Origin of the sequence: Nocardia cyriacigeorgica (genome assembly GCF_010858045.1) — a bacterium.
Lineage (GTDB): Bacteria > Actinomycetota > Actinomycetes > Mycobacteriales > Mycobacteriaceae > Nocardia > Nocardia cyriacigeorgica_E.
Genome location: NZ_JAAGVC010000018.1, coordinates 1 through 44832, shown reverse-complemented (window position 1 = coordinate 44832; position 44832 = coordinate 1). Strand labels below are relative to the sequence as shown.

The following is a 44832-nucleotide window of genomic DNA, read 5'->3' as shown; positions in this document are numbered from 1 at the left end:
GTGGTACCCACGGCCGGGGCCGTCACCGGGCCGAGCCGGGCTGCCTGTGGACCGCAGCCGAGGTTTCCCGGCTCGGCACCGGGTATTCGAGCCGCATGACACAGATATCCGAGGCACCTGGCCATGCGCACGACAAGGTCGGCGGATCGCCATCGCCGGTATCGGTCGCAGCGGACGGCATCGAGGAAGCGGTGCTGGCGGTTCGGGACGCGCAGCCCGGGTGGGCAGCGGTCGCCGCCGCGGAGCGAGGCGCGATGCTGCACCGCGCGGCGAATGCCGTGCGGGCGGCGGCCGATGAGCTGGCGACCATGCTCGAACGGGAAACCGGGCGTCCGCGGGCTTCTGGGCGCGACGGCGTGCTGGCGGGCGCGGCGACCCTCGACCAGTACGCGGAGCTGGGTCCGGTGCACCGGGGCCGGGCCTTGCAGGGCGATCGAACCGCGTCCGATTTCATGATTCCGCAGCCTCGTGGTGTCGTGCTCGCGCTGACTCCGTGGAACGACCCGGTCGCCATCGCCTGTGGGCTGCTCGGCGCTGCTCTGGTCACCGGAAACGCGGTGCTGCACAAGCCGAGCGAACGCTGCTCGCGTACCGGGGCGTTGCTGGGGCGGCTGCTGGCCGAGCACCTGCCGGACTCGGTGATCCGCACCGTCGGCGGCGGCGCCGACACCGGCGCGCTGCTGAGCGCATCCTCACTCGTGGACGTGATCGCCCACGTCGGCAGCAGCGAGACCGGACGACGGATCAGCGCCGCCGCCGCACGGACGGGAGCCAAGGTGCTGCTGGAGAACGGCGGCAACGATCCACTGCTGATCGATGCGGATGTCGACCCGGAGTGGGCAGCCGAACAGGCCGCGCTCGGTGCCTTCGCCAATGCCGGGCAGATCTGCACCTCGGTGGAGCGCATCTACGTGCACGCGCAGATCGCCGACGCGTTCATCGACGCGCTGTGTGCCAGGGCCAGGGAGTGGAACAGCGATCCGCAGCCACTCGTCGACGCCAGGCAGCGCGCACAGGTGCACGATCAGGTCACCGACGCCGAGAGCCGCGGGGCGCGAGTGCTGGTCGGGGGCCGGATTCCCGAAGGGGAGGGCGCGGTCTATCCCGCGACCGTGCTCGTCGACTGTTCCCCGGATATGACGATCATGCGGGAAGAGACCTTCGGGCCGGTGGCCCCGGTGCGGGTGGTGCCGGATTTCGAGGCAGGCCTGGCCCAGGCACGCAGCGGTGACTACGGACTGGCGGCGACGGTACTGACCGCCTCGATGGCCAATGCCCAGCGGGCCTGGCACGAGCTGCCGGTCGGCACGGTGAAGGTCAACGCGGTATTCGGCGGTGCGCCGGGCGGTGCCGCGCAACCGCGCGGGCGTTCCGGCACCGGCTATGGCTACGGCCCAGAGCTACTCGACGAGATGACCACGATGAAGGTCGTGCATATGCAGAGCCCACCGCTCGCCCGGCCGGACCGGGCGCACTCGTCGTCGTGAGGTGCCCGCCGGATCCGGCCGCTGAAGATTTGCCGGATATGTGCCGGGAGACGCCGATGGCGAGCGAGCCCGGCCGCGGCCGACGCCCGGCGGCTCATCCGGCGCGCGCGGGCGCCCCTCGCGACCGGCGCGGCGCGGGCGCCGGCCGGGGCTCCGCTTTGCTGGCGGGCCGTGGCGACGTAGTCTCCTGCGCATGAGGAGCGGGAACCGTATCGGAATCGTCGGTGCGGGTATCGCAGGTTTGGCCTGCGCGAAAGTGCTGACTCGGGCAGGCTTTTCGGTCGAGGTGTTCGACCGCACCCCCGACGTCGGCGGGGTATGGAGCGCCACCAGGCGTTATCCGGGCCTGCGTGCGCAGACGAGCAAGCACACCTACCACTTCTCCGACCATCCCATGCCCGCCGACTGGCCGCGTGTGCCCGACGGGCAGCAGATGCAGGAGTACCTGGCCGATTACGTGCGCCGGTTCGGCTTCGAGAGCACGCTGCGCCTGCGCACCGAGGTCGTGGCGGCCGACCCGGTGGACGGCGGCTGGTTGCTCGAAGTTCGCGAGGGCGACGGCATCCGCCGGACCTCCTGCGATCACCTCGTCATCGCCAACGGCGTCTACAGCGAGCCCTACCTGCCGTATTTCCGCGGTGAGGACGCCTACCAGGCCGGCGGTGGCGCGCTCGGACACGCCTCGCAGTTCGTCGACGTGGAGGCGGTGCGCGATCAGAACGTCGTCATCGTCGGCTACGGGCGCTCGGCCTGCGACCTGGCCGAGGCCGTCAGCCATGTCGCGGCCTCGACCACGGTGCTCGCCCGCCGGCTCACCTGGAAGGTGCCGCGCAAGCTGGCCGCCGGGATCGACGCCGAACGACTCCTGCTGACCAGGACCGGCGAAGCCCACTTCCGGCATCAGGAGCCCGGCCGCTTCGAACGGTTCCTGCACGGACCCGCGCGCTCCTTCCGCGAGAGCAACCTGGACCTGGTACAGGCGCTGGCCGCCAAACGCCTGCGACTCGGCGAGCTCGGGCTCATGCCGCAGGGCCGGATCGAAGACATCGCCGACCAGTCGGTGAGCGTGGCCACCGAGGGCTTCGTCGAACAGGTCGCCGCCGGCCGCATCATCGTCCGACGCGAAACGACGATCGCCGAACTGCATGCCGGGCACGCAGGGCCGACGGCCATCCTGTCCGACGGCGAACGCATCCCGGCCGATATCGTCGTGTGCGCCACCGGCTTCCAGCAGCGGGTGCCGTTCCTGACTCCGTACATCCAGCGGCAGCTGACCGACGACGACGGCAACTTCCGCCTGTATCGCCACATCCTGCCGCTCGGCGTGCCCCATCTGAGCTTCGCCGGCTACAACTCCTCGCTGATCAGCGCGCTGGGCGCCGAGGTCGCCGCGCATTGGACCGCCGCGCTGCTCACCGGTGATCTGACCCTGCCCAGCGCCGAGGCGATGGCCGAACACACCGACCGTCGGCTGGCCTGGCTGCAGGAGCGCACCGGCGGCAGGCACGCGCACGGCACCGCCATCGAACCATTCGCCATCCAGAATCTCGACGAGATGCTCGCCGATCTGGGGGTGAAGCTGCCGCGCGGCGCGCGGGCCGCGCAGTGGGTCCGCCCCATCCGCCCCGCCGCCTACCAGGTGCTCGGCAACCGTCGCAGCTCCGGCGCCCCGCCCCAGCACAGCACGCCGATCGTGCAGGACGCCTACGCCGGGGACTCCTGACCCGCGGCCCGCGCCGGGCATCGGACGCACGAGGCCTCCTGGGCTGCGGATTATCCGGCGCGGCAAGTTTGCTGCCGCCTCCTTGCGCTGGCGATAATCCGCCGGTGGAGTCGCTGGATATGAACCTGCTGGTCGCGCTGGACGCGTTGCTGGAGACCAACAGCGTCACGCTGGCCGCCGAACGGTTGCAGACCTCAGCGCCCGCGATGAGCCGCACGCTCGCACGCCTTCGCCGCGTGCTCGGCGATCCGCTACTGGTGCGGGCAGGGCGCAACCTGGTGCCGACCCCGCGGGCGCTGGAACTGCGCCACGAGGTGAGCCGCCTCGTCGGCCAAGGCCGCGCGCTGCTCACTCCGCGCGCGGCCCTCGACCCGTCAACCCTCAAGCGCGGGTTCACCATCCGGGCCGGCGACGGCATACTCGCCGAGCTGTCCGCGCCGCTGCTGGCCGCCGTGCGCGCCGAGGCGCCCGGCGTGACCCTGCACTTTCTGCCCGACACCATCGACGGCGCAGGCGCGCTGCGCGAGGGGCGGGTGGACATCGAGGTCGGCGTCCTCGACCACACCGACCCGGAGACCGTCGTCCAGCACGTCCTGCTCGATCGCTGGATCGGCGTGGCGAGCCCGGACCATCCGCTGATCACCGACAAGGTGACCGTCGCGGCCTACGCCGGCGCGGCACATCTGAGCATCTCCCGGGTCGGGCGCGCCCGCGGTCCCATCGACGACCGGCTGGCCCTGCACGGACGCACCCGCCGCGTCGTCGCCACCGTCCCCGATCTGGTCACGGCGCTGCTCGCGGTGCGCGCGGGTGGGCTCGTCTGCCCCGCCCCGGCCAGGCTCGGTGCGGGCCTGCTCGGCCCATTGGGACTGTGTCCCTTCGACATTCCGCTACCGCTGCCGGGCATTTCCGTGGGCATGGCATGGCATCCCCGCAACACCGCCGACAGCGGTCATCTATGGTTGCGCGGGCTGATCCGCACGATCCTCACCCGCGGACCCGCCACCGAGGCCGATCCGGACGCGGCCGACATCACACCGCGGCGGCAGCGCAGCCCCGGGCGAGTCGCATCTGGATAACGCCTCACGGTGAAAGGGTGGCGAGGACCGGTCGGTTGCCGCACCCTGGAAAGTGCCGGTCTGTGCCGGGCAGGTCGCTATGGGATGGGTTAGGTGGGTGGTCGCGTGCAGACGAAGCAGCGGACAGACAACGCGTGCGGGCGCCGGGCAATCCTTGCCGAGCTGGGGATATCGGACGGACCAGGGAAAACGCGGCAGCCGCTGGAGTCACCGACCGGTTACGGGTGCGGGTGCGCGCGATGTGTCGCCGCGCAATGGGATGTGCAGCGACTGAAGTTCTGGCTGGCCGCGCGAATGCTCGCGTTCGGCGCCGACGAGGCCGTGGTGGACCGCAGAATCGGCTCGGTGACCGTAGACGTCTACTGGCGTAAAGGTGACAGCCGGTACGCCATCGAGGTGCGCACCGGGCCGCTGACTCAGGAACTGGCGCAGGCACATACGGATCGGTTGCGAGCGATCGGCTTCACCGGAGTGCTGTGGTTGTGCGCGCCCGGTTTCTGGGTGGCGCAGTTGCCCGCGCTCGGCATCGAGGACCTCGAGCCCAACGCATGCGACTATCGCACCGTCTCGGGTGTGCTCGAGCTCGGTCCCGACGGTGTCGTGGTGCCGCGGCAGCAGCCGTACGAATTGCGGGAGTTCCTGCGTCAGTGGGTAGACGGTGAGGTCGCGTGGGGTTACCGCGACGAGTTGCGGAAGGGATGGGCATCGGTGACCGATTGGGAGCAGCACACCAAGACGCAGGCGATGTTGATCGCCCGTCAGCGCCAGGAGCTGGTGAACCAGCGCACCGCGCTGGCGATGTCACGGAAATCGGTGCGGGACAAGACCAAACAGATCGCCAAGCTCACCCACCGGATGGAGCGGTCGGAGCACACCGTGCAGAAGCACGCCGACGCGGTGGCCGAGGCCAACCGTAAACTCATCGATCAGCAGCGCTCCGAGCGGGCGCTGCGTGCGGCGATCGGCCGATTGCATCAGACCATCAATCACTGGCAGCTGATCACCATTTTCGCGATGATGCTGTTGGTGACGTTCATGACCGCGACGCTGGTGATGCGCTGATCCGGTGCGAGCCGCGATCCAAGGCCCAGTCGTGACGCAGCACCGCCGCCGCGAGGTCCAGCGGCGTGAGGCCGGTGTCGGCGCGTAGCTGCCGCAGCGCGGGCCAGGTGGCCGCACCCTGCTCGACCATCTCGGTGAGGCGTGCCTCCAGTGCGGTGTCGACGCGTCGTTCGGCCACTTCCGGTACACCGATTGTCGAGCCGGTCCACACCAGCCAGCCCCAGCCGTTGCTGTGCGCGTGGGCGCGGGCGGCGGCGGCTCGGGCGCGGTAATCGCGGTAGGCGATCCGGCCGAGGGGCTGCACGTCGATCAGTGCGATGCGTCCGTCGGCGAGCCGGGCGGCCGCGGTGGGGAAATGCACCCCTTCTTCGCCGTCCACCCGGTAGAGCACCGCGTCGGGGTGCTCTTGGAAGGTGCTGATCTGCTCGTCGGCGTTGAGCACACCCAGCAGCCGGGCTTCCAGACCGGAATCGAAGCCGACGTCGCGGCCCACCTTGTCCAGGTAGAAGCGGCCGCGTCCGTCGTCGTCGCCGTCCAGGGTGCGTGCGGAGTCGGTGGGTAGGGGCGCGGGGGAGGCGGCGTCCGACGGCCAGTCGATGCGGTCCAGCCAGGCGTGGTCGTGGCCTACGGGGAAGGGGGCGCCGTCGTGCAGCCTGGCCAGGCGGTGGTTGGTCTTCTTGCGCCAGGCGGCCAAGCGCTGGGTGACGAATCCGGACACCCGTTTGGCGTCGGCTGCCTCGTGCCCGGCCAGCCGCAGTTTCAGGTAGGAGAGTTCGTTGGCGACGAGATCGGTGGCGGTGACGTAGGTTTCGGTCAGCAGCGCCCGCACCAGCTGCTGGTCTTTGGCGGTGGTGGGATAGCGCTGCGCGAACTCGGCCGCGGGGAGCTCGCCGGTGAGCTTGGCCTGGCGGATGAGTTCACCGACCGCCTTGGTGTGCAGTTGCCGGATCCGGTCGCGGGAGAAGTCGAACCGCGCCCCGATCCTGGTGAGCGTTTCCGGGCCCTGGTCGCCGATGCCGAGGCGCAGCCGCAGGATGTCGGCTGCGCGTGGGCGATCGACGGCGTACTCGTCGATCAGCCGTGCCAGATGCTCGTCGATGTCGTCGAGTGCGAAGTTCAAGTGTTCGGCGAGGTCGTCCACCATGCCGTCGGCGGTGTCCACGGCGCTGGGCTGCCCGGCGCTGCCGTGCTGATCCCGAACCTGATCTGTCGCCACCCGGATGACTTTCTGCCGTGACCGGTCGCCCGGTCGGTTCGCCGTTGTCGGCGTCACTCTAGCGGTGGGGACCGACGGATTCGCCCGCCTCGATCACCGTGGCCGGCCGATGTTCGCGGGGCATGCGGGGGCGGAAAGCACGAAAGCCCCGGCCGGAGCCGGGGCTTTCGTGTGGTGCGCGATACTGGGATTGAACCAGTGACCTCTTCCGTGTCAGGGAAGCGCTCTCCCGCTGAGCTAATCGCGCGAGGTGGAGACGGGAATCGAACCCGTGTGCACGGCTTTGCAGGCCGTTGCCTCACCACTCGGCCACTCCACCGCGCAAAGGGGGACGGCGAATAATTATTGCCTGGCCCTACCTCTCGAGCGGATGACGGGATTCGAACCCGCGACCCTCACCTTGGCAAGGTGATGCGCTACCAGCTGCGCTACATCCGCATTGTGCATCCCGGTGGCGCGTTGTTCGCCTCCGTGGTGCGAGACAGAACATTAGCCGACGTTCGGCGCAACCTACAAATCCGCTGGTAGATGGCCCCGAAATCGAATTACACGGTGGTAGTTCCGGTGGCAGATGATTCGAGTTGTTCATCGGAAGTGTCGTGTGAGCCTCGACTGAGGGGTTGCGCCTCGCGCGCGAACAGCGCCGCCGTCGGGCCCGCGCGAGGGGTGTGCAATCACCTGCCGAGCCGCGGGAATGATCGTCCGGGCGCCCTGCGGGAGGGGCGATTTGGTGGTCGGCGGGGGCACCGTGTTAAGGTTCCTACTCGTTCGGACGGTGCCCCGCAGCGCGGTCCGAGTGACCGCTCGCCGGTCGATGATGGTCTCATAGCTCAGCGGGAGAGCGTCCGCCTCACACGCGGAAGGTCGCTGGTTCGATCCCAGCTGGGACCACTCACGAAAGAGGTCCTGACCAGTACAAATATGGTCAGGGCCTCTTGTTCGTTTCGGCGACTGTGGCCAATCCTGTGGCCGAGCCCTGATTATTCGCGCGGCGCCCGGCTATTACGTGTGTCGCCCACTACCCGGCCCGGTCGAAGACGGCCCCGGCGTGGCCGTTGACAACTATCTGATCTCCGCAGTCTACTGAGGCGTTCTCCGGCATTTAGCAACTCCATGGTTATCCATCTGTCCGGCTGATGCTTTCATCGAAAGCAGGCCTGGGAAGGAACGTCATCATGAAACGCTCGATTCTGTGTTCGTTCGCCGCCGGTGTGGGCATCGCGGCGTCGGCATTGTTCCTCGCGCCGACCGCCTCCGCGTATCCGGTCGGGCCATGGGGCGTGGAAGGGCCATGCGCGGGCAAGGCTCCAGCGGAATGCCCGATGAGCCCGTCGGAGGACGGCCTGACCTGGGCATGGCACGGTGACGCCTGGAACTACGACAAGACCGGAGCCTTCGTCTGCATGTCGTCCTCCTTCTGGTGCGGCCCGGTGATGCTCGCGGTGCGCGCCCTGCCGCCGACCCCGATCGGATCCTGGATCCACCCCGGCTGAACGGCGCCGTGCGCATCAGGCGCGCCCGATAGGGACCGTGGTTTCCGGCCGCGGTCCCTTTTTCTTGCTCTCCCAGCCTCGAGCCGCCATTGCCCTTGCGGCATGGCGCTCGACTTCCCATTCCTGGCGAACCTGGGCTGTGGCGTGTGTCACAGTTTGATAGCGGTTGTCATCTTCGGTGCCCGAAGCCTTTTCGGGAGCTTTGGTAAGTCTTTACTATCGATCTGTTCCGCGTTGCCCGGGCGTCTCGGCTGTCACCAAGGTCCGCGCCGCCCGCGCTCGATCTCGATGCCAGTGCATGTTCCACCGATGAACCGGATCGGCCTACGCCGGACCGGCGAAGGAGAAATATGTCGACCGACACCGATCCCGCATCACGGACCTCGTCCTATCAGGGCCGCCGCGTGCTGCCCCCTCGACCGGCCTGTCGTGATGTTCTCGACCAGGCGAATTCGCCCGCAGCGCAGGAACTTCGGATGGCCGCGCGGGCGGCGGGCCTGCGGCGCGTGCGTACCGTCCGGCGGCTGCTGAACTCCGTGCGATAACGGTGCCGCAACCGGTCCGGCCGTACTCGGCGGGCACGGGCGGCGCGCTCGATCGGCGCCTATTCGGGCCGAGTGTTCAGGAAGCTCGCGCCACGGTGGTGCACGATTGTGAGACGGCACACGCTCTGAGCGGATTGTGGTGAAACGTACGAAATGTCCACTTCTCAGGCTTTGCTAAGTCTTTACTAATATCCTTGTTGTGGTTTAAATCTCGGTCCGCTGCCGTGCCGGGAGTGCCTCTTCACCGCGAGATGCCGGTTCGCGGTCCTTGCCCGACTGGACATGTTGATCGTCAACCGACCTCGGCGCTTGCCGAGTCGGCGAAGGAGAACAATGGCTACCAAGATCGATCCGAACCCGCCGCTGTCGCCGCCAGGCGAGTCCGAGTCCGGATCCGCCCTGTCCGACCGTCTGTCCTCTGTCCTGCGCTACGATCTGCCCGCTTCGATCGTGGTTTTCCTTGTCGCGCTGCCGCTTTCGCTCGGCATCGCCTACGCCTCCGGTGCGCCCGTCGCCGCCGGGCTCATCGCCGCCGTGATCGGCGGCATCGTCGCCGGTTCGCTCGGCGGCTCCGTGCTCCAGGTGAGCGGCCCGGCCGCCGGTCTCACCGTCATCGTCGCCGAATCCATCAACCAATTCGGCTGGCGCGTCACCGGATTCATCGTCGTCGCGGCCGGCGCGTTACAAATCCTGTTCGGCTTGAGCCGCATTGCCCGCGCCGCACTTGCCGTCGCGCCGGTGGTGGTGCACGCGATGCTCGCCGGTATCGGTGTCACTATCGCGCTGCAGCAGGTGCATGTGCTGCTCGGCGGTGATTCGGAGAGCTCGGCCTGGGCCAATATCTCCACCCTGCCCGCCCAACTGGGCTCGCTGCATGTCGGCGGAACCCTCATCGGCCTGGTCGTCATCGCGGTCATGCTCGGGTGGAAGTATGTGCCGCAACGCATTCGAGTGGTGCCGGGGCCGCTGGTAGCCATCCTGCTCGCCACTGTGCTCTCGCTGGTGCTGCCCCTGGATGTGGCGCGCATCAAGCTGGAGGGCTCCCTGTTCGACGCGATCGCCCTGCCGGAGATCCCCAGTGGGAACTGGTCCGCCGTCGCGATCATGATCCTCACCTTCGCCCTGATCGCCAGCGTGGAGAGCTTGCTCTCGGCCGTCGCGATCGACAAGATGCACACCGGCCCGCGGGCCAATTTCGACCGCGAGATGATCGGCCAGGGCTCGGCCAATATGCTCTCCGGCCTGCTCGGCGGCCTGCCCGTCACCGGCGTCATCGTGCGCAGCTCGACCAATGTGATGGCCGGTGCGCGCAGCAGGGCGTCGGCGGTCATGCACGGTGTGTGGGTGCTGCTGTTCTCGGTCGCGCTCGCCGGACTGGTGCAGCAGATTCCGCTGGCGGCGCTGGCCGGTCTGCTGATCGTGATCGGCGTGCAGCTGGTCAAGATCGCCCACATCAAGATGGCGCACCGCACCGGGGACCTGCTGGTCTACCTGGTCACCATCGCAGCGGTGGTCTTCCTGAACCTGCTCGAGGGCGTGCTGATCGGTCTGGCGCTGGCCTTCGCGCTGCTGCTGTGGCGGGTCGTGCGCGTGGTCATCGACGCCAAACCGCTCACGGGCAGCGATCGCTGGCTGGTGAGTATCGACGGGTCGTGCACCTTCCTCGCCTTGCCGAAACTGTCGTCGACCCTGGCGAAAGTGCCGGCGGGAGTGGATGTCACCGTCGAGATGACCGTCGATTTCCTCGACCACGCCGCCTACGAGGCCATCATCGACTGGGCCCGCCAGCACGAGGCCAACGGCGGTTCGGTCGATTTCGTGGAGATCGGCTCGGCGCGGATGGAGGCCGCCACGAGCGCGCCGCCCGCCCGTAGCTTCGGCCGGGTCGTGCTCGACGACGTGCTCGGCCCCTGGCGGGTGGGCGAGCGCGACGAGAAGAAGGGCAGCGATGACGTCCACGACCCGATCGTCAGCGGTATCGCCGCCTACCACCGCGGCCACGCGCACCTGGTGCGCCCGCACCTGGACGAACTGCGCGACCGGCAGGATCCGGACTCGTTCTTCCTGACCTGCTCGGACTCGCGGATCGTGCCCAACATCATCACCAACAGTGGCCCGGGCGATCTGTTCACCGTGCGCAATGTCGGCAATCTGGTGCCCGAAACCGGCGACGCCTCGGTGGAATCGGCGCTGGTGTTCGCGTTGCAGAACCTGAGCGTGCGCTCGGTGGTGGTGTGCGGTCACTCCTCCTGCGGAGCGATGACGGCGCTGCACAACGAGCAGTCCTGCGGACCGGAGATCGACGCCTGGCTCGAACACGCCCGGCCCAGCCTTGACCGCTTCCGCGCAGGCCACCCGGTGCGCCGCGCCGCCGCGGCCGCGGGCTTCGGTGAAGTGGATCAGCTCAGCATGGTCAATATCGCGGTGCAGCTCGAGCATGTGCAGCAGCATCCGGTGGTGAGCCGCGCGGTCGCCGAGCGTGGGGTGACGGTGTCGGGGCTGTTCTTCGATATCGCCAGCGCGCGAGTGATCGAGGTGAGCGTCGACGGGATCGCACATATCGATGAATCCGGTCGTCGCGTTGCCGCTGCGCTCGTCTGAGGCGCCGGTAGGGAGCAGCGCGCACCCGTCCATCCGCTCGGGATGGAGGGGTGCGCGCACAGCGGGCGCGGGCCGCGGTGCGGCGGTGCCCGGCAGCGACGGTGCACAAGGGATCTACCTGCGCGGATGCTCCCGCAACGCGCACATCCGCGGGGACCATGCCCGGCGGCGCTTTAGGCTGGGAATGTGAGCATCGAGCTGGACCCGGAACAGTCCACCAAGCCCGGCCCCTGGCGCGCCTTCCGGAATCGGGTGGGCGCTCGGCCTACCCTGAACCTCGCCTACCGGATCGGGGTAGCGCTGGTCGGGACCATTGTGCTCGTCATCGGCATCGTCGCGATTCCCTATCCCGGCCCCGGCTGGGCGATGGTTTTCGCCGGTCTCGGCATCCTGGCCACCGAATTCTCCTGGGCGCGGCGCGCCCTCGGCTGGCTGCGGGACCGATACCGGCAGGTCATGGCCTGGTACGGCGCCCGCGGACCGGTGTTCAAGACAGTGGCCGCGCTGGCCACCGCCGCGCTCGTCGTGGCGACCCTGTGGGTTCTCGGAACGTTCGGATTGATCGGCGGCTGGATCGGAGTCGAATGGCCATGGTTGCGCAGTCCCCTGATGTCGTGAACACCGTTCCGGGCCGGATGCTCACCGACCCGGACTGGTTGACCGCACGCATCGCGGAGATGGGGCGCTCCTGGGGGACGGGCGCGGCGCGCGTCGGCGGCACCCTGTGGTGGTGCATGGTGGCCTCGGCGCTGGTCGAGCCCATCGCACGGGCCTACGCCGCCGGTGAGCGCGTGCCGCTGGCACGGCTGGACCGCATCGGATGCGAGGTACGGCCCGACGGCGGCGTCGACCGTATCGTCTTCGACGGATCGGCCGACGTCGTCGATGAGACTGCCGGCCCGGTGTCGGGTTCGACCGCGGAGTGCACCGATGAACTCGCTCGGACCGGCGGCGCCTCGACCGCTGCCCACGCCGGCCGCGAGGAGGACCAGAGCCGGTGCGATGGCGCGGCGACCGGCGAGCGTGCCGGGTCGGTCGAGGGCGCCGTGCAGACCGGCGCCTCGGAACCAGGCGGAATCCACGACAGCGGGGCGGTGGTGGATCAGGATCTGTCCGGCCCGGCGCACTCAGCGGCGGGGACCGCGCTGCGGGATACGCTCGCGGCGGTGATCGCCCAGGTCGCGGCCGTTTCCGGGGCGAAGCCGCCGGCCCTGTGGGCGGTGGTCGCCGACGCGATCGGCAACCGCGCGATCGACGCGGGCGTTCCCGAAGCGGGCACCCGACTGGCGGGCGAGATCGGCGGCAAGCTGCCCGCGCCACGGTTCGTCGAGATCGGTGAGCGCACGTTCGTCCGCCGCATCTCCTGCTGCCTGGTCTACGAGGTACCCGGATGCGAGATGTGCACCTCCTGCCCGAAACGGCCCAGCGCCGAACGCGAGCGGTTGCTCGCCCAGACCGCCGCGCGCGGCTGATCGGCGCCCGGTCCGTCGTCACATGAGCGCGGACCTCCCGATAGCATGGTCGCGGCCGGGTTCCACCCGGCCTGCGATCGACGGACCAGCCGTCACACGCCGGATAGAACCGGAGTGAACGGCTGCCCGACACCGGAGCGAGCCGGACCGAGACCGGCCGCGGGAACCAAGGAGAGCACAGCCGTGACCACCACAGCCCCCCTCAGCCCAGCCGCCCTCGTCCGGGTGCCGGCCGGGACTACGGCGGGTGCCGCGGTGCGTGAGGCGGGCCTGCCGACCAAGGGACCGGAGACCATCGTCGTGGTGCGTGACGCCGCGGGCGATCTCAAGGACCTGTCCTGGACCCCGGATGTCGACGTCGAGGTGACCGCGGTCGCGGCCAATACCGAGGCCGGGCGCAGCGTCATCCGGCATTCGGCCGCGCATGTGCTGGCCCAGGCGGTGCAGCAGGAATTTCCCGAAGCCAAGCTCGGCATCGGCCCGCCGATCAAGGACGGCTTCTACTACGACTTCCGCGTCGACAAGCCGTTCACCCCGGAGGATCTGGCCAAGCTGGAATCCAGGATGAAGAAGATCATCAAAGGCGCGCAGCGGTTTTCGCGCCGGGTGGTCGAGGTCGAGGACGCCAGGGCCGAGCTGGCCGACGAACCATTCAAGCTGGAGCTGATCAGCGACAAGTCCGGCATCGACGATCCCGAGGTGATGGAGGTCGGCGGTAAAGAGCTGACCATCTACGACAATCTCGACCCGCGCACCGGGGAACGGGTGTGGGGCGATCTGTGCCGCGGCCCGCACATCCCCACCACCAAGTTCATCCCCGCCTTCAAGCTCACCCGCAGCTCCGCCGCCTACTGGCGTGGCGATCAGAACCGCGAGGACCTGCAGCGCATCTACGGCACCGCATGGGAGTCGCCGGAGGCGCTCGACGAGTACATGCATCTGCTGGCCGAGGCCGAACGCCGCGATCACCGCAAGCTCGGCCTGGAGCTGGACCTGTTCAGCTTCCCGGACGAGCTCGGCTCGGGCCTGCCGGTGTTCCATCCCAAGGGCGGCATCATCCGTAAGGAACTCGAGGAGTACTCGCGGCGCAGGCATGTGGCGGCCGGCTATGAGTTCGTCAACACCCCGCACATCACCAAGGGGCATCTGTTCGAGGTGTCCGGTCACCTGGACTGGTACCGCGAGGGCATGTTCCCGGCCATGCACCTGGACGCGGAGTACAACGAGGACGGCACCGTCCGCAAGCCCGGCCAGGACTACTACGTCAAGCCGATGAACTGCCCGATGCACAACCTGATCTTCCGCTCGCGCGGGCGGTCGTATCGGGAGTTGCCGCTGCGGCTGTTCGAATTCGGCTCGGTGTACCGGTACGAGAAGTCCGGTGTGGTGCACGGCCTGACCCGGGTGCGTGGCATGACCCAGGACGACGCGCACATCTACTGCACCAAGGAGCAGATGCACGCGGAGCTGACCAACACCCTGCACTTCGTGCTGGATCTGCTGAAGGATTACGGCCTCGACGACTTCTACCTGGAGCTGTCGACCAAGGATCCGGAGAAGTTCGTCGGCTCCGACGAGATCTGGGAGGAGGCCACCGAGACCCTGTCGAAGGTGGCCGCGGCCTCCGGCCTGGAGCTGGTGCCGGATCCGGGCGGCGCCGCGTTCTACGGGCCGAAGATCTCGGTGCAGGCCAAGGATGCGCTCGGGCGCACCTGGCAGATGTCGACCATCCAGCTCGACTTCAACCTGCCCGAACGGTTCAACCTCGAATACACCGCCTCCGACGGCACCAAGCAGCGTCCGGTGATGATCCACCGCGCCCTGTTCGGTTCGATCGAACGTTTCTTCGGTGTGCTCACCGAGCATTACGCGGGCGCGTTCCCGGCGTGGCTGTCGCCGGTGCAGGTGGTCGGCATCCCGGTCGCGGAGGCCTTCGCGCCGCACCTGGACCGGGTGATCGAGCTGCTGCACGAGGCCGGAGTGCGCGCGCAGGTGGACCGCAGCGATGACCGGATGCAGAAGAAGATCTTCAACAACACCGCGCAGAAGGTGCCGTTCATGCTGCTGGCCGGCGAGCGTGACGTGAACGCCGACGCCGTCAGCTTCCGGTTCCGGGACGGCACCCTGGTCAACGGCGTGCCGGTGGCCGACGCGGTGGAGACCATCGTCGACTGGATCGCCCGGCGCGACAACAGCTCGCCGACCGCGGAAGGTTTCGAGATCCGGCCCGCGGGTGGCGGTGAGCGTCGATGAGCGACAGCGGCGCCGCCGCGCTGCGTGGCACCGACAACGGCGGCGACATCGTCGATCACGGTGCGGGCGAACCCGACCGGTTGCAGCGGCTGTGGACGCCCTACCGGATGTCCTATATCGCGGAGGCGGCCACCGCCACACCCAAGGACGCGACCGGGCACCCGTTCACCGACATCCCGAAGATGACCGACGAGGACGGCCTGGTCGTCGCCCGCGGTGAACTGGTGTACGCGGTGCTCAACCTGTACCCGTACAACCCCGGTCACCTGATGGTGGTGCCGTACCGCCGCGTCGCGAACCTGGAAGACCTCACCGAGGCCGAGAGCGCCGAGCTGATGAAGTTCACCCAGCAGGCGATCCGAGTGATGAAGAAGGTCTCGCGGCCGCACGGATTCAATGTCGGGCTCAATCTCGGCGGCGTGGCGGGCGGATCGCTGGCCGACCACCTGCACCAGCACATCGTGCCCCGCTGGGGCGGCGACGCGAACTTCATCACGGTGGTCGGCGGGGTGAAGGTGATGCCCCAGTTGCTCAGGGAGACCAGGGCGCTGCTCGCCGCGGCCTGGGACGAGGAGTAGATCGGTGCTCAGCATCTTCGGTCGCGCGACGTTCGCCAAAGCGACGGCGCCGCTCGGCAGGGCACTGGTGCGCACCGGCCTCACTCCCGACGCGATGACCCTGATCGGCACCGCCGCCTCGATCATCGCGGCGATGACGCTGTTCCCGAGCGGTCACCTGTTCTGGGGCACCATGGTGATCTGGCTGTTCGTCATGTTCGACATGCTCGACGGCGCCATGGCCCGGGCACGTGGCGGCGGCACCAAATATGGTGCGGTGCTCGACGCCACCTGCGACCGGGTCGCCGACGGTGCGATCTTCGGTGGTCTGGCCTGGTGGGCGGTCTATCACGAGCAGAGCAAGCCGTTGTTGTTCGCTACCCTGGTCGTGCTGGTGACCTCGCAGGTGATCTCCTACGCGAAGGCCAGGGCCGAAGCCAGCGGTCTGTCCGCCGACGGCGGGCTCATCGAACGCCCGGATCGGCTGGTCATCGTGCTGGTGGGCGCGGGATTCACCGGCATCGGCGGATATTGGGGGATCGAATGGCTGACCTGGGCGGTGCACGTCGCGATGTGGATCCTCGCGGTGCTCAGCATCGTGACGGTGCTGCAGCGCGTGCTGGCGGTGCGCAATTCGGCGGGAGCGCGCGACATCATCCCGATGACGCCGCCGCAGGCACAGGCCGAGGGTTCCACGGACCCGGAGCGGCGGTCGTGACCGCGACCGAGACCCGCCCTGCGCCCATGCAGTCCGAGGACGGCTTCGCCGGCCGGGTCAAGGGTGCATTCAGTGACCGCGCCTACGCAGCGGGCTGGCGCGTCGTGCGCGCGCTGCCGGAGCCGACGGCCCGCAGACTGTTCGACTGGGGCGCCGACCGCGCGGTGCGCGGCGGCGGCCCACACCAGCTGCGCCGCAATCTCGCCCGGGTGCTCGGCCTGGCCCCGGACGCCGTGCCGGACGAACTGATGCGCGCGAGCATGCGCTCCTACGCTCGGTATTGGCGCGAGGCGTTCCGGCTGCCCACCATGGACCACGCGGCGCTGGCGTCCTCCGGCCGGATGCCGGTGGAAGGCATTCCGTATCTGGATGCCGCGCTGGCGGATGGCCGCGGCGTGATCTTCGTGCTGCCGCATTCGGGCAACTGGGATATGGCCGGGATGTGGCTGGTGCAGAACTACGGCACCTTCACCACCGTCGCCGAACGGCTGAAACCGGAATCGTTGTTCGAACGGTTCGTCGCCTACCGGGAGAGCCTCGGTTTCGAGGTGTTCCCGCTCACCGGCGGCGAGCAACCGCCGTTTCCGCAACTGGCGGCGCGGCTGCGGGAGAACAAGATCGTCTGCCTGATGGGTGAGCGGGACCTCACCGGCAAGGGTGTGCCGGTGAACTTCTTCGGCGAGCGCACCTGGATGCCCGCCGGCGCGGCGAAACTGGCCATCGAGACCGGCGCGGCGCTGATGCCGGTACATGCCTGGTTCACCGTCGACGACGCGGGCGTCGAAGGCTGGGGCCTGAAAACCGGCGCACCGCTGGACGTTTCAGCAGGCGTCGCCGCGGCCACACAAGCGCTCGCGGACCGGTTCGCGGCGAATATCGCCGCTCATCCGGCCGACTGGCACATGCTGCAGCCGCTGTGGGAAGACGATCTGTCCGAGCAGAGACGGTCCAGAATCGCGGCCGCGCAGGCCGGACTGGACGAGCCCGGCGCGCGCGGCGGGAACACCGGTGGGGGAGTTGCGCAGCGATGAAGATCGGCATGGTCTGCCCCTATTCGTTCGATGTCCCGGGTGGTGTGCAGGCGCATGTGGTCGAGCTGGCGCGGGTGATGATCGAACGCGGGCACAAGGTGAGTGTGCTTGCGCCCGCGTCCGATTCGACTCCGCTGCCGGATTTCGTGGTCTCCGCAGGCCGCGCGGTGGCCATCCCGTACAACGGGTCGGTCGCCCGGTTGTCGTTCGGTCCGACGGCCTACACCCGGATCCGCCGCTGGATCGACGGCAACGATTTCGACGTGCTGCACATCCACGAGCCGAACGCGCCGAGCCTGTCGATGCTCGCGCTCAAGATCGCCGAAGGCCCGATCGTGGCGACCTTCCACACCTCGACCACGAAATCGCTGGTGCTCAGCACTTTTCAGGGCGTGCTTCGGCCGTATCACGAGAAGATCAGCGGCCGGATCGCGGTCTCGGAGCTGGCGCGGCGCTGGCAGGTGGAGGCGCTCGGCTCGGATGCGGTGGAGATACCCAACGGTGTCGACGTCGCGTCCTTCGCCCGCGCCCCGATGCTGCCCGGCTATCCGCGATCCGGTGGCACGGTGCTGTTCCTCGGGCGCTACGACGAACCGCGCAAGGGCATGGAGGTCCTGCTCGGGGCGCTGCCGGAACTGGTGCGCAGGCATCCGGAGATCGAGATCCTGATCGTCGGCCGCGGCGACGAGGAACGGCTGCGCAGGGAGGCAGGCCCGCACGCCGGGCATCTGCGGTTCCTCGGGCAGGTCTCCGATGCGGAGAAGGCCTCGGCGATGCGCAGCGCCGACGTCTATGTGGCGCCGAATCTGGGCGGGGAGAGTTTCGGCATCATCCTGATCGAGGCCATGGCCGCCGGCACCGCGGTCGTCGCCAGCGAACTCGACGCTTTCCGGCGGGTGCTGCGCGACGGGACGGCGGGTCTGCTGGTGCCGGTCGGTGATTCGGTGGCACTCGCCGCCGCACTCGACACCGTGCTCACCGACGAGGCGCGGCGCAGCGAGCTCGTGCGGGCAGCCACCCAGGTGGTCGGCGAATACGACTGGCCGGTGGTGGCCGAACAGATCCTGCGGGTGTACGAGACGGTGACCGTCGGCGACATCCGGGTGAGGGCAGCCGGATGATCACCTTCTCCGCGACAACGGTTCTCGTCCTTGCTCTGATCGCCGCGGTGGTCGTGGCCATCGGCGTGTGGGCGTACTCCACGGCCAACCGGCTCGACCGGCTGCATGTGCGCTCGGACCAGTCCTGGCAGGCCCTCGACGGCGCGCTGGCCCGGCGGGCGGTGGTGGCGCGGGCGGTGGCGATGGCGATCGCCGGCCCGGTCTCGGATCCGGCGCTCGCCGAACAGGCCAAACAGTTGTCCACGCTCGCCGACCGCGCCGAACGCGCCGGACGCGCCGATCGGGAAACGGTGGAGAATCGGCTTTCCGCCGCTCTGTCCGCGGTCGATATCGGGCAGCTGCGTCCGCAACTGGTGGCCGAACTCGCCGACGCCGAGGCCAGGGTGCTGATCGCGCGCCGATTCCACAACGACGCCGTCCGCGACACGCTCGCGCTGCGCACCCGGCGCCCGGTGCGGATTCTGCACCTGGGCGGTACCGCACCGCTGCCCACGTATTTCGAGATCACCGAGCGCGCCACCCCGGCGGCCGCGACCGGGCTCGAGGTCGACACCATCCGCACCTCGGCCCGCGTGGTGCTGATCGACGAGCAGGACCGGGTGCTGCTCATGCGCGGCAACGACCCGAAGGTGCCCGAGGTCTCGTTCTGGTTCACCGTCGGCGGCGGCGTGGAGCCGGGGGAGAGCCTGCGCGCGGCGGCGGTCCGCGAAATCCACGAGGAAACCGGCTACACCGCGGATCCGGCGGCGCTGCGCGGCCCGATCTGGCGGCGGGTGGCGGTGTTCCCGTTCAACGGTGAACTCATTCGCTCCGAAGAATTGTTCTTCGCCCTGCGCGTGCGGCAGTTCGATCCGCGTCCGGCCAACCTCACCTACGTCGAGCGTCGCTCGATCACCGGGCACCGCTGGTGCACCGCCGCCGACATCACCGCCGTCGACGCCGCGGGCGAGACCGTGTATCCATACCACCTCGACGAACTCATCGCCGAAGCCGCGGCCGCCGCCGACGCCGACACCGATCCAGAGGTCCGTTCCATCCGCTGACCAGGGGATTTCGCATTCGGTGTGACCGGATTCACCACCGTGCTACCGTCGATGCGGTTTGACCGGCCGAGCGAGGGTCGACTCGGTGGGTGGAGGTGAATGAGTACGTGTCGTACATCCTGTTCGATTTCCTGATGCCGATCATCGGCGCCGCCGCCGCGGAGTACTGGGCGACGTTGCTGGTGGTCAACCCGATCTGATCGAAACCGGCAGTTCGCCGGGCCCGTCGACGCCGGATCGGGCCCGGCGAATTCGTCCTCCCACGGCGCCGCGAGCGGTCCAGTCCGGCCGCATCGCGACGAACGCCCTGGTCGTGGCAAGGCCAGTCGTGCTCAACTGGCTATCAAGGGCACTTCGGGGCACGCCTAGAATCGTGTCGTTCTACCGCTGACGACCCATAGGCGCACATGACACAGGAGTTTGCCGTGACCACGCCCGAGACCACCCAGACCACCGAGGCGACCCGTGAGGCGGGTACCGCCCGCGTGAAGCGCGGCATGGCCGAAATGCTCAAGGGCGGGGTGATCATGGACGTCGTCACCCCCGAGCAGGCCAAGATCGCCGAGGACGCCGGTGCGGTCGCCGTCATGGCGCTCGAGCGGGTGCCCGCCGATATCCGCGCCCAGGGCGGCGTGTCCCGGATGAGCGATCCGGACATGATCGACGGCATCATCTCCGCGGTGTCGATTCCGGTGATGGCCAAGGCACGCATCGGCCACTTCGTGGAGGCGCAGATCCTGCAGAGCCTCGGCGTCGACTACATCGACGAGTCCGAGGTGCTCACCCCCGCCGATTACACCAACCACATCGACAAGTGGAACTTCACCGTTCCCTTCGTCTGTGGCGCCACCAACCTCGGTGAGGCCCTACGCCGCATCACCGAAGGCGCGGCCATGATCCGCTCCAAGGGCGAGGCCGGCACCGGTGACGTCTCCAACGCCACCACCCACATGCGCCAGATCCGCCAGGAGATCCGCAAGCTGTCGTCGCTGCCCGCCGACGAGCTCTACGTCGCCGCCAAGGAGTTGCAGGCACCCTACGAGCTGGTCCGCGAGGTCGCCGAGACCGGCAAGCTGCCGGTGGTGCTGTTCACCGCCGGCGGTATCGCCACCCCGGCCGACGCCGCGATGATGATGCAGCTCGGCGCCGAGGGTGTTTTCGTGGGTTCGGGCATCTTCAAGTCCGGCAACCCGGCCCAGCGGGCCGCCGCCATCGTCAAGGCCACCACCTTCTACGACGACGCCGACGTGCTGGCCAAGGTGTCGCGTGGCCTGGGCGAGGCCATGGTCGGCATCAACGTCGACGATTTGCCCGTGAGCCACCGGCTGGCCGAACGCGGCTGGTAAACGCTGGTATATAAGGCGATTCGAGCCCGCGCCGCCGAGATTCGGCAGCGCGGGCTCGTTGCGTATACCGGACAATGAGGCGATGGAACGGCTGATCGACCTCGCGCGCCACCGCAACATGCTGTGTGGTCACGGCCTTGTCGCTTCTGAGATAGGTTCCAGCTGCTGCGACCACGTGAAGGGGGACCTGTGAAGGCTGTCGACTCGCACCTGCTGACGCTGCTGAAGGCGAGCAATCAATTCATCGTGCCGATCTACCAGCGGCTCTACTCGTGGCAGGAGGGGGAGTGCGCACAGCTGTGGGCCGATATCCTCCGAGCCGGCTCGACAGAGACTCTTGGCTCACATTTCACGGGGTCGATCGTCTATGTCGCCAAGGACAAGTCGACCAACACCTCGGCCGAGCCCGACTTGATCATCGACGGTCAGCAGCGCGTGACCACGGTGACATTGATCCTCGCAGCACTCGCATCCCGTTTGGACGCGCTGCCGGAAGGCGATCGAGAGCCCTCGGACGGCTTCTCACCCAAGAAGATTCGCAACCGGTTCCTGCTCAATGACGATGAAGACGGCGAGCGGCAGTTCAAGCTGATCCTGTCCCAGAACGACAAGCATGCGCTCATCGCGATTCTCCAGGGCGCTGAGCCGCCGAGCGACATGAGCACCCGCGTCACCGCGAACTACCGGTACTTCCAGGAGAAGCTGGCCGATCCGGACCTCGACTTGGGCGTCGTGTGCCGCGGTCTCGACAAGCTCATGGTCGTCGACGTGAAACTCGAGCGAGGCGTCGACAACCCGCAGTTGGTGTTCGAGGCTATGAACTCGACCGGGAAGAAGCTGTCGCAGGCTGATCTGATCCGCAACTATGTCCTGATGGACCTGCCGCCCAAACAGCAGGAGAAGCTCTACTCGACCTACTGGCGCCCCATGGAACTGGAGTTCTCCGGCGCGGCGGAGAGCCAGTTCGATGAGTTCGTCCGGCACTACTTGACGATCAAGACGGGCGAGATCCCGCGGCTGGACGACATCTACGAAGCCTTCAAGGACCATGCGGCACGGTTCACGGCCGCCGAGGACACGATCGAGTCGCTGGTCGTCGAACTGCGCCAGTACGCCCGCCGGTACTGCGCGATGGCGTTGGGCAAGGAGGCGGATCCGCGGCTGCGGCAGGCGTTCACCGACCTGGACCAGGTCAAGGCAGACGTCGTCTACCCGTTCCTGCTCGAGGTCTACACCGACTACGAGCTCGGGATCTTGACCTCCGACGGTGTGCTCGAAATCGTCGACCTGGTGATCTCGTATATCTTCCGCCGTGCTGTCTGCCGTATCCCGACGAACTCGCTGAACAAGACCTTCGCCGGCTTCAGCGCCGCCGTGCGTAAGGACCGCTACCTCGACAGCGTCAAGGCCAACTTCCTCAGCTTCAGGAGCTACCGCCGATTCCCGAGCGACGCGGAGTTCATCGCCGACCTGACGGCCAACGACCTGTACAACTTCCGTCGCCGCTCCTACTTTTTGCGCAAGCTCGAGAACCACGGCCGCAAGGAGCTCGTGACGATCGAGGATTACTCGATCGAACATATCCTTCCGCAGAACGAGCACCTCTCCGCGGACTGGCAGGCGGCACTAGGTGAGGACTGGCAGAACGTGCAGGCCGAATACCTGCACACGCTGGGGAACCTGACCCTCACCGGTTACAACTCCGAGTACTCCGACCACTCCTTCGCCAAGAAGCGCGACATGGAAGGCGGGTTCAAGGACAGTCCGCTCCGGCTGAACCGCGGCCTCGGGCAACTGGAGACCTGGAACGCGGACGAGATCCAGAAGCGGGCCAGGCGACTCGCCGACGATGCGCTAGAGATCTGGTCTCGGCCCGAGCTGTCGGCTGACACGATCGCGGAGTTTCAGGGCAAGCGGGCGGAGTCGGACTTCACGATCGAGGACCACCCCCATCTCCTGCTGCCCGCGCGGCGCGCGCTGTTCGAGAAGTTCAGCGACGAGGTCCTCGCCCTGGACCCGGGCATCACGCGTCAGTTCCTGAAGCTCTACGTCGCGTTCAAGGCCGAGACCAATTTCGTCGACGTCGTGCCACAGAAGGCGAGGATGAGGCTCAGCCTGAACATCCCCATCGAAGCGCTGCACGATGAGCGCCGCCTGGCATGGGATGTCAGCAACAAGGGCCACTGGGGCAACGGCCCGACCGAGGTCGGCCTGGCCGAGGACTCCGACCTCGGCTACGTCCTCGGGCTGGTCCGCCAGGCGTTCGAGTTCCAGATGGGTGGAGACTGAGTGTGTGCGCTCGCCAGGCTGCCAATCTTGGACCACGGCATCAACGTCGAGGAGATCGCGCAGCCGCACCGGCTGGCCGAGCGCGGTTGGTGAGGCGGCGCCCGTGGTAGGGCGTCGAGGGCTTGTCGGAGCGGGTGTCACGTCAGTGCGCCCGCTTCGCCGCATTGCGGACTGTCGGCGCGCTCGCGGACCCGCGCGCTCGAACCGATGACGATCCGCGTCGGCCGGACGCACTGCTGAATCCGTTGCTCTCGTGCTAGGTTCCGAGTCTCGGCCAACGGGTTGCGCCGATTTCATGACGCAGGAGGTACGCGCGAATGACGCTTCGCAGGGCAGGCCTTCTCGTCTTCGCAAGTCTGGCATTGACATTCGGACCGGGCGGCCCGGCCGGCGCCGACAGTGATCCGCCGCCGAGTGCCGAAGCGCTCGACGACCAGCTGACCACCGGACTCGACCCGATGGCGCGGATGTGGGCGTGGACCCATCCGGTCCGCAACGAGCACAAGCTCGCGTTCGTCGAGGGCGCTCGAGCCGATCCCGAGCTGCCGTACCGGCTGGCGCGGACGGTGCACGAGACCGGGGCGAAGCTGCGCATCATCGGGGTGAATCCGAAGCGCTTCGGCGACGCCTTCTACGCGAACGCCAACATCACTCTCACCGGCCAGACCAGCCCCGTCGAGATACCGTTCGTGCTCGAGGACGGCGAGTGGAAGGTGCAGTTGATCTGGGCCTGCACGATGCTGTCGATGCTCGGCGAACAGTCACCCGCCTGCGTGTGAGGCGGGCGGCGACGCCGAGCGGTGGTGTGTTGCGGGATCGTGGCCCGGTGTGACCGCCGTCATCCGGGTTCCCGCTCGCGCGGCCCCCTGCCGGTTCCCGGCCCGCCTGCGTGCGAACATAAGAGTCCCGTCGGGTCCCGGCCGGTCCGTAGTTGCCGTCCGATAACCCGCGCGGTTGTGCAGTACTCGGACGACCGGCCAGTGGCACGGAGAGGCGGAGAAGTTGGCGACCATCGAAGAAGCGCTGGAGATCGAGCGGCTCGAGCGGGACATCTTCCGTGGAGCCTCACCCAAGACCCAGTTGCAGCGGACCTTCGGCGGTCAGGTCGCCGGCCAGGCGCTGGTCTCGGCGGTGCGCACGGTGGATCCGCGGTTCCAGGTGCATTCGCTGCACGGCTATTTCCTGCGTCCGGGCAACCCCGACCAGCCCACGGTCTATCTGGTCGAGCGCATTCGTGACGGACGCTCCTTCTGCACCCGGCGGGTGACCGGCGTGCAGGACGGCGCCGCCATCTTCACCATGTCGGCCTCGTTCCACGTCGGCGACGACGGCCCGGCCCACCAGGACGAGATGCCGACGGTGCAGCCGCCAGAAGAACTGCCCGACGCCAAGACCACCATGAGCCCCGAACGGCTGTGGGCCATGCGGGAATGGGAGCACTGGGATATCCGCCCGGTGCCGCAGGAATCGGTCACCCAGCGGCCCGGTGTGGTGTCCCCGCAGCAGGTGTGGTTCCGCTACCGGCACCCGCTGCCCGACGACCCGCTGTTCCACGTGTGCACCCTCGCCTACATGAGCGATATGACCCTGCTGGGATCGTCGAAGGTCACCCACCCCGACGAGCCCACCCAGGACGCCTCGCTCGATCACGCCATGTGGTTCCTTCGCCCGTTCCGCGCCGACGACTGGCTGCTCTACGACCAGTCCTCCCCGTCGGCCGGCTTCGGCCGCGCGCTCACCAGCGGCAAGATCTTCAACCGCGCGGGCGAATTGGTCGCCTCGGTGGTTCAGGAAGGCCTGATCCGCACCCGGCGCGACAAGTAGCGACGACGCGCGGGCTGCCGGACCGGCTGGACGCGGAGATGGCAGAGGAGGGCGTCGCTCATCCGCCGCAGCGTGCGTTCGAGTTCGTCGCTGCGATGGCTGGGTAGCACCCGACCCCAGCCGGTGGGTGGATCGACCTCGGCGACGACCACGATCTTGCGCCGATCCGGGAACTGTGCGCGCAGGTACCGTGCGACCGGACCGCCGACGGTGCCGTCGTCGCCGGGGAGCAGGACCAGCGGCACCTCCGGATGCCAGCTCTCCCACGCGGCGGTGAATTCCCCGGCCCGTTCGGCGTCCAGGCAGACGTGCACCGCTACGATGTCACTTCCCAGTGACAGCGCCGCCGACAGGGCCTCCCAGGTGAGGCTCGAAACATCGGCCACGGGTACGACGACGACGGCCTCGCGTGGCTGCGGGGGCGGGGGCACGAGGTCGGCGCTGCGATGGGTGCCGATGAGCCGGTACGCGCGCCGCACCCGCCGCATGCCGAACACCAGCGCGGCCAGCACGACGATGATCAGCCAGGCGCCCTCCCGGAATTTCATCGCCGTCGTCACCGCGGCCGCCGTCGCGGTGGTCGCGGCACCGAAGCCGTTGAGCGTCAACAGCAGTCGTCGCCGCCGCGCCTGCCGGTTGCTCCACCAGTGGCGCAGCAGCCCCGCCTGGGCGAGAGTGAAGCCGACGAACACCCCGATCGCGAACAGCGGCACCAGCGCATTCATGTTCCCACCCGAACCGATCAACAGCACCGCCGCGCAGAAGCCGAGGGTGAGCACACCGTAGCGGTACACCCGGCGCGGCGAACTGACCGCGAACCGGTGCGGCAGGCAGTTGTCGTCGGCGAGCAGCCGAGTCAATGTCGGCAGCCCGCCATAGGAGGTGTTCGCCGCCAGCGCCAGCAGCACGACGGTGGCGAATTGCACGATGTAATAGCCGATTCCGTGGCCCAGCGCCGCCTCGGTCAGCTGCGACAGCACGGTGGTGCCCGCGACGGGATGCACATGGAACTTCTCGATCAGCAGCGCGAGCCCGATCAGCATCGTGCCGAGCAGGGCACCCAAGGCGACCTCAGCGCGTTGAGCTCGCCGGACACCGGGCGCGCGGAAATCCGGCACCGCGTTCGCGATCGCCTCCACACCCGTCAACGCGGCGCATCCGCTGGAAAAGGCCTTGAGCAGCAACAGAACCCCGACCGCCTGCATATCCGTTACCGCGGCCGCGCCGGTGCTGAGGGTCGCCGGCTCCGAACGCAGCAGGCCCGCGACGATCACGGTGCCGATACCGGCCACGAACACGATCGTCGGGAGCATGAACGCTCGTGCGCTGTGCGTGATGCCGAGCAGATTCACCGCGGTGATGCCGATCAGGACGGCAAGACACAGCCATACCGTGTAGCCGTGCAGCGCCGGAAACGCCGACGTCAGCGCCGCCACCCCGGCCGCGATGGACACCGCGACATTCAGCACGTAGTCCACGATCAGCGAGGCCGCCGCCACCAGTGCCGCTCGGTCACCGAGCTGCGCCTTGGCCACCGCGTAAGCGCCGCCACCATTCGGGAAGACCGCGATGACCTGCCGATAGGAGGCGATGAGGACCGCGAGCAGTGCCGTGATCGCCAAGGTGACCGGCAGCGTCATGCCGAGACCGGCCGCCCCCGCGGCGGCCAGCACCAGCACGATGGCCTCGGGGCCGTAGGAGACCGATGCCATGGCATCCAGCGCGAGGCCGGACAGACCGGTCGAGACGGTGAGTCCGCGCGCCGCGGGTGGGTTCGCGCGCCGTACCGGCTCCGGCGACGGCAACACAGTTGTCATGTCAGTGAGTGTCGATCCGGACGTGAGGATCACAGGCACGGCTTGACGCAATGTTGACGGCGACCGTGAGCAGGCCCACACCCCGGTGCCTCGTAAGCTGTGCGGAGTGAACCTTTCAGCGGTCGCCGCACCCGCGGCGCAGACCTCCGCGAGCGCGAGCGCACAGCCGGCAATCGGTGTTCTCGCGTTGCAAGGCGATGTGCGCGAACACGTGACGGCGCTGCAGCGCTGCGGCGCGCGGCCGACGCTGGTGCGCCGGGTCGAGGAGCTGGCCGCCGTGGACGGGCTGGTGCTGCCCGGCGGTGAATCCACCGCGATCAGCAAGTTGCTCCAGGTGTTCGACCTGCTGGAACCGCTGCGCGCCCGGCTGCGCGATGGCCTGCCCGCCTTCGGGTCGTGCGCGGGCATGATCCTGCTCGCCGATGAGGTGCTCGACACCAGGCCCGATGCCGAGCACCTGTCCGGCATCGATATGACGGTGCGGCGCAATGCCTTCGGACGCCAGGTCGATTCCTTCGAAACCGATCTGGAATTCGCCGGCCTCGACGACGGCCCGGTGCGCGCGGTGTTCATCCGGGCGCCGTGGGTCGAGCGGGTCGGTGACGGCGTCGAGGTGCTGGCCCGGGTGCCGAGCGGGCCGGCCGCGGGCAAGATCGTCGCCGTGCGCCAGCGCAACGTGCTCGCGACCTCGTTCCACCCGGAGGTCACCGGGGATCTGCGGGTGCACCGCATGTTCGTCGACCTGGTCCGCAACGCCTGACCCGGTCGCCTGCGGCCCCGCCGGTCGGGCGTATCGGCACTGCGTGATCAGGGGGCCGTCCCGTCCGGCCCTGCGGACCCGCCGAGTAGGCTGGGGAAGTTGTCCGACCGGCCGTGCCGGTACCGTAGACGACCACACGTGCCATCGACCTGAAGGAAGTAGGGGAATGAGCGGCCACTCCAAATGGGCCACCACCAAGCACAAGAAGGCGGCGATCGACGCGAAGCGCGGCAAGCTCTTCGCCAAGTTGATCAAGAACATCGAGGTGGCGGCCCGGACGGGTGGCGGTGACCCGGATGGCAACCCGACCCTGTACGACGCCATCCAGAAGGCGAAGAAGTCGTCGGTTCCCAACGACAACATCGAGCGCGCCCGCAAGCGCGGCGGCGGCGAGGAAGCCGGCGGCGCGGACTGGCAGACCATCATGTACGAGGGCTACGGCCCCAACGGCGTGGCGGTACTGATCGAATGCCTCACCGACAACCGCAACCGCGCCGCCGGTGAGGTGCGTGTCGCGATGACCCGCAACGGCGGCAATATGGCCGATCCGGGATCGGTGTCGTACCTGTTCCACCGCAAGGGCATCGTCACCCTGGAAAAGAACGGCCTCACCGAGGACGACGTGCTGATGGCGGTGCTGGATGCCGGCGCCGAAGAGGTCAACGACCTCGGTGAATCCTTCGAGATCATCAGCGAGCCCGGCGACCTGATCGCAGTGCGTTCGGCGCTACAGGCCGCGGGCATCGACTACGACTCCGCCGAGTCCGGCTTCCAGCCCTCGGTCAGTGTCGCGGTCGACGCCGACGGCGCCCGCAAGGTCTTCAAACTGGTCGACGCCCTCGAAGACAGCGACGACGTGCAGAACGTCTACACCAACGTCGACGTCTCCGACGAGGTGCTCGCCGAACTGGAGGACTAGCCCGGCAGCTCGCCGAACCGGCGACGAGAGTTTCCGAAGCCCCCGCAACGGTGTTGCGGGGGCTTTCGGTATCCATGGGTCCACCCGCGCGTTCTCACTCGGCCGTCGTCCGCCGATCGGTGGTCGCGGCCGGTGCGGTGACCTTCTGTTCCTCCTGCGCCCATGCGGCCAATCCGGCCAGGAACGCCTGCCGATCGGTGGGCTCCAGTCGTGCGATGGCGCGCAACAGTGCCGCCGAGCGCACCGCGAGGAACTGCTCGAAGATCGGCCGGATCGCACCGGCGATCGATACCAGCGTGCGTCGCCGGTTGCGCGGATCCTCCTCGCGCAGCACCAGATCGGCCCGGGCGAGGTCGCCGACGAGCTGGCTGGCTGTCGATAGCGATACCCCGAGGCGCCGGGCCAGATCGGTGACGCTCGCCGGTTCGCCGGCCATCAGCTGCGTCAGGATCGCACCGTGTCGCGGTCCCAGCCCGTGGGTCTGGAACGTGGCTCGAAGGGCCTCCGGCATATCGCTGTGCGCGCGCCGAAAGGAGGCCGAGATCAGGGGAACGTGACTGAGTGCGTCGAGTTCCTGGGCCGAGAGTCGGCGGCCCGGCGCGGCCGGATCGTCGGCGAAGGGCGGGGCGTCGGGCATGGCACCACTCTAGCAATGTTTGGATACTCAAACTATTCTGAAATCAGAAGTTATTGGAGTATCGATCAGGCAGGAGACGCTCATGCGGATCACGGTTCTCGGCGCGACCGGCGGGGTGGGGCGCCACCTCGTGACGCAGGCGGTGGCGGACGGTCATGAGGTGACGGCGGTGGTGCGCAATCCCGACCGATTGCCGCACGAGCCCCACGATCGGCTGCGGGTCGTGCGGGGCAATGCGCTGGCGGCGGAATCGATCACCGACGCGGTGGCCGGCGCGGATGCGGTGCTGTCGGGAATCGGCGCGAACGGCCGCCGCGATCCGCTGCGCCCGGCCTCGACGTCGGCCGCCGCGGTGGTCGGCGCCATGCGCGAAGTGGGGGTGCGACGCCTGGTCGTGGTGTCCGCGGGCACGCTCAACCATTCCGGCACCGGTCAGCCACTGCGAGTGCGAATCGCCTCGGTGCCGCTGCGTGCGCTGTTGAGGGAGCTGTACGCCGATCTCGAGCGGATGGAGGCGATCCTGGCAGGCAGCGGTCTGGACTGGACCTCGGTGCGCCCGTCGGGGCTCACCAACGCCCCGGGCACCGGCCGCATCCGGCGGATCGTCGACGGCGGCCCGGCCGGGCTGAGCATCCCGCGCGCCGACGTCGCCCGCGCCATGCTCGACCTCGTCCCCGATGCCTCGACCGTGGGGCGTGTCGTTGGGGTGAGCAGCTGAATCCGGCTCAGCCGATCTGCTGCTCGTAGTACGGCTTCATCGCCGGGTAGTAATCGTCGAAATCGGGGCGGTCGGTGTTCGCGCGGGCCGCGCCGAGCATGTCCAGGTAGAACTCCCAGCCGGGACCGACCTGCGGGGCCTGTGCGACCTCGTCATCGCTGCGCAGATGATGGGTGAACCGCAGTTCGGTGGTGCCGCCGGACTCGGTGAGCTCGATATCGAGGAACCAGGACCCGGCCTCGTCCTCGGCGGATACCCCCAGGTGGCGGGGCGGTTCGCAGGTATCGATGCGCATGTCCATCCAGGGCTGGTCGTCCTCGAACGCCATCTGCACCTTGATGGCCTTTCCGGTGCCGGCTTCGCCCTCCCAGGGGCCGAACCAGCGCGCGGTGCGATCGGATTCGGTGATGCTGGCCCACACGTCCTCGATCGGTGCGCGGTAGGTGCGGGTCAGCACCAGGTCGCGGCCGGTCTGTGCGGGAAAGAGCCGGCCGGTGGGGCTGGGGGTCATGCGGTGTTCTCCTTTGTCGTGGGGTGGTCGGTCGTGGTCGCGCGGTCTGCGGTCCGGCGTTCCCGCCTGGTCCGGTAGACCTCGGTATCGAGTGCGTCGAGGCGGCGTTCCCACGGGGCGGGTTCGGCGAACGCGGCCAGCCAGCGGGTGAGGGCTTCGAGCGGCGCGGTGTCGAGCCGGTAGTAGCGCTGCCTGCCGACGAGTTCGTCGTGGACCAGGCCACTGCCGCGCAAAACGCGCAGATGTCTGCTGATGGCCGGTCTGCTGATGGGGAAGTGCCCGGCGATCTCACCGGCGGTGAGCCGGGTCTCGCGCAACATCTCCAGGATTTCCCGGCGAACCGGATCGGCGATCGCGCTCGCCACGTCGTCCATTCGGGAAGTGTAACCAGTTGGTTACGTATTTGTCCATGGGCGGATCGCATGGCCCAGCGGGGCAGGGGGCGGTGACCCGGTCAGTGCCGCCGCCCGAACAGTTGCCGCAGGATCACTCCGCGATTTCGGTGCGATCGCTCCAGGCGTAGACCGGCAGTCGCCCCTCGGGCGTGTCCTGCTCGCGTCCGGTGGTTTTGAAGTGTTCGTAGCCGCCCTTGAACGGGATCTTCAGCTCGAATCCCGGCGGAGTGATCGGCACGATACGGTCGGGCAGGTCCTGTGGGCCGCCCTCGAGGACGGCCTTGGCGCCAATGCTCATCCTCGGATGGTAGAAGCGCCGAGGTCGTGTGTGCGCGACATTCGCCAGGGGTGCGGGCATCGGTTTGCCAACGATGTGCGTCGCGATGTCGGCGGTACCACCCGAACACGGTGGCGGGGCCACGGTCTGCCGGTGAGAATCGAGGCATGGTCGAGGTGCGGTTCGTGCGCGGTGACATCACCGAACAGGACGTCGACGCGGTGGTGAACGCCGCGAACTCGTCGCTGCTGGGCGGTGGGGGAGTCGATGGCGCCATCCATCGGCGCGGCGGCCCGGCCATCCTGGCCGAATGCCGGGAACTTCGCGCGTCGCGTTACGGCGAGGGGTTGCCGACCGGTCAGGCGGTGGCGACCACCGCCGGAAACCTCCCGGCCCGCTGGGTCATCCACACCGTCGGCCCGGTCTGGTCGGCCGGACAGGACCGTTCGGACCTGCTGGCCTCCTGTTACCGCGCATCGCTTCGGATCGCCGACGAACTCGGCGCTCGCACCGTCGCCTTTCCGGCGATCTCGACCGGCATCTACGGCTGGCCGATCGACGACGGCGCTCGCATCGCCGTCGCCACGGTCACCGCCGCCGACACCGCGGTGCGCGAGGCGCGGTTCGTGCTCTTCGACGAACACGCCTACGCCGCCTTCCTGGCCCACGCGCCGAGCTGACGCGAGGTCGCCCGCGTTCACTGCCGCGGCGAACGCCCCAGCGCCACGATCGACAGCGCGCCCGCCGCCGTCGCGACCGCACCCCACAGCAGCGGCGGCAGGCCGGCGGCGTCGACGACGAGACCGCCTGCGAAGGCGCCGAGCGCGATGGAACCGGTGAACACCCCGACATACAGGCCGGTCACCTGCTCGCGGCGCTGCGGGACGGCCTGATTCATCCAGAGCTGACCGCAGACCGAGACGCCGCCGTACGCGAACCCCCACACCATCAGGGCCACCACGGCTCCCGCGCTGCCTTCGGCCAGCACGAGCACGACAAGAGCGATGCCGACACCGGCGACGAGGACGAGCAGAGTGGCCCGGACCCGGCGGGCGGCGGCCGCACCCGCGGCGAAATTCCCGATCAATCCGCACAGGCCGTAGAGCAACAGCAGCGTCGACACCGCCGAGGCGTCGAGCCCGGCGAGCTGCTCGAGCGCGGGGCGCACATAGGTGAAGGCGGTGAAATGGGCAGTGACGATGAAGACGATGGCGGCCAGCCCGGTGCGGACCGCGGGCACCCGCCACAACCGAGCCCGCTCACCCGCCGCTGCGCCGGCATCGGCCGGCCTCGGCAACGCCGGAAGGACGACGACCAGCGCGATGCTCAGCAGCAGAGCCACCGCCGCGAGAACCGCGAAAGCGCTACGCCACCCGGCCAGCTCGCCGACGAACGTACCCACCGGCACACCGAGCACCGACGCCGCCGCGACACCGCCGACGACCGTGGAGACCGCGGCCGCGGCGTGCCGCGGCCGTACCAGCCTGGGTGCCACCGCCGATGCCAGCGCCCACACCGCGCCCATCCCGATGCCGACGATCACGCGCCCGGCCGCCAGCACCGCGAAGCCATGGGCCAGCGCGGTCGTGAGGTTGCCCACCGCGAGAACCGCTGTCGCGGCCGCGAGTACGAGCCGCCGATCGGTCGCGGCGATGAACCGCACGACCAGCGGTGCGGTGATGGCGGTGACGATGCCGGTGATGGCGAGGCTGAAGCCGGTGCTGCCCGTCGAGATGCCGACGCCCTGCGACATCGGGGTCAGCACGCCGACCGGCAGCATCTCGGAGGTGACCACAACGAAGGTGGACAGCGCGAGGACGGCGACAGCGGGAAGACCGCCGGGGACTCGCGCGGAATCTCTTGGCGCGGCGGGGTTTCGGTGTGCGATGGACATGCGATCCAGTCAACGAGGCGCCGGCGGATGGAACAACGACGATCAGCTCATCGTTCGATGAGCTGAGTTCATCGCCGCGGGTTCGGCGGACGCCGGAAAGGAATGGTCATGCCGGAGCTGCCCCTTCGCGGGATCGAGACGCTGCTGGTGCTCGCGGAGGAACTGCATTTCGGTCGCACCGCCGACCGCATGCGGGTCTCGCAGGGCCGTGTCAGTCAGCTGGTGGCGGCACTCGAACGCAATATCGGGGCGCGGCTGGTCGAGCGGACCAGTCGCCGGGTGGTGCTGACCGAGGCCGGGCGCGAGTTCGTGGAGTCGGTGGGGTCGCGCTACCGCGCGCTGCACGACAGTGTCGAGCAGCAGCGGGCGCGTGCCAGTGCCGACGAAGACCGACGACTGCTGATCGGCTTCCAGGGCACCGCGTACGAGTCGGTGACCAGTGCGTTCGCTCGTTTCGCCGCAGAGTATCCGGACGTGCGGCCGACCGTGCGTGAACTGCCACTCGGTGACCCGTTCGGGGCCCTGCGGGCTCATGAGGTCGACGCCGCGGTGGTTCTCCTGCCGGTACGGGAACCCGATCTTGCTGTCGGTTACGCCTTCGCGCCGGAGCCCCGGGTGCTGGCCGTCGGCCTCGAGCATCCGCTGGCTCGACGAGAACGGATCGATGCGGAAGATCTCGCGGACACCGATCTGGTCGCCATCGCGGGTGGCGCGCCCGACTACTGGCATCACGTGCACACACCGCGCTTCACTCCGCTGGGCCGGGCAGTGTCCTCCAGCGTCGAGGTCACCACGATTCAGGAGGGGCTCGCCGTCGCGGCGGGCGGGCGGCACGCGATGTTGGTCTGCATGCCGACGGCGCAACGCAATCGGCGCACCGACCTGCGCTATCTGCCGGTCGACGGGCTCGACGAGAAATCGCGTCTGGCGCTGATCTGGCGCCGCGAGCGCCCCGGCGTTGCCCTGCGGCGGCTCGCGGCGCTGCTGGCGGAGGTGTTCGACGAGGCTGCGGCGGGCCGCGTGGCCTGACTGCCCACGCTCGTTGGTGGCCGGTCGACGACGCCGGACGCGACTAGTAGCGTGCTGGAGGATCGGCTTTTTCGTTCGGGACCTCATCGCCGGCACCCGCCCCGGGCCCGGCGGATCCGTCAGGGAAAGGCAGGGCTATGACCGCGACCATCGGTAAGGTCACCGTGCTCGGCACGGGCGTGCTGGGTTCGCAGATCGCATTTCAGACCGCCTACAGCGGCTTCGACGTCATCGCCTACGACATCGACGACGCCGCACTGGAGAAGGCGGCCGCCCGGTTCGACGATTTGGTGCAGACCTACCGCGCCGAGGTTGCCGGCGCGGCCGACGGCAAGGCCGAGGCCGCGCGCTCACGGATCCGGCTCACCGCCGACCTCGCCGACGCCGCGCGGGAAGCCGATCTGATCATCGAGGCGATCCCCGAGGTGCTGAAGATCAAAACCGACACCTACACCGAGCTGGGCAAGCTGGCCCCACCCGAGACGATCTTCGCCACCAACTCCTCCACGTTGCTGCCCAGCGACATGAAGGACGCCACCGGCCGCCCGGACCGCTTCCTGGCCCTGCACTTCGCCAACCGGGTGTGGGCGTTCAACACCGCCGAGGTGATGGGCACCGCCGACACCGATCCCGAGGTGTTCCGCACGGTCGTGCAGTTCGCGAAGGACATCGGCATGGTGCCGATCGAGCTACACAAGGAGAAGGCCGGCTACGTCCTGAACTCGCTGCTGGTGCCGTTCCTGAACGCGGCGGGCGAACTGGTCGCCGATGGGTACGCCGAACCGGAGACCGTCGACAAGACGTGGAAGATCGCCACCGGCGCGCCGATGGGACCGTTCCAGATCTTCGACATCATCGGCCTGACCACCCCGTACAACATCTCGGTGCACGGCGACGAGGCCGCCCAGCGTTTCGCGGCGTTCCTGAAGGAGAACTACATCGACAAGGGCAAGCTCGGCGTGGCCACCGGGGAGGGCTTCTACAAATACCCGGGCAAGTGAGCGCCGAACCGGCCGCAGGCCTCCGCATGAGCTGAGAAATGCCTGATGAAACCGGGTGAATGCGACGGGCGCCATACCTGATCGACGGCTCGGATGCCTACTCTGGCCGACGTGCCCGGTTGGTCGTTGCTGTCAGGGCCGCTGCCGATCGTGCTGTCGGTGGCGGCGCTGGCGGCGCTCGTCTGGCTACTGGCGGGCCGCCGGGCCCCGGCCCCGCGCACGGTGGCGTGGTTCGCGCTGGCCGCGGTCGCCATCACCGCGGCCGGGGCGTACCTGGTGCAAGCGGTATGGCGGTTGATTCCCGACTCGCTCGGACCGACGGTGTATGCGAGCATCGGCCTCGCGATCTTCGCGCTGATGCTCGGTGCGGTACAGATCCTGCGGTGGCGTCGGGCCGGCCGAGCGGTGGCCATCGCGCTCACCTCGGCCGTGGTGCTCGCGGCGTGTGCGAACCAGATCAACCTGGTCTACGACGCCTACCCGACGGTGGGCGCGGCGCTCGGTATCCAGCGACTGAACGAGGTTCCGTTCGGTGAGCTCCCCGCGGCGAAGCGGCTGCGCCCCGACATCGACCCCGTGGACACCGGCTGGACCGCACCGGCCGACCTGCCCTCGGCGGGCCGCCTGACGCGCGCACCGATCCCGGGGACCGCCTCCGGATTCCACGCCCGCCCGGCCGAAATCTACCTGCCGCCCGCCTATTTCGCCGATCCGCGGCCGCAACTGCCGGTGCTGGTATTGCTCGCCGGGCAGCCGGGCAGCCCGCGCGACTGGGCCACCAGCGGCGAGCTGCCCGCCACCATGGACGCGTTCGCCCGCGCCCATCAGGGGCTGGCGCCGATCGTCGTCGTCGCCGACGGCACGGGCAGCACCTGGAACGATCCGCTGTGCGCCGACGGCCCGCACGCCCAGGTGGCCACCTACCTGGCCACCGACGTCCCGGACTGGATCCGCGCGCACCTGTCCGTCGATCCGGATCCGCAGGCCTGGGCGGTCGGCGGCCTGTCCTATGGCGGAACCTGCGCCCTCCAGCTGGCCGCGGGGTACCCGCAGGTCTACCCGACCTTCCTGGCCATGTCCGCGGAGGCCGAGCTGAACCTCACCGACCGCGCGCACACCCTCGCCGTCTTCGACGGCGACACCGCCGCCTACGCCCGCGCCAACCCACAGGACCTGCTGGCCGGACGACGCTACCCCGGCAGTGCCGGGATCTTCGTGGTGGGCAGCGACGACAACGACACCCTGCGCGGATCGCGACAGGCGTATCAGGATGCCCGCGATGCCGGGATGGCCGTCGGCTACCTGGAGCTGCCCGGCGGCCACGATTGGCGAGTGTGGTCGACCGGGCTGGCCAGGGAGCTGCCGTGGCTGGCCCAGCGTGTCGGCCTCATCTCCGGATAGGGACGACACGCTGGGCACGCCGGGTAGTGGCCGCGTTACCGCGGTGCGGGACAAGGCCGCGCGGCACCTCGGCCTCGCGATCAGCGCGTTCCGCGACGCCGCAGCAGCACGATGAGCACGATCACGGCGGCGACGACGCAGACACCCAGCGCCGCCGCGACCCACACCACCGCGGGCACGCCGTCATCGCCGGAATCGGCGCCCGCGCTCACCCGATCCTGATCGGTGGCCCGGGCCGACTTGCCTTCCTTCCCGAACGTCTCGCCGCTCCCGCTGCGATACTGCGGGCCGGGTTCGGGCTCGCCGGTGACGGTCAGCTCGAGCTCGACCGGCACCGCGGCGGCGCGCTTGTCGGGGTTCACCGTCTGCCCGGCCTTGACCGCGATGTAGTACCAGCCGGCCACCGATTGGGTGACGAGCTCGCCGCCCTCCTCGCGGTTCGCGTAGCGAATGGGCACGGTCGCCAACTGCTTACCGGAGGGCAACACCTGCTCCGACCCGGTGTAGGCGCCGGTGTCGGAATCGATTTCGGCGCGATACGGGGAATAGAGCGCGGTCTCGACGTTGGAGGTGTGCTCGCTGCCGCGTCCCGGGGTCTCACCGAAGCGCACCCGGTAGGCCAGCCCCTGGCCCCAGTCGAGTTTCACCCGGTAGAAGACGAACTCGCCGCGCTGCACCGTATCGGTGAATCGACCGGACGAAGGCAGCGTCGCCGCCACATTGAACGAGCCGCCACCGACGACCGGGACCACCGGCCCGGTCGGCGCGGTGAACTCGACCGGCTCCGACACCGCAGGCGCACCCGGGTCGGACACCGCCGATTCGACGCCGATCGAAATCTCCAGCGGCAGTTGGGCAGGGGATCCCTCGGAGACCGCACCCCACTCGAGGGTGAAGTAGTAGCGACCGCCGCCGCTGCACGCCGCATTACCCGAGCCGGTGTCGGCCGCACCTTCCCAGACCGTGCTGACGGTGAGCGCGACGCCATCGTCGGCGCTGCCGGTCAGCTCTTTTTCCGTGACGCCGCAATCGGAGCCGTCGGCGCCGAAGACCTTCAGGTCGAGCCGGTTGACCGACGACCAGTCGCCGTCTCGGCGTGGGAACGAGACAGTCCCGGTGAAGTACGCGGTGGCGCCCTCCGGCACATCCACCGCGTAGTAGCGCGGCTGCCGGTGGCCGATCACATCGAGATACTGGCCCGGCCCGGCGATCGGCGCGCTCCGGTAGTCGGCGGTGCCCGTGATCGGTGTGCCGATCGCGGCGTAGTTGCGCAGCGCCGCCGCAGTCACGCGCGGCAGTGCCTGTTCGAGCGACTTGCCGTCGACGGCGTCGGTGTAGGTGCCGCCGGTGCGCTGCGCGATGCAGGTCAGCTGCGCGCGCGAGGGGTCGTCGACCCCGAAACCGATCGCGTGCACGACGAGATCGGTGCCCTTGGCCTCGAGTTCGCGCGCGACCTCGCACGGATCGGGCGGTGTGCACGTGTCCAGGCCGTCGGAGACCAGCACGATGGATTTCGGCCCGCTCGCGGGCAGCGCGTCGTTCGCGGTGCGCAGCGAGTGCCCGATCGGGGTGTAGCCGCGCGGAACGATCTGATCGACCGCGGACGTCAGCGCCGGCTTGTCGATGGTCTCGGCGGGTCGAAGGACCCGGACATCGCGGCAGCCCGCGGCCTTCTCCGCCTCGGAATTGCCGGTCTCGGTGCCGTACACGGTGAGCCCGACCTCGGACGCCTCGGGCGCGGTGGCGACGAAGGTCCGCACAGCGGTTTTCGCGGCGTCCATCTTGGTGCCGCCACCCGGGTCGGCCGCGAGCATCGATCCCGACGCGTCGAGCACGAGCATGGTCGGCGCGTATTGGGGTTGCCGAGGTTCGGGCGACTGCTGGGCGAGGGCGGGTGCGGCGGCCGGGACCAGGCCGATCACACCCGCCGCGATGATTCCGGCGATCTTCGCCAAGGGGGACACGCTCTTACTACTCCGTTCACTGTTGTCGCGTTCGCGATAACGCGGCGGCAGGGAACCATACGTGTCTCGGACGGTTGCGGCCAGACGTGGGAAGCGGGGGCCCGCTTCGGCGATGCCGTGTCGCTGGAACCGCCCGCACCGCGCGTCCACTAGACTTCGAACAACTGTTCGCGTGTCCGAAGGGGTGTTCCGTGCGGGTGATGGGTGTCGACCCCGGGCTCACACGGTGCGGGCTCAGCATGGTCGAAGGCGGTGTGGGCCGGAAGGTCACCGCCCTCGACGTCGACGTCGTCCGCACCCCTGCCGACCTGGATCTGGCGTTGCGGTTGATGCGGGTCGCCGACGCGGCCGAGCACTGGATGGACACCCACCGCCCCAGCGCGGTCGCGATCGAGCGGGTGTTCGCCCAGCACAACGTGCGCACCGCCATGGGGACGGCGCAAGCGGGTGGAGTGATCGCGCTGGCGGCCGCCCGGCGCGGCATCCCGGTCGCTTTCCACACCCCCAGCGAGGTCAAGGCCGCCGTTACCGGCAACGGGGCCGCCGACAAGGCCCAGGTCACCGCCATGGTCACCCGGATCCTCGGTCTCCAGGTGGCGCCGAAACCGGCCGACGCCGCCGACGCGCTCGCGCTGGCCATCTGTCATTGTTGGCGTGCACCGCTGATGGAGCGGATGGCCCGCGCCGAAGCGCAGGCCGAGCAGGCCCGCAAGCGGTACGCCGAGAAGCTGGAGCGACAACGAAAGGCGGTGCGGCGGTGATCGCGTCGATACGCGGCGAGGTGGTCGAGATCGCGCTCGACCATGTGGTGGTCGAGGCCGCGGGCGTCGGCTACCGGCTCAACGCCACTCCGGCCACCCTGTCCGGACTCACCCGCGGCGAACAGACCCGGCTGTACACGGCGATGATCGTGCGCGAGGACTCGATGACGCTCTACGGCTTCGCCGACACCGAGGCCCGCGACCTGTTCGGCCTGCTGCAAACCGTCTCCGGCGTCGGCCCCCGCCTGGCCATGGCCGTGCTCGCCGTGCTCGAACCCGAAGCGCTGCGCAAGGCGCTGGCCGAAAGCAACGTCGCCGCGCTCACCCGGGTGCCCGGCATCGGCAAACGCGGCGCCGAGCGCATGGTCGTCGAACTGCGCGACAAGGTGAATCTGGTTCCCGTGCAGTCGGGTCCGCCCGGCAGCGCGCCCGCGGCCGTCGTCACGCCGGTGCGCGATCAGGTCGTCGAGGCACTGACCGGACTCGGCTTCCCGCTCAAACAGGCCGAATCCGCCGTCGACTCCGTGCTGGCCGACGATCCGGCCGCCACCACCTCCGCCGCCCTGCGGGCCGCGCTCGGCCTGCTGGGCAAGAATCGGTAGGCCTGTATGGATTACGACGACGAACGATCACCGGTCGACGCCCACTTCTCCAGCGGCGACGGCGATATCGAGACCAGCCTGCGCCCGAAATCGCTCGACGATTTCATCGGCCAGCCGCGGGTGCGCGAACAACTCGCCCTGGTGCTGCGCGGGGCGCGCGGGCGCGGCGGCACGCCCGATCACATCCTGCTGTCCGGCCCACCGGGCCTGGGCAAGACCAGCATGGCGATGATCATCGCCGCCGAACTCGGTACCGCCCTGCGCATCACCTCCGGCCCCGCCCTCGAACGCGCGGGCGATCTCGCGGCCATGCTGAGCAATCTGGTCGAGGGCGATGTGCTGTTCATCGACGAGATCCACCGCATGGCCCGCCCCGCCGAGGAAATGCTGTACCTGGCGATGGAGGACTTCCGGGTCGACGTCGTCGTCGGCAAAGGGCCGGGCGCCACCTCGATCCCGCTGGATATCGCCCCGTTCACGCTGGTCGGCGCCACCACCCGCTCCGGCGCGCTCACCGGCCCGCTGCGGGACCGCTTCGGTTTCACCGGGCATATGGACTTCTACGAACCGAGCGAACTGCTCGGCATCCTGCAACGCTCGGCCCGCATTCTCGGCGTGGAGATCGATCACGATGCCGCCGCCGAGATCGCCGGACGCTCGCGCGGCACCCCGCGCATCGCCAACCGGCTGCTGCGCCGGGTCCGCGATTACGCCGAGGTGCGCGCCGACGGCCGCATCACCCGCCCGATCGCCGCGGCCGCGCTCGAGGTCTACGACGTCGACGTGCTCGGACTCGACCGGCTCGACCGCGCGGTGCTGGGTGCGCTGGTGCGTGGCTTCGGCGGCGGTCCGGTCGGTGTGTCGACGCTCGCGGTCGCGGTGGGGGAGGAGGCCGCCACCGTGGAAGAGGTGTGCGAGCCGTTCCTGGTGCGCGCGGGCATGATCGCGCGGACCCCACGCGGGCGGGTCGCGACGGCGACGGCCTGGGAGCATCTCGGATTGGTTCCGCCGCCGGATCTGGTCTTCGGTTCGATCGAAGTCCGTGGGCGCGAACCACATCCGACGCTGGACTTGTTCGAGTAACGCGCGCCGACGGGTGCGGCCTGGTGTGGCAGACGATGAGCAGCGCAGACTCGGCCGCAGTGCGTCCGTCGGTGCGCCGGGAGCGCGGCGGGTATCGGCGCAGGCAGCCGAGCGGCGGTTGGAACGGTGGGCCGGGCCTCGCGTTCAGCGCAAGGCGGCCGGCTGCTGCAACGCCGTCACCACCAGATCCAGGAACGCGTCCACCTCATCGCGCTGATAGCCGCGCACCCCGAGGCGCGCCACCGTGAACCGCACCGCGCGCACATCCTCCACGGTCAGACTGCCCGGCCCGTCGTGGGCCAGCGTCGCCGCCACCAGATCGAGGAAGGCATCCACCTCCTCGACGTGATATCCGCGCTGCTCCAACGGGGCAGGCGTGAATCGCATCCGGTGCACATCGGCCGGGGTCAGCAGTCGCGCCGGCGCCGGACCGGGCGGCGCCGCGGGCACCGGCCGCACGCCGCGCTGGCGGAACTCGAGTTCGGCATGGACCCGATCCAGGAATTCGTCGACCTGCTCGGCGCGATAGCCGCGCCGGCCGCCGCGTGGCGCACCGAAGCTGACGTGGCGCAGGTCGTCGGCGGTGAGCACGCCGCTGCCGCCGAGCGTGGCGGCGACGAGCTCGAGGAATGCGTCGACCTCGTCGGTGTGGTAGCCGCGAAGTCCGGGCGGGGTCAAGGCGAACGTCGTCCGTCCGACATCCTCGGGAGTCACGGCCGTCATTGTGACAGCACCGTGGCCGGATTACCGTGCTTCGGGCCGGTTTTCGGGCACCGGCCGGCGGATCAGGGTTTACGCACGCCCTCGATGAGCAAGCGGCGGATCGCCTCGTTCAAGGCGGCGATCCCCGCCTCGTCCATATCCCGCAGCCCGTGCACCACCCCGGCCATCAGCATGCCGGTCACGGCTCGCGCGGTGTTCACGGTATCGAGGTCTTCGCGCAGGTAACCGAGCTCCACACCGTGCTCGAGGTAGCCGGCGGTGAGCATATCGGCGGTGTCGAGCAGCCCGTACAGGCGTTCGGTGAGCTCGTCGTCGATACCGGTGGCATGGAACAGCAGCAGTTGGGCCACCCGCCGGTCCTCGACCAGGATGCGGGTGAGCGCGGTGCCGATGCGGTCGATCTGCTCGCGGTATTCATCGAGGCTGGTGGCCGCGTCGGGGGCGTTCTCGGTGCCGAGCGCCTCGATGATCCTTGCGGCCAGATCGTCGATGACGTGGTCGATGATGTCGCGCTTATTGCTGAAGTACCGGTAGAACGTGCCGTGCCCGATCCCCAGATGAGCGGCGATATCGGCGATGCCGGTCGCGTGGTAGCCCTTTTCGGCGAAACACACGAAAGCGGTGTCGATGATCTCTCGGCGCAGTTCGGCCTTACGTCGTTCGGCCCGCGTGGATGGCTTCGTCACACCTGCGATGATACTGTCGTCACAAACGGAATGATGTGTCATTCCCGGAGAGTCGGTTCAGAATGCAGGAGGTTCGACGTGGCGCCTCAGTTCGATGCGATCGTGGTCGGTGCGGGTTTCGGCGGAATGGGGGCGGGCATCGAGCTCGACCGGCTCGGCCTGAGCAATTTCGTCATCCTGGAACGTGAGGACGATCTCGGCGGCACCTGGCATGTGAATCGGTATCCGGGCCTGGCCGTCGATATCGCCTCGGTGACCTACTCGTATTCTTTCGAACCGAATCCGTACTGGTCGCGGCTGTTCGCGCCGGGGGCCGAGCTGAAGAAGTACGCCGAGCACGTCGCCGACAAGTACGGCCTGCGCCGCCGGATGCGCTTCGGCACCACCGTCGACGGCGCCCGCTGGGACGAGGAAGACCAGCAGTGGATCGTCTCCATCGCCGGCGGCCAGACCCTCACCGCGCGCTATCTGCTCGCCGCCACCGGTTTCCTGTCCCAGCCCTACACCCCGCCGTTCCCCGGCATCGATTCGTTCGAGGGCACGATCCTGCACACCACCGCCTGGGACGACGACATCGACCTCACCGACCGCAGGGCCGCCGTGATCGGCACCGGCGCCACCGGCGTGCAGCTGGTGCCCGAGGTGGCCAAGCAGGTGCGCGAGCTGACGGTGTTCCAGCGCACCCCGATCTGGGTGGTGCCCAAGGTGGATGCGCCCATTCCGGCGCCGGTGCAGAAGCTGTTCGCCGCCGCGCCGGTGACGCAGAAGGCCGCGCGGTTGGTCAATACCAGCATGCTCGAGGCGCTCATGGTCGTCGGTGTGCTGCACTTCCGGCAGGCCAAGCTCATGAACAAGGGGGCGGCGCTGCTGGCCAAGGCCCACCTCCGGGCCCAGGTGCGCGATCCGCGGATCCGCGAGCAGCTCACCCCCGACTACGACTTCGGCTGCAAGCGTCCCACCTTCTCCAACCAGTACTTCAAGACGTTCAACCAACCGCACGTCCGGTTGGAGACGAACTCGATCGAGCGCATCGAGCCCGACGGCATCGTCACCGCCGACGGCCACAAGACCGAGATCGACACCCTCATCCTGGCCACCGGGTTCAATCTGTGGGATGTGAACTTCCCGGCCATCGAGATCATCGGCCGGGACGGGGTGAACCTCGGAAAGTTCTGGCGCGACAACAGGTTCCAGGCCTACGAGGGCATCACGGTGCCGAAGTTCCCCAACTTCCTCAGCCTCAACAGCCCCTACTCCTACAGCGGCCTGTCGTACTTCACCACCATCGAGGCGCAGATGAAGCACATGGGCAGGCTGTTCGGCGAGCTGTTCCGGCGCGGTGAAACCACCTTCGAGGTCACCGAGCGCGCCAACACCGCGTTCCTGGACCGGGTGACCAGCAAGCTCGACGATTCGGTGTTCTACGGCGGCAGCTGCTCGACCGCTCGCAGTTACTACTTCAACCAGCACGGCGAAGCGGCCCTGCTGCGCCCGACCAGCACCATCAACGCGCACCGGGAAGCGGTGAGCTTCCCGCTCGACGATTACGTCTACGGCCGCAGCGCTTGAGGCCCGCGTGTGAGCGGGCCCCGCGGTTTCTGTCGCGGGGCCCGCTCGCGCGCGCTACGGTGGCCGATGGCCCGCACGTCCTCCGGGGTGTGCGGGTGCGGTGCCGGTGACCAGAGCTGGCAGACTGTGTGAGTACCTGTCCATTCCCACCCACAGACTAGGGACTGACTTCGACGATGGAACTGCTGTTTCCGCTGCTGCTGGTAGCCCTGCTCGTGCCGATGTTCCTCGGTGTCCGCCGCCAGAAGCGGGAGGCCGAGAAGGTCGCCGCCATGCAGGAAGGCCTGAAGGTCGGCGACCAGGTGATCACCACGTCGGGTCTGTACGGCACCGTGGTCGAGGCCGATGACACGACCGTCGATCTCGAGATCGCCGAGGAGGTCGTCACCACCTGGCTGCGTCAGGCGATCCGCGAGGTTCGCGTCGACGACGAGGCCGATGAGACGACCGGTGACACCGAAGCCGACGAGGCGCCCGGTACCACCACCGAGGAAACCGCCGAGCAGACCGAAACCCGGCTGACCAAGGACTGACCGTCCGCTCATGCGCCGGCTGCCCCGCTGCGGTGAACCGCACGGCATCCGGCGTCATCGGCGTGTGCCCGCCTGTTCCACCTCGACTTCCGCCTAGGAGATGACCAACTGTGCCACCTTCCCAGGGATCGGCGCATCCGTTCAGGTTGCTCGGTGTCTATGCCGCGCTACTGGCCGTGATCTACGCGCTGGTGTTCTTCACCGGTGACAAAGCCCCGACACCGAAGCTCGGCATCGACCTGCAGGGTGGCACCCGGGTCACGCTGACCGCCCGCACCCCCGACGGCAGCAAGCCGAGCCAGGACAGCTTGAAGCAGGCCCAGGGCATCATCGAGAACCGGGTCAACGGCCTCGGCGTCTCCGGTTCCGAGGTCGTCATCGACGGCGACAATCTGGTGATCACCGTGCCCGGCGACGACAGTCAGCAGGCTCGCTCGCTGGCCACCACCGCCAAGCTCTACATCCGCCCCGTGTTGCAGGCCGCGCCCGCGCCGGGCAGCGCGCCCGCGCCGCAGCCGGGCCAGGGCACCCAGCCGCCGGCGACCGGCACACCAGGACAGGCGCCCGCACCGACCGGCACCGCTCCGGCGCCGACCGGGTCCGCGCCCGCAGGCGGTCAGGCTCCCGCAGCCCAGAACCGGGTCTTCCCGGCTCAGGCGCCGACCGAGCCCGCCCCTTCGCCCGCACCCACC

At 68.8% G+C, this 44832-nt stretch carries 40 protein-coding genes, 4 tRNA genes and 1 pseudogene; 32 read left to right on the top strand and 13 right to left on the bottom strand.

Annotated features, from left to right (window positions below; all coding sequences use genetic code 11):
• Nucleotides 1-95: 95 nt before the first annotated feature.
• From GV790_RS17125 to GV790_RS17110, 4 genes are all read left to right on the top strand, one after another.
• The gene (locus tag GV790_RS17125; protein ID WP_163814342.1) at nucleotides 96-1487 is read left to right on the top strand and encodes an aldehyde dehydrogenase family protein; all 1392 of its coding nucleotides are present in this window, start codon (nucleotides 96-98) and stop codon (nucleotides 1485-1487) included.
• Nucleotides 1488-1680: 193 nt separating this feature from the next.
• Entirely contained in the window at nucleotides 1681-3210 is a 1530-nt protein-coding gene (locus GV790_RS17120) for a flavin-containing monooxygenase (protein ID WP_163814341.1), read from the top strand.
• A gap of 104 nt (nucleotides 3211-3314) precedes the next feature.
• A complete protein-coding gene (locus tag GV790_RS17115) occupies nucleotides 3315-4289 on the top strand; it encodes a LysR family transcriptional regulator (protein WP_163814340.1) in 975 nt (324 codons plus the stop codon).
• A gap of 261 nt (nucleotides 4290-4550) precedes the next feature.
• Entirely contained in the window at nucleotides 4551-5351 is an 801-nt protein-coding gene (locus GV790_RS17110) for a bestrophin-like domain (protein ID WP_280211759.1), read from the top strand.
• Here GV790_RS17110 and GV790_RS17105 read toward each other — a convergent pair.
• The 4 genes from GV790_RS17105 to GV790_RS17090 all read right to left on the bottom strand — a co-directional run bounded on the left by GV790_RS17105 (nucleotide 5323) and on the right by GV790_RS17090 (nucleotide 7005).
• A complete protein-coding gene (locus tag GV790_RS17105) occupies nucleotides 5323-6567 on the bottom strand; it encodes a sigma factor-like helix-turn-helix DNA-binding protein (RefSeq protein ID WP_280211756.1) in 1245 nt (414 codons plus the stop codon). The two genes, GV790_RS17110 and GV790_RS17105, sit on opposite strands and share 29 nt — an antisense overlap.
• Before the next feature lie 172 nt (nucleotides 6568-6739).
• Nucleotides 6740-6814, bottom strand: a tRNA-Val gene (locus tag GV790_RS17100).
• A 1-nt stretch (nucleotide 6815) separates the two neighbouring features.
• Nucleotides 6816-6886 (bottom strand) — tRNA-Cys (locus GV790_RS17095).
• Nucleotides 6887-6932: 46 nt separating this feature from the next.
• Nucleotides 6933-7005 (bottom strand) — tRNA-Gly (locus GV790_RS17090).
• A gap of 381 nt (nucleotides 7006-7386) precedes the next feature.
• Here GV790_RS17090 and GV790_RS17085 point away from each other — a divergent pair.
• The 15 genes from GV790_RS17085 (at nucleotide 7387) to GV790_RS17015 (ending at nucleotide 24860) form a co-directional block, all read left to right on the top strand.
• Nucleotides 7387-7458, top strand: a tRNA-Val gene (locus tag GV790_RS17085).
• A gap of 284 nt (nucleotides 7459-7742) precedes the next feature.
• Nucleotides 7743-8060 (top strand): hypothetical protein, encoded by a 318-nt coding sequence (locus GV790_RS17080; RefSeq protein ID WP_175585924.1) that lies wholly within the window; start codon nucleotides 7743-7745, stop codon nucleotides 8058-8060.
• A gap of 878 nt (nucleotides 8061-8938) precedes the next feature.
• Entirely contained in the window at nucleotides 8939-11206 is a 2268-nt protein-coding gene (locus tag GV790_RS17075; protein WP_163814339.1) for a SulP family inorganic anion transporter, read from the top strand.
• A 186-nt stretch (nucleotides 11207-11392) separates the two neighbouring features.
• Nucleotides 11393-11824, top strand: coding sequence for a TIGR02611 family protein (locus tag GV790_RS17070; RefSeq protein WP_163814338.1), 432 nt, complete (start codon nucleotides 11393-11395; stop codon nucleotides 11822-11824).
• Nucleotides 11821-12678 carry a (2Fe-2S)-binding protein gene (locus GV790_RS17065; RefSeq protein ID WP_175585923.1) on the top strand — a complete coding sequence of 286 codons (858 nt, stop codon included), beginning with the start codon at nucleotides 11821-11823 and terminating at the stop codon, nucleotides 12676-12678. The genes GV790_RS17070 and GV790_RS17065 overlap by 4 nt, the downstream gene beginning before the upstream one ends.
• Before the next feature lie 183 nt (nucleotides 12679-12861).
• Nucleotides 12862-14931: a threonine--tRNA ligase gene (gene thrS / locus GV790_RS17060; protein ID WP_163814337.1), complete on the top strand. Its 2070-nt coding sequence runs from the start codon at nucleotides 12862-12864 to the stop codon at nucleotides 14929-14931.
• Nucleotides 14928-15509, top strand: a complete 582-nt coding sequence (locus tag GV790_RS17055) for an HIT family protein (RefSeq protein ID WP_163814336.1) — start codon at nucleotides 14928-14930, stop codon at nucleotides 15507-15509. The genes thrS and GV790_RS17055 overlap by 4 nt, the downstream gene beginning before the upstream one ends.
• A 4-nt stretch (nucleotides 15510-15513) precedes the next feature.
• Nucleotides 15514-16206, top strand: a complete 693-nt coding sequence (gene pgsA, locus GV790_RS17050; protein ID WP_163814335.1) for a phosphatidylinositol phosphate synthase — start codon at nucleotides 15514-15516, stop codon at nucleotides 16204-16206.
• A gap of 26 nt (nucleotides 16207-16232) precedes the next feature.
• Complete coding sequence (locus GV790_RS17045) at nucleotides 16233-17237, top strand: phosphatidylinositol mannoside acyltransferase (protein ID WP_163814393.1); 1005 nt, start codon at nucleotides 16233-16235, stop codon at nucleotides 17235-17237.
• Nucleotides 17234-18358, top strand: a complete 1125-nt coding sequence (locus GV790_RS17040) for a glycosyltransferase family 4 protein (RefSeq protein WP_163814334.1) — start codon at nucleotides 17234-17236, stop codon at nucleotides 18356-18358. Before GV790_RS17045 ends, GV790_RS17040 begins: the two co-directional genes overlap by 4 nt.
• Nucleotides 18358-19401, top strand: a complete 1044-nt coding sequence (locus GV790_RS17035) for an NUDIX hydrolase (RefSeq protein WP_163814392.1) — start codon at nucleotides 18358-18360, stop codon at nucleotides 19399-19401. The genes GV790_RS17040 and GV790_RS17035 overlap by 1 nt, the downstream gene beginning before the upstream one ends.
• Nucleotides 19402-19826: 425 nt before the next feature.
• On the top strand, nucleotides 19827-20747 hold the full coding sequence (pdxS, locus tag GV790_RS17030; protein ID WP_280213811.1) for a pyridoxal 5'-phosphate synthase lyase subunit PdxS: 921 nt from the start codon (nucleotides 19827-19829) through the stop codon (nucleotides 20745-20747).
• Between the two features lie 189 nt (nucleotides 20748-20936).
• Nucleotides 20937-23036, top strand: coding sequence for a DUF262 and DUF1524 domain-containing protein (locus GV790_RS17025; RefSeq protein WP_163814332.1), 2100 nt, complete (start codon nucleotides 20937-20939; stop codon nucleotides 23034-23036).
• 317 nt (nucleotides 23037-23353) lie between these two features.
• A complete protein-coding gene (locus GV790_RS17020; protein WP_163814331.1) occupies nucleotides 23354-23815 on the top strand; it encodes a hypothetical protein in 462 nt (153 codons plus the stop codon).
• Nucleotides 23816-24038: 223 nt separating this feature from the next.
• Complete coding sequence (locus GV790_RS17015) at nucleotides 24039-24860, top strand: acyl-CoA thioesterase (RefSeq protein WP_163814330.1); 822 nt, start codon at nucleotides 24039-24041, stop codon at nucleotides 24858-24860.
• Here GV790_RS17015 and GV790_RS17010 read toward each other — a convergent pair.
• Nucleotides 24824-26677: an APC family permease gene (locus GV790_RS17010; RefSeq protein WP_375139404.1), complete on the bottom strand. Its 1854-nt coding sequence runs from the start codon at nucleotides 26675-26677 to the stop codon at nucleotides 24824-24826. The two genes, GV790_RS17015 and GV790_RS17010, sit on opposite strands and share 37 nt — an antisense overlap.
• Before the next feature lie 106 nt (nucleotides 26678-26783).
• Between GV790_RS17010 and pdxT the strand changes: the two genes are divergently transcribed.
• Together pdxT and GV790_RS17000 are read left to right on the top strand one after the other, a co-directional pair.
• Nucleotides 26784-27437 carry a pyridoxal 5'-phosphate synthase glutaminase subunit PdxT gene (pdxT, locus tag GV790_RS17005; protein ID WP_163814329.1) on the top strand — a complete coding sequence of 218 codons (654 nt, stop codon included), beginning with the start codon at nucleotides 26784-26786 and terminating at the stop codon, nucleotides 27435-27437.
• Nucleotides 27438-27603: 166 nt separating this feature from the next.
• The gene (locus GV790_RS17000; RefSeq protein ID WP_163814328.1) at nucleotides 27604-28356 is read left to right on the top strand and encodes a YebC/PmpR family DNA-binding transcriptional regulator; all 753 of its coding nucleotides are present in this window, start codon (nucleotides 27604-27606) and stop codon (nucleotides 28354-28356) included.
• A gap of 94 nt (nucleotides 28357-28450) precedes the next feature.
• Here GV790_RS17000 and GV790_RS16995 read toward each other — a convergent pair whose 3' ends face one another.
• On the bottom strand, nucleotides 28451-28993 hold the full coding sequence (locus GV790_RS16995; protein WP_163814327.1) for a MarR family winged helix-turn-helix transcriptional regulator: 543 nt from the start codon (nucleotides 28991-28993) through the stop codon (nucleotides 28451-28453).
• A gap of 82 nt (nucleotides 28994-29075) precedes the next feature.
• On the opposite strand from GV790_RS16995, the gene GV790_RS16990 reads away from it, so the two are divergent.
• Nucleotides 29076-29711, top strand: coding sequence for an NAD(P)-dependent oxidoreductase (locus GV790_RS16990; RefSeq protein ID WP_163814326.1), 636 nt, complete (start codon nucleotides 29076-29078; stop codon nucleotides 29709-29711).
• A gap of 7 nt (nucleotides 29712-29718) precedes the next feature.
• On the opposite strand, the gene GV790_RS16985 is transcribed toward GV790_RS16990, so the two are convergent.
• The 3 genes from GV790_RS16985 to GV790_RS16975 all read right to left on the bottom strand — a co-directional run bounded on the left by GV790_RS16985 (nucleotide 29719) and on the right by GV790_RS16975 (nucleotide 30915).
• Nucleotides 29719-30222: an SRPBCC family protein gene (locus GV790_RS16985; protein ID WP_163814325.1), complete on the bottom strand. Its 504-nt coding sequence runs from the start codon at nucleotides 30220-30222 to the stop codon at nucleotides 29719-29721.
• Nucleotides 30219-30596 carry a metalloregulator ArsR/SmtB family transcription factor gene (locus GV790_RS16980; RefSeq protein ID WP_163814324.1) on the bottom strand — a complete coding sequence of 126 codons (378 nt, stop codon included), beginning with the start codon at nucleotides 30594-30596 and terminating at the stop codon, nucleotides 30219-30221. The genes GV790_RS16985 and GV790_RS16980 overlap by 4 nt, the downstream gene beginning before the upstream one ends.
• A gap of 112 nt (nucleotides 30597-30708) precedes the next feature.
• Nucleotides 30709-30915, bottom strand: coding sequence for a DUF5988 family protein (locus tag GV790_RS16975; protein WP_163814323.1), 207 nt, complete (start codon nucleotides 30913-30915; stop codon nucleotides 30709-30711).
• A 146-nt stretch (nucleotides 30916-31061) separates the two neighbouring features.
• Between GV790_RS16975 and GV790_RS16970 the strand changes: the two genes are divergently transcribed.
• Nucleotides 31062-31574 (top strand): O-acetyl-ADP-ribose deacetylase, encoded by a 513-nt coding sequence (locus tag GV790_RS16970; protein ID WP_163814322.1) that lies wholly within the window; start codon nucleotides 31062-31064, stop codon nucleotides 31572-31574.
• Between the two features lie 17 nt (nucleotides 31575-31591).
• Here GV790_RS16970 and GV790_RS16965 read toward each other — a convergent pair whose 3' ends face one another.
• On the bottom strand, nucleotides 31592-32788 hold the full coding sequence (locus GV790_RS16965) for an MFS transporter (RefSeq protein WP_163814321.1): 1197 nt from the start codon (nucleotides 32786-32788) through the stop codon (nucleotides 31592-31594).
• Nucleotides 32789-32896: 108 nt separating this feature from the next.
• Here GV790_RS16965 and GV790_RS16960 point away from each other — a divergent pair, with 108 nt between their 5' ends.
• From GV790_RS16960 to GV790_RS16950, 3 genes are all read left to right on the top strand, one after another.
• Entirely contained in the window at nucleotides 32897-33817 is a 921-nt protein-coding gene (locus tag GV790_RS16960; protein ID WP_163814320.1) for a LysR family transcriptional regulator, read from the top strand.
• Nucleotides 33818-33954: 137 nt separating this feature from the next.
• Nucleotides 33955-34818, top strand: a complete 864-nt coding sequence (locus GV790_RS16955; RefSeq protein ID WP_163814319.1) for a 3-hydroxyacyl-CoA dehydrogenase — start codon at nucleotides 33955-33957, stop codon at nucleotides 34816-34818.
• 93 nt (nucleotides 34819-34911) lie between these two features.
• Nucleotides 34912-36219 (top strand): alpha/beta hydrolase, encoded by a 1308-nt coding sequence (locus GV790_RS16950; RefSeq protein ID WP_163814318.1) that lies wholly within the window; start codon nucleotides 34912-34914, stop codon nucleotides 36217-36219.
• An 80-nt stretch (nucleotides 36220-36299) separates the two neighbouring features.
• Here the strand turns inward: GV790_RS16950 and GV790_RS16945 are convergent, their stop codons facing one another.
• Nucleotides 36300-38183, bottom strand: a complete 1884-nt coding sequence (locus GV790_RS16945) for a vWA domain-containing protein (RefSeq protein ID WP_280210535.1) — start codon at nucleotides 38181-38183, stop codon at nucleotides 36300-36302.
• Nucleotides 38184-38374: 191 nt separating this feature from the next.
• Here GV790_RS16945 and ruvC point away from each other — a divergent pair, with 191 nt between their 5' ends.
• From ruvC to ruvB, 3 genes are read left to right on the top strand one after another with little or no spacing between them, the layout of a single operon-like run.
• Entirely contained in the window at nucleotides 38375-38944 is a 570-nt protein-coding gene (ruvC, locus tag GV790_RS16940) for a crossover junction endodeoxyribonuclease RuvC (RefSeq protein WP_138447397.1), read from the top strand.
• Nucleotides 38941-39546 (top strand): Holliday junction branch migration protein RuvA, encoded by a 606-nt coding sequence (ruvA, locus tag GV790_RS16935; protein WP_163814317.1) that lies wholly within the window; start codon nucleotides 38941-38943, stop codon nucleotides 39544-39546. Before ruvC ends, ruvA begins: the two co-directional genes overlap by 4 nt.
• A gap of 6 nt (nucleotides 39547-39552) precedes the next feature.
• Entirely contained in the window at nucleotides 39553-40629 is a 1077-nt protein-coding gene (gene ruvB, locus GV790_RS16930) for a Holliday junction branch migration DNA helicase RuvB (RefSeq protein ID WP_163814316.1), read from the top strand.
• 144 nt (nucleotides 40630-40773) lie between these two features.
• Here the strand turns inward: ruvB and GV790_RS31660 are convergent, their stop codons facing one another.
• Complete coding sequence (locus GV790_RS31660) at nucleotides 40774-41352, bottom strand: DivIVA domain-containing protein (RefSeq protein WP_163814315.1); 579 nt, start codon at nucleotides 41350-41352, stop codon at nucleotides 40774-40776.
• Between the two features lie 62 nt (nucleotides 41353-41414).
• On the bottom strand, nucleotides 41415-42080 hold the full coding sequence (locus GV790_RS16920) for a TetR/AcrR family transcriptional regulator (protein WP_163814314.1): 666 nt from the start codon (nucleotides 42078-42080) through the stop codon (nucleotides 41415-41417).
• Nucleotides 42081-42116: 36 nt separating this feature from the next.
• On the opposite strand from GV790_RS16920, the gene GV790_RS16915 reads away from it, so the two are divergent.
• The 3 genes and pseudogenes from GV790_RS16915 to GV790_RS16905 form a co-directional block, all read left to right on the top strand.
• Nucleotides 42117-43607 carry a flavin-containing monooxygenase gene (locus GV790_RS16915; protein ID WP_163814313.1) on the top strand — a complete coding sequence of 497 codons (1491 nt, stop codon included), beginning with the start codon at nucleotides 42117-42119 and terminating at the stop codon, nucleotides 43605-43607.
• A gap of 176 nt (nucleotides 43608-43783) precedes the next feature.
• Nucleotides 43784-44140 (top strand): preprotein translocase subunit YajC, encoded by a 357-nt coding sequence (gene yajC / locus GV790_RS16910; protein WP_163814312.1) that lies wholly within the window; start codon nucleotides 43784-43786, stop codon nucleotides 44138-44140.
• A 110-nt stretch (nucleotides 44141-44250) separates the two neighbouring features.
• Nucleotides 44251-44832 (top strand): annotated as a pseudogene (locus GV790_RS16905) (protein translocase subunit SecD); the annotation flags it as partial.

What these genes read in the sequence shown, in the direction of transcription:
- GV790_RS17125 (WP_163814342.1), top strand. Translation starts at nt 96, where the DNA reads ATGACACAGATATCCGAGGCACCTGGCCATGCGCACGACAAGGTCGGC.
- GV790_RS17120 (WP_163814341.1), top strand. Translation starts at nt 1,681, where the DNA reads ATGAGGAGCGGGAACCGTATCGGAATCGTCGGTGCGGGTATCGCAGGT.
- GV790_RS17080 (WP_175585924.1), top strand. Translation starts at nt 7,743, where the DNA reads ATGAAACGCTCGATTCTGTGTTCGTTCGCCGCCGGTGTGGGCATCGCG.
- GV790_RS17075 (WP_163814339.1), top strand. Translation starts at nt 8,939, where the DNA reads ATGGCTACCAAGATCGATCCGAACCCGCCGCTGTCGCCGCCAGGCGAG.
- GV790_RS17055 (WP_163814336.1), top strand. Translation starts at nt 14,928, where the DNA reads ATGAGCGACAGCGGCGCCGCCGCGCTGCGTGGCACCGACAACGGCGGC.
- GV790_RS17045 (WP_163814393.1), top strand. Translation starts at nt 16,233, where the DNA reads ATGCAGTCCGAGGACGGCTTCGCCGGCCGGGTCAAGGGTGCATTCAGT.
- GV790_RS17040 (WP_163814334.1), top strand. Translation starts at nt 17,234, where the DNA reads ATGAAGATCGGCATGGTCTGCCCCTATTCGTTCGATGTCCCGGGTGGT.
- GV790_RS17020 (WP_163814331.1), top strand. Translation starts at nt 23,354, where the DNA reads ATGACGCTTCGCAGGGCAGGCCTTCTCGTCTTCGCAAGTCTGGCATTG.
- GV790_RS17010 (WP_375139404.1), bottom strand. Translation starts at nt 26,677, where the DNA reads ATGACAACTGTGTTGCCGTCGCCGGAGCCGGTACGGCGCGCGAACCCA.
- GV790_RS17000 (WP_163814328.1), top strand. Translation starts at nt 27,604, where the DNA reads ATGAGCGGCCACTCCAAATGGGCCACCACCAAGCACAAGAAGGCGGCG.
- GV790_RS16995 (WP_163814327.1), bottom strand. Translation starts at nt 28,993, where the DNA reads ATGCCCGACGCCCCGCCCTTCGCCGACGATCCGGCCGCGCCGGGCCGC.
- GV790_RS16990 (WP_163814326.1), top strand. Translation starts at nt 29,076, where the DNA reads ATGCGGATCACGGTTCTCGGCGCGACCGGCGGGGTGGGGCGCCACCTC.
- GV790_RS16985 (WP_163814325.1), bottom strand. Translation starts at nt 30,222, where the DNA reads ATGACCCCCAGCCCCACCGGCCGGCTCTTTCCCGCACAGACCGGCCGC.
- GV790_RS16980 (WP_163814324.1), bottom strand. Translation starts at nt 30,596, where the DNA reads ATGGACGACGTGGCGAGCGCGATCGCCGATCCGGTTCGCCGGGAAATC.
- GV790_RS16975 (WP_163814323.1), bottom strand. Translation starts at nt 30,915, where the DNA reads ATGAGCATTGGCGCCAAGGCCGTCCTCGAGGGCGGCCCACAGGACCTG.
- GV790_RS16970 (WP_163814322.1), top strand. Translation starts at nt 31,062, where the DNA reads ATGGTCGAGGTGCGGTTCGTGCGCGGTGACATCACCGAACAGGACGTC.
- GV790_RS16965 (WP_163814321.1), bottom strand. Translation starts at nt 32,788, where the DNA reads ATGTCCATCGCACACCGAAACCCCGCCGCGCCAAGAGATTCCGCGCGA.
- GV790_RS16960 (WP_163814320.1), top strand. Translation starts at nt 32,897, where the DNA reads ATGCCGGAGCTGCCCCTTCGCGGGATCGAGACGCTGCTGGTGCTCGCG.
- GV790_RS16955 (WP_163814319.1), top strand. Translation starts at nt 33,955, where the DNA reads ATGACCGCGACCATCGGTAAGGTCACCGTGCTCGGCACGGGCGTGCTG.
- GV790_RS16950 (WP_163814318.1), top strand. Translation starts at nt 34,912, where the DNA reads ATGCCTACTCTGGCCGACGTGCCCGGTTGGTCGTTGCTGTCAGGGCCG.
- ruvB (WP_163814316.1), top strand. Translation starts at nt 39,553, where the DNA reads ATGGATTACGACGACGAACGATCACCGGTCGACGCCCACTTCTCCAGC.
- GV790_RS31660 (WP_163814315.1), bottom strand. Translation starts at nt 41,352, where the DNA reads ATGACGGCCGTGACTCCCGAGGATGTCGGACGGACGACGTTCGCCTTG.
- GV790_RS16920 (WP_163814314.1), bottom strand. Translation starts at nt 42,080, where the DNA reads ATGACACATCATTCCGTTTGTGACGACAGTATCATCGCAGGTGTGACG.
- yajC (WP_163814312.1), top strand. Translation starts at nt 43,784, where the DNA reads ATGGAACTGCTGTTTCCGCTGCTGCTGGTAGCCCTGCTCGTGCCGATG.